We start from the raw sequence: 56,608 nt of genomic DNA on the forward strand, positions 1-56,608 counted from the left end.
AGAGCGGCGCAACGCGGCCTCCAAGGAAATCGGCCTCGCCATGCGCGAGAAGGACGCCGCCCGCGCCGAGGCGCTGAAGGCGGAAGTCGCGAAGCTGAAGGAGGATTTCCCGCAGCTGGAGCAGAAGGAGCGCGAAGCGAGCGCCGCGCTCGACAAGGCGCTGTCGGAGATTCCCAACACGCCGCTCGAGCAAGTGCCGGAAGGCAAGGACGAGCACGACAATGTCGAGGTTCTGCTCTGGGGCGAGCCGCGCAAATTCGACTTTACGCCGAAAGAGCATTTCGACATTGGCGAAGGCCTGAAGCTCATGGATTTCGAGAGCGCCGCCAAGCTATCGGGCGCGCGCTTCGTCGTGAACAAGGGTGGAATCGCACGGCTTGAGCGCGCGCTCGCGCAATTCATGCTCGATCTGCATACGGGCGCGCACGGCTATACGGAAGTGGCGCCGCCGCTGCTGGTGCGCGACGACGCAATGTTCGGCACGGCGCAACTGCCGAAGTTTCGCGACGATCAGTTTTCCGTGACGGCAGGTCGCGGCGATGGACAATCGGAGGAGCCGGCGAGCGAATATTGGCTCGTGCCGACGGCGGAAGTCCCGCTCACCAATCTCGTGCGCGAATCGATCCTCGACGAATCGCAGCTGCCTCTGCGCTTCACCGCCGGCACCTATTGCTTCCGCGCCGAGGCCGGCGCGGCGGGGCGCGACACGCGCGGCATGATCCGCCAGCATCAGTTCTATAAGGTCGAGCTCGTCTCCATCACGACGCCCGAGCAATCGCTCGAGGAGCATGAGCGCATGACCGGCTGCGCGGAGAAAGTGCTGCAATTGCTCGAGCTGCCCTATCGCAAGGTGACGCTCTGCACCGGCGACATGGGCTTCGCCTCGCAGAAGACCTATGACCTCGAGGTTTGGCTGCCGGGGCAGGGGAAATATCGCGAGATTTCCTCCTGCTCGGTCTGCGGCGATTTCCAGGCGCGGCGCATGAACGCCCGCTTCCGTCCCGCCGAGGGCAAGGCGACGCGCTTCGTGCATACGCTCAACGGCTCCGGCGTCGCCGTCGGCCGCGCTCTGGTTGCCGTGCTGGAGAATTATCAGGAGGCGGACGGCTCCGTCACAGTGCCGACGGTTCTGCGTCCCTATATGGGCGGGCTGGAGCGAATCGCCGCGGCGCGGTAGCTGGGGCGTGACCCTTCTCCCGCGCGCGGGAGAAGGTGGCCCTCGCGTCAGCGAGGGTCGGATGGAGGGTCCTTCTGCTTTGCGCATCGCTTCGTGTGCTTCGATTCTCTGAAGACACGACGGCCCTCATCCGACCCCGCTTCGCGGGGCCACCTTCTCCCACGAGTGGGAGAAGGAATCGCGCCTGACGATTGCTATAGTCCTTCGAGAACGAGTGACGATGCGCATCCTCATCACCAATGACGACGGAATCCATGGCGCCGGCCTCGCGCTGGCCGAGCGCGTCGCGCGCAGCCTCACCGACGATGTCTTCGTCGTCGCGCCGGAGAGCGAGCAATCGGGCGTCGCGCATTCGCTCTCCATCAATGATCCGCTGCGCCTGCGTGAAATCTCCTCGCGGCATTTCGCCGTCAAAGGCACGCCGACCGATTGCGTCATCATGGGCGTGCGCAAGCTGCTCGCCGACAGACCGCCGGATCTCATTCTCTCCGGCGTCAATTCGGGGCAGAATCTCGCCGAGGACGTCAGCTATTCCGGCACGATCGCCGGCGCCATAGAGGGCACGCTGCTCGGCATTCCCTCCATCGCGCTCTCGCAGGTCTATGATTTCTTCGCCGGACGCCGGCATATTCACTGGGCCTGCGCGGAGGCTCATGCGGCCGACGTCATCCGCAAGCTGGTCGCGGCCGGGATTCCGCGCGGCGTGCTGATGAATGTCAATTTTCCCAATTGCGCGCCGGAGGAGGTGAAGGGCGTCGCCGTCACCATGCAGGGCCAGCGCTCCAATGATCTGATGCATATAGAAGATCGCAAGGACGGTCGCGGCATTCCCTATTATTGGATATGCTTTCGGCGCGGCAATTTCACGCCGGGGCCGGGCACCGACCTCGAGGCGGTGGAGGCGAATAAGATTTCGGTGACGCCTCTGCGCCTCGACTTCACCGACCATCCGACCTTGACGCGGCTCTCCGCCGCTTTCGAATAGGGGAAAAATGGAGGAGAGCGCCGGCGAAGGACAGTCGATCGAGGCTCGCGCGGCGCTTCTCCTGCAATTGCGGCGCGCCGGCGTGCGCGACCTCGCCATCATGCGCGCCTTCGAGACCACTCCGCGCGCGCTCTTCGCCCCGTATCGCTTCCGCGATCTCTCCGCCCGCGACATGTCGCTGCCGATCGGCTGCGGACAGACCATGCCGGCCGCCGCCGAGCTCGCGCGCCGGCTCGAGGCGCTGCGCATAGAGCCGCTTCATCGCGTGCTGGAAGTGGGGACGGGCTCCGGCTTCGGCGCGGCGGTGCTGTCGCGGCTCGCGCGCGAGGTGGTGACGATCGAGCGTTACGAGACTTTGGCGATAGAGGCGCGTCAGCGTCTCGCCGAGGTCGGCCGCGCCAATGTCGAGGTTCTGTTCGGCGACGGTCTCGCGGCGAATGAGACGCGCGGATATTTCGATCGCATCATTCTGCACATGTCCTTTCACGAGCCGCCGCACTCTGTCCTGGCGGCGCTGACGCCGGGTGGAACGGCTTTGTTCGGCCGCATTCAGGCGCCGGCGGACGAGGGCGAGCGGCCATTGGCTCGGCTCTGTCTCTCGCATCGCGCCGGCGATGCGATCTGGACCGATAGCGATCTTGGTCCGAGCCGGCTCGGCGCTTCGCTCGCAGGACGCGCAAAGGCTCTGTGAGCGCGCGCATTTACCTAAAATCGGCGAGGCGCGGCTGAACCCGCATTCATCTTAAACGCTCCCTTAACCGGCCTGTGGCTAGATGAGCGCAGTGAGGTTCGCGTTCGAGTGTAGGTCGCGTCATGGCAATTGAGCGTCGTATTTTTCTGTCGCGAGTCGCAAAGCGGCTCATGTTCGCAGCCGGCGCCGCCGGCCTGCTCGCCGGTTGTTCGGACGCTTCCCGCTTCACCGATCCCTTCACCAATCCGTTCCAGGATTCCGCGCCCATGGGCCGCGTCGATCGCGTTCCGACGGGGACCAATCCCGTGCGCCGCAGCGTCGTGGAGCGGCAGCCGCTCGCCCCGCCGCCGGCGGCGATCCGCGCGCCGGCGCCCGTCGCCGCGGCTCCTGCGCCCGCTCCTGTCCAAGTCGCCGCTCCTGCTCCCGCCAGGGCGGCGGGCGCCTATAATCATTGGAGCGCCGAAGGCGGCACGCCCGTCGTCGTCGCCGAGGGCGAATCGGCCGGCGTCGTCGCGACGCGCTATGGCGTGCCTCTGGATGCGCTACTGCGCGTCAACGGCTATGGCAAGCCGGCCGAGGTGCATCCCGGCTCGCGGCTGGTGATCCCGATCTATCGCGCCTCCGCGGCTGCGGCGCCAGTCGCCGTTCCGGCGCCGGCGCGCGCCGCTCCCGTCTATGCCGCGCCCGCGCAGGTGGCGCAGCGGGCGGCGGATGTGCGCGACCGCAAGGCGGCCGCGCCGTCGAAGCCGGTCTCGACCGAGCGGCCGCGTCCGGCCCCCGTCAAGCAGGCGCAGATCGAGGCGAGGCCCGCGCCAGTCGAGCCCAAATCGGCCGTTCTCAAGCCGGCGGTCGTCAAGCAGGCCGTCGTCAAGCAGGCCGTCGTCGCCAAGCCGGTCGAGGCGAAGCCCGCGCCGCGGCAGATCGCCCAGGCGCCGGCGCAGCCCGCCAAAGCGGCGCAAAAGCCCGCGGAGACGCATCCTGCCCGTGCGCAGCTCGCGCAGCGGACGAAGGAGCAGGAGCCCGTCAAGGCGAAGCTCGCCCAGGCCGAGCCCGCAAAGCCGGAGGTCCGCGCCGAAAAGATCGCCAAGAAGAAGCCCGAGCCGGCGCCCGTCAAGGAGCGCGAGATCGCCCGCGCGCCGCAGGCGGAAAAGCCGCAGAGATACGCCGAAGCCGCGCCGGCCCCGCAGCCGCAGGCTCTGCGCAGCATCGACAAGACTCCGACCGCCTCGATCCCGTCGCCGGCCCAGCCGGCCGAAGAGAAATCGGCCGATGCGCGTCCCGAATTCCGCTGGCCGGCGCGCGGCCGCATCATCCAGGGCTTCGCCACGGGCGGCAATGACGGCATCAATATCGCCGTGCCCGAGGGCACGCAGGTGAAAGCGGCCGAGGGCGGCGTCGTCGCCTATGCCGGCAGCGAGCTGAAAGGCTATGGCAATCTGGTGCTGATCCGGCATCCCAATGGCTTCGTCTCCGCCTATGCCCATAATGGGGAGCTCGATGTGAAGCGCGGCGATCAGGTCAAGCGCGGCCAGACGATCGCCAAGTCCGGCCAGTCCGGCAATGTCGGCTCGCCGCAGCTGCATTTCGAGCTGCGCAAAGGGGCGACGCCGGTCGATCCGACCGGCTATCTCGCCGGACTGTGAGCGCAGGCTGTGAGCTGAGGAATCTCGGGCGTTCGCGAGACACTTGCGCCGGAGTGGGGCGACGGGCCGCGTAAGCGCCCGTCGCCCGTTTTCTTTTCGCGCCGGAGCCTCTATAGGGACGTCCGGGTCGGGCGATAAGGGAAAAATCGGCAGTGAAACGTCCTATGTCTCTCGCAGCGGCTCTCTTTTTCGCCACGCCGGCCTTCGCCGTCGATACGACGGGCATTCCGATCTGCGACACGCTGCTGAAGCGCTATGAGGAATGTTCCGTCGAGCTGCCGCGCGCCAATATTCACGCCGCGCAGAAAGAGCTGCTCGAAGGCGCGATGAGCCTGCGCGCCAACGCCTCCAATCCGCAGCTGCGCCCGAGCCTCGAGAAATTCTGCGCCGACACTTTCGAGGCGATGAAGACCTCGAGCGAGATCAAGGCCTGCATGTCGAAGTAGGTCTCGCGCGAGCCATTCCGCGTAGCATCACGTATAGCTGGCTCGGCGCCGCCGACTTATCATCGCCGCCGTTTCGGACGGGCCGGCGGTCTGCGTCGGACGGTTCGACATGTCTCGAGAAGCGAGCCGGAAGGCTCGCGCGCCGAGCTTGCGCCGGCAGAGCGCCGCTCGATCGGATCGGGGCGCTCTAGCGCCGAGCCCGTGGCGCGCCAAATATGATGCTCATGCGCTCCCTCTATCTGCAATGGCTGCCGAATTTCATCACCATTGGGCGGCTCGTGCTGACGCCGGCGGCGATCGACATGATCGTCGGCGAGCATTGGCGCGCCGCTTTCGCGATTTTCGTGCTCGCCGGAGCGTCGGACGCGCTCGACGGCTGGCTGGCCAAGACCTTCGATCTGCGCACGGACCTCGGCGCCGTGCTCGATCCCATCGCCGACAAGGCGCTCATCGTCTCCATTTATGCGACGCTGGCGATAAAAGGCGCGCTGCCGCCCTGGCTCGCGCTTCTGGTGATCTCGCGCGACGTTCTGATCGTCGGCGCCGTGTTCGTCGCCTGGCTGCTGGCCCGCCCGATGGACCTTCGTCCCTTGCCGGTCTCGAAAGCCACCACGGCGGCGCAGCTCTTGCTCGCCGCGATCGTGCTCGCCGGCGAGGCCTTCGCTTTTCCGCTCGGGGAGGCGACGAGCCTCGTCTTCGCCGTGGTGGCGGCATTGACCGTCGCTTCGGCCAGCGTCTATCTCTGGCGCTGGATCAAGCTCATGGGGCCGGACGATGTCGGAACGTGAGGTGGAGGCGACGCGTGTTCCCGTCGGGCTCGGGCTCGAACGGCCGCTGGCCTTGTGGGCGGCGGCGATTCTCCTCGTTTTCACGCTGTTTTATTTCCTGAGCTCGGTTCTCGCGCCTTTCCTGGCGGGGCTCGCGCTCGGCTATCTGCTCGATCCGGTCGCCGATCGGCTGCAAACGCTCGGCCTCTCGCGCCTCGGCGCCTCTTTCGCAATTTTGACGGTGTTCGTCGTGCTGACGGCGGCGATCGTGCTGCTGGTCGCGCCGGTGCTCACGCGGCAATTGACCGAATTCGTCGAGAGTCTGCCCGGCTATCTCACCACTCTGCAGGGGCTGCTCGCGCGCGTCAGCCGCGAGGCGACCGGCGACTTCATGCGCAGCGTCTATGAGAAGCTCGGCCTGCCGGTCTCCGACGCCTCGCTCGACACGCAGAAATATGTGAACGACATCGCCAGCGAGGCGGCGCGCATGGGCGCCGCCTTTTTGAAATCGCTGGTCTCCGGCGGGGCGGCGCTGGTCAATATGGCGTCGCTCGTGGTGATCACGCCGGTCGTCGCCTTCTACATTCTGCTCGACTGGGACGATATGGTCGCGACGCTCGATTCGCTGACGCCGCCGCGCTATCGCGAGGACGTGCGCGCCATCGCGCGCGACATCGACAAAGCGCTCGCCGGCTTTCTGCGCGGGCAGGCGCTGGTCTGCCTGTTCCTGGGCCTCTGGTACAGCATCGGCCTGTCGCTCATCGGCCTGAATTTCGGCTTTCTCATCGGCGTCGGCGCCGGCGTGCTCAGCTTCGTGCCCTATGTCGGCTCGATCACCGCCTTCGTCCTCTCCATCATCGTCGCCACGGTTCAGGGCTGGCCGGACTGGCGGCTGCCGGCCATGGCGGTGGCGGTCGTCTCCACCGGCCTTTTTCTCGACGGCAATGTTCTGTCGCCGCGGCTCGTCGGCGGCTCCATCGGCGTGCATCCGGTGTGGCTGATGTTCGCTCTGCTGGCGGCGGGATCGCTGTTCGGCTTCACCGGCCTGCTGCTCGCGGCGCCGGTGGCGGCGGCGCTCGGCGTCATCTTGCGTTTCGCGACGCGGCGCTATCGGCAGAGCGCGCTGTTTCTCGGCCCCGCCGCGCCGCCGCGGGAGAGCTGACCCCGATGCCCGGCGCAGGCGACGCTCGCCGCGGCCCCGCCCAGCTCTTTTTCGATCTGGCGGGCGCGCCGCGCCATGGCGACGCGGATTTTTTGATCTCGCCCGCCAATCGCGCGGCTCACGAGATGATCTCGCGCTGGCCGGACTGGCCGGACAGCGCGCTGCTGCTCGTCGGCCCGCCGGGTTCCGGCAAGACCCATCTCGGGGCGATCTTCGCGCGCCGACATGACGCTCTTCTCGTCTCCCCGACCGATATTCCCGAGCCCGGCGCGCTTTGCGGCGCCTGCGCGCTGCTCGACGGGCTGGAGGCGGTGACGGATGAGACAGCTATGTTTCATTTGATGAATTTCATTCGCGAAAGCGGCGGGTCGCTGCTGATCTCGTCGCGCCAGCCGCCGTCCGCGCTGAAAATCGCGCTTCCCGACCTATTGTCGCGTTTACGTCGTGCGCCGGTCGTAGAAATCGGCGCGCCGGACGATTCGCTGATTCGCGCCGTGCTGGAAAAGCTGTTTCGCGACCGCCAATTGGCGGTCGAGGCGACGCTGGTCGATTATGTCGCGCTTCGGCTCGAGCGTTCGCTGGATGCGGCGCGCGCCTTCGTGCGGATGCTCGACGAGGAAGCGCTCTCGCGCGGCCGTCCGGTCACGCGCGCGCTCGCGGGCGAGCTTCTCCAGTTCATCGACGCCTCGCGCGGCGCGTGAGGGCTTTCGTATGGCGGAAAATCTGTCAGAATCGCGCCGGCGGGCGAGAGGTGGGAAAAGCATGACGAAGCATATTCAGGACAATCTCGAGGCCGAGCGGACCGGAGCCGACATTCCCGTCATGGACCAGCCGGGCGAGCTTCTGGAGCATCCCGAAGAGCTCGCCGCTCTGCCGCAGCGCTTCATCAACCGCGAATTGTCCTGGCTCGAGTTCAACCGCCGCGTTCTCGAGGAGGCGTCCAACCGCAATCATCCGCTGCTGGAGCAGCTGCGCTTCCTCTCCATCTCCGCCAATAATCTCGACGAATTCTTCATGGTGCGCGTCGCCGGCCTGCGCGGTCAGGTGCGCACCGGCGTCGCCACTCTTTCGCAGGACGGGCTGACTCCGGCCGAGCAGCTGGTGAAGATCAACGAGCGCGTGGCGCTGCTCACCACGGCGCAGACGCGGCGCTGGCGCGAATTGCGCCGCGAGATCGAGGATGTCGGCATCGTCATCGTGGAGCCGGGGCATCTCTCCAAGGGCGACCGCGAATGGCTCGACGATCATTTCCTCTCGCGCGTCTTCCCGGTGCTGACGCCGCTCGCCATCGACCCGGCGCATCCTTTCCCCTTCATCCCCAATCTCGGCTTCACTCTGGCGCTGGAGCTGGTGCGTCCGGGCGACCGCAAGACGCTTCACGCTCTGGTGCGCCTGCCGCCCAAGATCGAGCGCTTCGTGCGCCTGCCGAGCGCGCAAGGAACGGGACCTGGGACGGGGCAGGGGCGTGAGCGCTTCATGCTGCTCGAGACCTTGATCGCCATCAATGCGCAGAAGCTCTTCCCCGGCTATCAGCTCAAGGGGCAGGGGATTTTCCGCCTCATTCGCGACAGCGACCTCGAGGTGGAGGAGGAGGCGGAGGATCTCGTGCGCCTGTTCGAGACGGCGCTCAAGCGTCGCCGCCGCGGCTCGGTCATTCGCCTCGAGGTCGCCTCGGACATGCCGGAGGCGCTGCGCGCGCTGGTCGCCGAGGAGCTCGACGTCGGCGAGGACGAGACTTTCGTGGTCGATGGGATGCTGGCGCTGAACGATCTTTCCGAAGTGGTCGGGCTCGATCGGCCCGATCTCAAGTTCAAGCCCTATACGCCGCGCTTCCCCGAGCGCGTGCGCGATAATGGCGGCGATTGTTTTCTCGCCATCAAGCAGAAGGACCTCGCGGTCCATCACCCGTACGAATCCTTCGATGTCGTCGTGCAATTCCTGCAGCAGGCGGCGCGCGATCCCAATGTGGTCGCGATCAAGCAGACGCTCTATCGCACCTCCTCCAACAGCCCCATCGTCCGCGCTCTGGTGGAGGCGGCGGAGGCCGGCAAATCGGTGACGGCGCTGGTCGAGCTGAAGGCGCGCTTCGACGAGGAGGCCAATATCCGCTGGGCGCGCGATCTCGAGCGCGCCGGCGCGCAGGTCGTGTTCGGCTTCATCGAGCTGAAGACGCATGGCAAGCTGTCGATGGTGGTGCGCCGCGAGGGCGGAAGCATCGTCACCTATTGCCATGTCGGCACCGGCAATTATCATCCGGTGACGGCGCGCATTTATACCGACATCTCGCTCTTCACCGCCGATCCGGCGATCGGCCGCGACGTCTCGCGCATCTTCAATTTCATCACCGGCTATGCGGAGCCCGCCGGGCTCGAGCGCATGGCGGTGTCGCCCATCTCGCTCAAGACCAGGCTGCTCGAGCATATCGAGCAGGAGATCGGCTTCGCCAAGGCCGGCAAGCCGGCGGCGATCTGGGGAAAATGCAACGCCCTCGTCGATCCCGAGATCATCGACGCGCTCTATCACGCCTCGCAGGCGGGCGTGTCGATCGAATTCGTCGTGCGCGGCATATGCTGCCTGCGGCCGGGAGTGCCGGGCCTTTCCGACAATATCCGCGTCAAATCGATCGTCGGGCGCTTCCTCGAGCACGCCCGCGTCTATTGCTTCGGCGGCGGCCACGCGCTGCCGCACGCCAAGGCCCATGTCTATATCTCGTCGGCCGATCTGATGCCGCGCAACCTCGACCGCCGCGTCGAGGTGCTGATGCCCATCACCAATCCGACCGTGCATCAGCAAATTCTCGATCAGATCATGCTGGCCAATCTCATCGACAATGAACAGAGCTATCGAGTCTTGCCGGACGGCTCGTCCTTACGCATAACTCCCCCGGAGGGCGAAGAGCGGTTCAACGCCCATAAATACTTCATGACCAACCCGAGTCTCTCTGGCCGTGGCAAGTCTCTCAAGGAATGGCGTCCGCGATCGCTCCTCAAGCCGCGCGAGGAGTGACGCGGTCGAGACCGAGGCCGGGGCGCTCTCGCGAGCGCCGCGGCCTGTCGCGATCGTCGACATCGGCTCCAATTCGGTGCGCCTCGTCGCCTATGTCGGGCTGCACCGGGCGCTGACGCCGATATTCAACGAAAAGGCCATGTGCGGTCTCGGACGCGGCGTCGTCACGACGGGCCGCCTGCCGGAGGACGCGATTCGCAAGGCGTTGCAGGCGCTGCGGCGTTTTCGCGCTCTCTGCGAGATCATGGAGATCGACGACATAGAGGTGATCGCGACCGCGGCGGCTCGCGACGCCGTCAATGGCGCCGCCTTTCTCACTGCGGCGAGCGAGGCGATCGGCCGCGAGATTTCGCTGCTGTCGGGCCGCCGCGAGGCCGAGCTTTCGGCGCTCGGCGTGATCTCCGCCATTCACGAGCCCGACGGCGTCGTCGGCGATCTCGGCGGCGGCTCGCTCGAGCTCATCGATCTGCATGGCGGCGAAATGGGCGAGGGGGTCACGCTGCCGCTCGGCGGCCTCGCGCTGATGGACGCCGCCAGCCGCTCCACCCGTCAGGCCGCGCGAATCGCCCGTAAGGCGATCGAGGACGCGCTGCCGTTGCAACGGCTCAAGGGCCGCGCCTTCTACGCCGTCGGCGGCACATGGCGCGCGCTGGCGCGCCTGCACATGCGCCAGCGCAATTATCCTCTCGATATGATGCATAACTACCGCATCCCGACCAGCGATGCGGCGGAATTCGCCAGCCTGCTCGAGCGCGTCGACAGCGAGGCGCTGGCCGATATCGCCGCGGTCTCGACGGCGCGCCGTCCGCTGCTGGCCTATGGCGCGATCGTGCTCGACGAGGTGATTCGCAAGGCGCGGCCCAAGGAGATCGTCATCTCCGCGGCCGGCGTGCGCGAGGGCCTGCTCTATGAGCGCCTCACGCCGGCCGAGCGCGCCGCCGATCCGTTGGTCGCCGCCGCGCGCGAGCTCGAGCGCGCCATGGCCCGCGCGCCCGGCTATGGAGATGATCTCATCGCCTGGACCGACGCGCTCTTTTCCTCTTCATGCCTACAGGAGACGGAGGAGGAGGCGCGGCTGCGCCACGCCGCCTGTTTTCTCTCGGATGTCAGCTGGCGCGCCCATCCGGACTATCGCGCCAATCAGGCGATGAATGTGATCGCCAATTCCGCCTTCGTGGCCGTCGATCATCCGGGCCGCGCCTTTCTGGCGCTGGTGGCGGTGCTGCGTCATGCAGGCCCCGACAGCGAGGGCGCTCTGCCGGTGCGCGGCCTGATGTCGCCGCGCCTGCTGGAGCGCGCCCGCGTGCTCTCGGCGGCGCTGCGCGTCGGCTATCTGCTGAGCGCTGCCATGCCCGGCGTCTTGCCGCTCACGCCGCTCGTCGCGAGCGACGGGAGGCTGGTTCTCTCTCTGCCGAGGGAATTCGCCGATCTCGCGAGCGAGCGGCTGGCCAGCCGTTCCAAGGCGCTCGGCCGTCTCATCGGAGCCGAGGCGGTGATAGAGGCGACCGCCTCCGTCGGCTGACGGAGGCGGCGCTCGTTTCAATAGGCGGCGCGCGGCGCGACACGCTCGCTCGACGTCACCGTCACGGCGCCGGCGTCGTCCGAGCAGGCGAAGCGCAGCGTCTTGGCGACGGCAGTGTCGAGATTGGCGGAGGAGCCGCTGGAGATCGGCACGATGAAGCGTGTCGTCGCGGTGGCCGGCGTCGCCTCCTCGAGCGTGGGCGCGTCGAAGACGATCACCGTCAGCCGGCAGGCGCCGCCGCCGCCGACGAAATAGCTCAACACATGCTTCCGACCCGCGTCGAAGCTGGCCGCAGCGAGCGGCTTCAGCGTCACCGGCGCAGCGACCGGCCCATAAGGCTCGGCGTGCAGGGCCACGCCCGCCGTGAGGCTCAGCACAGCGGCGAGGGCCAGAGCGAAGATGCGTTTGCCTGCAGTCATCATGGTCTTGTCCTTCCTCATACGGCGCTGGGGAGCGCCCCTCTGCGACCTGCGCGTCCTCGAGGCGCCGAAGCCGTCCCGAGTTCACGTTGCGTCGCAACATGAGCGTATGTTGCATCGCAATAGCAGAATTTCAAGGCGCGGTTTGTCGCAGGGGCGTCTCTATAGAACTATTCGATTCTGCAATGAATTCAGATCGAAAGGCGGGTTGTGCGTCGCAAAATAGAGCGGGGGAGCCTATGCCGATCAGGTGGTCATAGCGCTACCCATACCCATACTAGAGGATGGGTCATAGAATGGGTGAATGAGCGGGATTATATCCTACCCATACGTCAGTCGGATTGAAGGGAACGGAAAGAGCGAGCCTGAAGGCTCGCCTCGCAGATCTCGCGTGGAGGGGCTCAGCGTCCGGCGGACTCGTCCAGCTCTTGCCAGTCTAGCGTGACGACCTTGCCCTTTTCGACCGCCAGAGCCAGCCTTCCGGCTTTCAGCTGCAGCGCTTTCTCGCCGAAAATCGCCCGCCGCCAGCCGGAGAGGGCGGGCACATCCGCCCCATCGTCGGCGGCGATGGCCTCGAGGTCCTCTACGGTGGCGATCATTTTGGTGGCGACGCCCGTCTCTTCGGCGACCTGCCGCAGCAGAACCTTGAGCAGCTCGACCGTGGCTCCGCTGGAGCTGCCGCGCTTCTCCCGCTCTATGCGCGGCAATGTGGCGGGATCGCGCGCCAGCGCTCTCTCCACGGCGGCGACGATATCCGCGCCGGAGCGCGAGCGCTCGAGCCCGCGCGGGAAGGCGCGCAGATTGCCGAGCGCCTCCTGCGTGCGCGGGGCGGCGAGGGCGATCTCGATCAGCATATCGTCCTTGAGCACGCGCGAGCGCGGCACGTCACGGCCCTGCGCCTCGCTCTCGCGCCAAGCGGCGAGCTCCATCAGCACGGCGAGGTCGCGCGGCTTGCGCACGCGATGGCGCAGGCGCTCCCAAGCGTTCTCCGGGCTCTGCTCATAGGTCTCGGGCGTGGTCAAGGTGCGCATTTCGTCGGCGAGCCAGTCGAGCCGGTTGGACCGCTCCAGCCGCGCGCGCAAATGCGTGTAGATCTGCCGCAAATGGGTGACGTCGGCGATGGCGTAATCGATCTGCGCCGTCGACAAAGGCCGCTTCGACCAATCGGTGAAACGTGAGGATTTGTCGAGGCTCTCTTTGGAGATGGCCTTCACCAGCTCGACATAGGAGACCTGATCGCCGAAACCGCAGACCATCGCGGCGACCTGCGTGTCGAACAAGGGCGCGGGAATCAGCCGCGCGAGCCGCCAGACGATTTCGAGATCCTGGCGGGCCGCGTGGAACACCTTGACCACGCTCTCATTGGCCATCAGCTCGAAAAAGGGCGTGAGGTCCAGGCCCTCGGACAGAGTGTCGACGGCGAAGGCCTCCTCGGGCGAGGCCAGCTGAATGACGCAGACCTTGGGCCAGAAAGTCGTTTCCCTCAAAAACTCCGTATCGACGGTGACGAAGGGATGACGGGAGAGACGGGCGCAGGCGGCGGCGAGATCTTCGGTAGAGGTCAAGAGGCTCATCGACATCCAGTCTTAGAGTAATTTTTTGTGGTTCAGAAGTGTCTCAATGCATGTTTTCGACCGTTTTTCTGGCTCGGGGGGCGATCGGAGCTGCGCCTTAGCCGCACTGCAAGGCCAAAAATCGCGGCGGCCGCGCGTCTCGAAGTCGTCGGCGCCGCCGTTCGCGTCGCTGCGGTTCCGGCGCGGGCTCGGTTTTTTCCCATTGCCCTCGAAGCGTCGAAATGAAATCATAGCGGAATACTCGACAATAGGAGCCCCTGGCCACATGGCGCCTCTCGCTTTCGCCTCGACGCCGTTTCATCTTGCGGCCCGCTTCGCTCTCGCGGCGGCGCTGTTCGTCTTTTCCAACGCGGCATACGCCAAGGGCGACGCTTGGGCCGGCTGCCGCGCCGCCGATCCCGACAAGCGCATCGAGGGCTGTAGCGAGGTGATCGCCCGCGGCGACAAGGAGATAAAGCCGAACCGCGTGGCTGCTCACGTCAATCGCGGCGGCGCTTATCACGCCAAGGGCGATTATGAGCGCGCGCTCGCCGATTATGACAAGGCGCTGGAGATCGATCCCAATTCGGCGGCGGCTCTGGCCGATCGCGCCGCCGCCTATCGCGCCAAGGGCGATTTCGACCATGCTCTCGCCGATTACGACAATCTCGTCGCCTCACAGCCGAAATCTCCGGCCGCCTATCTCGGCCGTGGCGGCGCCTATCAGAGTAGAGGCGATCTCGACAAGGCCATCGTCGAATACGATAAGGCGCTGGAGCTGGACAAGAAATCCGCCGCCGCGCTGAGCAATCGCGGTCGCGCCTGGCGCGCCAAGGGCGATCTCGACCGCGCGCTCGCCGATTTCGACGCGGCTTTAAAGCTCGAGCCCAAATCCGCGCAGGCCTATCTCAATCGCGCCGCGCTCTATCAGGCGAAGGGCGATCTCGACCATGCGCTGGCCGATTACGACAGAGCGATCGAGCAGGACGGCAAGCTCGCCATCGCCTATAATAATCGCGGGCTGACTTTGCACGCCAAGGGCGATTTCGACCGCGCCGTCGCCGATTTCAGCAAGGCCGTCGGGCTCGACCCCAAATATGCGCGCGCCTATCTCAACCGCGCCAACGCCTATCGCGGCAAGCGCGATCCCGAACACGCCAAGCCAGATCTCGAGCAGGCGCTAGCGCTCGACCCCAATCTCGCCGCGGCGAAGAAAGGGCTCGACGAGGTGACGAAACAGCTCGCCGGCCGCGCCGCGGCTGCGCCGGCGCAATAGCGCGCGCCGTCAGGAGGACTTCGAGGGCGCCTCGTCTATGGCGAGAAAGAGCCGATCGACGCCGGTCCCGGCGATCGGCGGAGATCGATGCGGCAGAGCGGGGAGCTCGGCGCTCGCCGCCTTTTCGCCCCGCATCAGCGCGACCCAGCCGCGCTCGAGCCGGCGTATTGGCTCCTCCGCGAGCGGATCGGCCTGCGGGCTCCGCGCGATCCATTGCGTGCCCGGCCCGCGATAGGTGGTGACGAGGCGAAAGCGCACGAAATCGACGTGGAACAGCCGGCAGGCGTTGTCCTCGATCGTCTCCAGCCGGACCCGCAACTCGCCCGCCCGCGTCGCCTCGCGATAGAGGCGCGCGAGGCGCATCGCATCGTTCACCAGCCATTCGGCGAGCCAATCCGGCGCGACGCCAGCGTCGGCGAGAGCCTCGGCGATGGCGTGTGGCAGGGTCTCCTCGGCGCCGGCGACGCGCAATCGCACAGGCCGCGCGAGCGTCATCCTATCGAGCGCCTCGGCGATCCTCGGCTCCAGCTCGCGCGGCAATAGACAGATCGAGCGACGCTGCATCAGCTGGCGAAAGGAGCGCCGCGACGGCGGGGCGGCGGCTTCGTCACATAGCATCGGCGCTCTCCCAAGCGGGGAAGGGATCGACGAGCGAGCGATAGGCGGAGGCGTCGAAGCGCTTCGGCTTTTGCGGCCCGACGAGGCAGGCGTCGAGCGCAGCGCGAATCGCGGCCTCGTCCATGCCGATGCCGATGAAGACGAGCTCCTGCCGGCGATCGCCCCAGACCTCGTCCCAATTACGCTCGAAATGGCGCTTCCAATCGGGAAGGTCGGGCCAATGCTGCTTCGGCACGGCGATCCACCAATAGCCCATGGCGGTCACGCGGGCGATCGCGCCGGCGATCGAGAATTCGCCGACCCATTTCGGCCGGGTGGCGAGCCAGAAATGCCCCTTGGCGCGCACCAGTCCGGGCCAGGTCGCATTGATGAAAGCGTTGAATTTTTCCGGGTGGAAGGGACGCCGCGCCCGATAGACGAAGCTTTCTATTCCATATTGCTCCGACTCCGGCACATGCTCTTCCGGGCTGTAGAGCGCCTTGTGCCATAGCGGATGGCGCTGCGCCTTCTCTTCGTCGAAGAGGCCGGTGTCGAGAATGGCGTCCATCGGCGCCGCGCCGAAGTCGGTCTCGACGATGCGCGCGTCGGCGTTCAGCGACTTCACCACTTTGCGCACCAGCGCCAGCCGCTCCTCCGACACCGCCGAAGCCTTATTGAGGACGATGACGTCGGCGAATTCGATCTGCTCGACGAGGAGATCGACGAGGGTGCGGTCGTCGTCCTCGCCGGCGACTTCGCCGCGGTCGCGCAGAAAGTCGTTCGAGCCATAGTCCTGCAGCAGGCTGGCGGCGTCGACGACTGTGACCATGGTGTCGAGCCGCGCGAGATCCGAGAGGCTGTCGCCATTCTCATCGCGAAAGGAGAAGGTGCTGGCCACCGGCAGCGGCTCGGCGATGCCCGTGCTCTCGATCAGCAGATAATCGAAGCGGCCGTCCTCGCCGAGGCGCCGCACTTCCGCGAGCAGATCGTCGCGCAAGGTGCAGCAGATGCAGCCATTGGTCATTTCGACGAGCTTCTCGTCGGTGCGCGACAGCTCCGCGCCGCCGTCGCGGATGAGGTCGGCGTCGATATTCACCTCGCTCATATCATTCACGATGACGGCGACGCGCCGGCCCTCGCGATTATTGAGCACATGATTGAGCAGCGTCGTCTTTCCGGCGCCGAGAAAGCCGGAGAGGACGGTGACGGGGAGGCGAGGGTCGGGGGTCTGGGCCATGGCGCGCCATATGTTATGTTATAACGTATATCGGCGTAGCCGAGCGGGATGGCGGCGTCAAGCGGAGGCGAGGGTAGACGCGGCGGATCGAACTCCCGTGGACCGAGGAGGAGCCGTGATCGCTGTGGCCTTAAAAAGATGGCGGTTTACCTGCTCGACCGCAGGCCGATCATTCAAAATAGTCTTCGTCTACCTTCTTGATTTCGAGCGTCTCTTCTACTCGGCACCCGACATTGTATCGGATCATCAGCTTCGTGAGCTGGTCCCCGTCGATCAATACGATGCGCTTGCTGAGAAATTGGGCCGTTTCTATAGCCGAAGCCGAAAAACGCGAGGTCGTCACGAACAGGCCTTTGGTCGCCTTGTGCCGATCGAGGCTTCCGAAGAAATCTCGGATCGCTCCCGAGCCGACATTATTGCCCTCGGCATAGCGTTTGGCTTGTATGTAAACGCGATCCAGCCCGAGCGCGTCTTGATCGATCACGCCGTCTACGCCGTCATCGCCACTGCGACCAAGAGCGCGTCCAGCGTCGGCGACGGAGCCGCCGAAACCCATCCCGAGGAGCAGATTGACGAGCAGCCGCTCGAAAAACTCGGGTGACGCGCCGCGAACACGATCGAGCAGATCGCGTCTCAGGCTCGCATCGATTTCACGATGCGCCTCGCGCATGATCTCATCGGGCGTCTGCGATCGAAATTCGATCGGAGACAGAGCGACGGGAGCAGCCTCGGCGTCTTCTTGCTGTGAGCCTTTGACGAAATCCCGGAACTCCTCGAACCGGTTCAAAAACACGTTGTCGATACGTCCCGGGTTTGATTGCAGGGCTCTCTTTCCACGATCTGTGATTGTGAAATGCCCGCGCCGGGTGATCTCGACCAAGCCAGCTTTGTTCAGATAGGTTTTCGCCCAATGCACGCGATTGGCGAAAAGGGTCTGCCTGCCGGATGGCAGCAGTTGCGCCCGCTCCTCCGCCGTCAGGGCGAGGCTTTCCGCCACGCGCTCCACGACGTCGCCGATACGAGCTTCGCCCAGCGAAGCGGCTGAAAGGACCGGGAGCATCAATGATTGATAATCGGGAATAGCCATTTTCGAAGCGTAACAATGGGACGCGAGCCGCACAACGCCATTTGGCTGCGCTTGCGCAAATCGCCCATCGTCGATCGAGGATCGAGAAAACTGGTCAAAACCAGCTCCTCGCGCCGGCGACCCTTAAAAATGGGCGTCTCAGGAAGAGTGCAGGTTTAGACGAGCGCAGGTTCAATAGAGCCGCCTCGGGCGAGGGGCTCTACTTCCCCTTCGCCGCCGCCAGCACCTCGGCCGCATGGCCCGGCACTTTCACCTTGCGCCAGATTTTCTCGATCTTCCCGTCCGGGCCGATCAGAAAGGTCGAGCGCTCCACGCCCATATATTTGCGGCCGTACATGCTCTTCTCCACCCACACCCCATAGGCGGAGAGCATTTCCTTGCTCTCGTCGGAGGCGAGCGGGAATGTCAGCTCATATTTGGCGCGGAACTTGTCGTGCTTGGCCGGCGAATCCGGCGAGACGCCGACCAGCGCAGTCTTCACTTTGGCGAAATCCGCTTTCAAAGCGTTGAATTCGATCGCTTCCTTGGTGCAGCCGGAGGTGTCGTCCTTGGGGTAGAAATAGAGCGCCAGCTTCTTGCCGGAAAAGCCGGAAAGAGAGAGCGTCTCGCCGCCGGCGCCGGGCAGCTCGAAAGAGGGGGCGGCGTCGCCTTCGCGCAAGCCTGTGGATTTCTTCGCTTCGGTCACTGCGCCTTCCTTTCGTCTCATCCGCCGTTACAATCGGCAGGATGCAGAGGATGGCGCGCTCCGCAAGAGATTCTGGTAGAAATCCCCAGTTGCGCGCCATTCGAGTTGTGATCTTCTCGACGACGTGCAGATTCGGCGCCGGCGCGCGCGGACCCGCGCGGTGCAACCGAAGGGCTGGCGTTTGACGCAGAGGATAGACGAGAGCCCGGCGGTCGAAACGCGGGCCTCGCGCATTTTATTGGGGTTTTTCCCGCGCGGCTGCACCGCGATCCGGCTGCGCGGCTTTTGCGCGCTGCGTTGTCTTTCCGTCATGGCGGTGTCGACGCTGCTCGTCGTCGTGGTCGCCGTCGGCGCTTTTTTCGCCGCGCTCGCTCGCGGCCCCATCGCCTCCGACTGGCTCGCGCCCAAGATCGTCGAGGCGCTCGACGATCTCTATTCGCATCGCTATCAATTCGGGCTGAGCTCGGTGGCGATCGCCAGCACCGATCACGGCCTCACTTTCACGGTCAACGGCCTCGCCGTGAAGGACGGCGAACGCACGGTTCTCGCCGCGCCGCGCGCGCAATTGTCGGTCGACCCGCGATCGCTGCTCATCGGCCGCCTGACGCCGCGCCGGCTCGACGTGCTGGACCTCGAGCTGCGGCTGGAGGTGCTTCCCAACGGCGTGGTGGCGATCTCGGCGCCCGGCGCCGATCCCGTCGCCATTCCGCTGGACGCGCCGCCTCCGCAATCGGAGCCGACCGCCGAGCCGCAGGCGGCGTCCGCCGCGGCCGCGCCCGTCCCCTCGCTGCGGCAGGCCGCCGGCGCTCTGCGCGCGGTGATGAATTTCATCGTCGATCCAGAGAGCCCCGTCGCCGCCATTGACAAAATCGGCGTCTCCAACGCCCGTCTCGTCATCGACGATCGCACGCTGGACAAGACCATCGTCTATGACGATCTGGCGCTGAGCTTCGACAGGATCGTCGGCGCGCGGCGATTGCGTCTCGGCGCGACCGGCCCTTCCGGCCATGTCGGCGCCGAAGTGGAAGCCAAGGGCGCGATGGGCGAGCGGCGCTCGCTCGACGCGCGGCTGCGCGGCCTCTCCATGGAGGAGGTCGCGCTCGCCGCCGGCGCCCGCACGCTGCCCTTCGACACTGACGCGCCCTTGTCGCTCGATCTGCATTTCGCGCTCGCCGGCGACGGCCGCGTCGTCGAAGCGAGCGGGAAATTCTCCGTCGGCGAGGGCTTTTTCCGGCTCGAAGAGCCGGACGCCGAGCCTTTCATGCTCCAGGAACTGTCCATCTCCGGCCGCTGGGACATGGAGCGCCGGCTGCTCGCCATAGAGCCGGTCGAGATCCGCACCGGCGTCGCGCGGCTGACCTTCAAAGGCGCGCTGACGCCGCCGGCGGAAGGGGCGGGGATCGTCGCGCTTTCTTTCGATCTCGTGCGGCCGGGCGTCTTTCTGCCGGAGCGTCATGGCGAGGCGCCGCTGGCGATCGAGAGCGCCGGCCTCACCGCGACGCTCGATCTCGTCGCCAAGAAATACAAGGTCGAGCGCGTCTTCCTCGATGGCCCCGAAGTGCACGCCACGGCCTCTGCGGAGGTCGATGGCGCGCAGCCGGATGGAACGCATCTCAAATATGCGATCCGCGCGACGCAGACGCCGATCCGCTCGGTGCTGCGCATCTGGCCGACGCAGGTCGCCGCGCCGACGCGCATGTGGATGGACGAGCATATCGCGGCCGGCGTGATGCGCAGCGGAACGCTCACCGCCGATCTCGACCAGCAGGCGATGATCGCCGGGCGCTACGAACGGCCGCCGCCGGATGCGGCGCTGCGCGGCGATTTCGATCTCGACAATGCGACGCTCGTCGACGCCGTTCCGGGCCTGTGGCCGATCAACGGGATGAACGGCCATATCGCGCTCACCGGCCGCACAGTGTCTTTCGTCGCCTCCTCCGGCGTGATGGAGAGCGCGCCGGGCCGCAAGCTCGCCATCACGGAAGGCGTCTTCCGCGCTCCCTCGCTCGGCCCCGATCCTGCGCCCGCCTGGATCGAATTGAAGCTCGTCGGCGGCGTCGAAGCGGTCGCCGACATACTTTCCCTGAAGAGCGTCGCCCCGGCCGCCAGCCTGCCGATGGACGCCAATCAGCTCAAAGGCCAGATCGAAGGCAAATTGCGCATCGATTTCGAGCTCGGGCTGTCGGCGAAAGAAGAGCATACGCGCATCACGGTCGACGCGGAGACGACCAATCTCTCCATGGAGCGCTTCATCGGCAAGGAGCGGCTGGAGAACGCGGCTCTGCGGCTGATCTCGGATCGCGAGGGGCTGCGCGTCACCGGCGCGGGCCGCGTGTTCGGCGCGCCGGTGACGCTCGATCTGCGCCGCGCCGCCGGCGAAAAGGGACAGGCGCAGGCGCAATTGTCGCTGTCGCTCGACGACGCCGCGCGCCAACGCGCCGGCTATGGGTTCAACGGCGTTTCCGGCGTCGTCGGCGTGCAGGTGCAGACCAAGCTGCCGATCGAAGATTCCGAATCGCAATTCGAGATCGATTTCTCCAAAGCCGCGCTCGATCACCCTCTACCCGGTGTGACCAAAGCGACCGGCAAGCCCGGGCGCGCCAGCTTCACTCTGGTGAAGCGGCCGGACGGCTCGGCGCTCGAGCAATTGCAGGCGGAGGCGGGGCCGCAGCAATTTTCCGGCGTCGTCGAGCTCGCTCGCGACGGAGCGCTGCGCTCGGCCAAGCTCGCCCAGGCGAAGCTCTCGCCCGGCGACGATATGCGTCTCGAGGCGACGCGCAGCGGCGAGGGGCTGAAGCTCGTCGTGCGCGGCGCCAATATCGATGCGCGGCCGCTGCTGCGTTACCTCACCCAGCCTTCGACCGAGCCGGCCGCCGCCGCGGCCGCGGGCAAGCCGCCCACGAGCGACGACTTCGATCTCGATCTCAAATCGCCGATCGTCACCGGACACGGCAAGCAGATCCTCTCGAATGTCGATCTTCGCTTCGAGCGGCGCGGTGGCAAGCCGCGGCAATTGTCGCTGACCGGCAATTTCGGCCGCGAGCCTTTCGCCGCAATGCTGACGCGCCATCCGAGCGGCGCGCCGCAGATCGATCTCTCGACCAGCGACGGCGGCGCCTTTCTATCCTTCCTCGATCTCTATCATCGCATGGAGAGCGGCGCGCTGTCGGCGACCCTATTGCTCAATCCGGGCCGTTCCGACGGCACGATGCGCATTCAGGATTTCTATCTGCAGAACGAGCCGGCCATTCGCCAGCTCGTCATGCAGGGCGCAGCACGCGTCGACGATAAGGGCGCCGCGCATTTCGACCCGGATTCGGTGAAATTCGCGCGCGTGCAAGCGGCCTTTACCTGGGCGAACGGGCGGCTCAATCTGCGCGATGCGGTGATGTCGGGAACCGACATCGGCCTCACGGTGGACGGCTATATCGACATGGCGCGCGACCGCATCGACGTGTCGGGATCTTTCGTGCCGGCCTATGGGCTCAATAATCTCGTGTCGAATATTCCGGTCATCGGCCTGATGCTCGCCGGCGGCCAGCACGAGGGCGTCTTCGCGGTGAGCTTTCGCGTCAGCGGCGCTTTCAGCGCGCCGGTGCTGACCGTCAATCCGCTGTCGGTGATCGCGCCGGGCCTCTTGCGCAAGGTCTTCGGCGTCATCGACGGAACCGGCACGGGCCGGCTGCCCGAGAGCGCGCCGGCGCCGCGCTGAACGAGTCCTATTCCTCGCCGCGCTCCAGAAGCACATGCTTCTTCTTGCCGAGCGACAATTTGGCGACGCCCTCGGCGAAATCCTTCTCCGATAGCACGGCCTTCTCGTCCGTCACCGCAGCGTCATTGAGGCGCAGGCCGCCGGCCTTGATCTGCCGCCGCGCCTCGCCAGTGGAGGCGACGAGCCCGGCTTTCACAAAGGCGGTGAGCACGCCGATCCCCGCAGCCACCTCGCTCGCCGCCACTGCGACCTTGGGCAGAGAAAGCGCCAGCGCGCCTTCCTCGAACGTGCGGCGCGCCGTCTCGGCGGCGAGCTCGGCCGCCTCACGCCCATGCAGAAGCGCGGTCGCCTCGGTGGCGAGAATCTTCTTCGCCTCGTTGATCTCGGCTCCGCCGAGCGCGGCGAGCTTCTCGATCTCGTCCAGAGGCAGGAGGGTGAACAGCTTCAGGAAGCGGACGACGTCCGCATCCTCCGTATTGCGCCAATATTGCCAATAATCGTAGGGCGCGAGCATGGCGGCGTCGAGCCAGACGGCGCCCGCCGCCGTCTTGCCCATTTTGGCGCCGGAGGAGGTGGTGAGCAGCGGCGCGGTCAGCGCATAGAGCTGATGCGTCCCGAGCCGGCGGCCGAGATCGACGCCCATGACGATGTTGCCCCATTGATCGGAGCCGCCCATTTGCAGGCTCGCGCCATAGCGCTTGGCGATCTCGACGAAATCATAGGACTGCAGGCACATATAGTTGAATTCGATGAAGGACAGCTCCTGCTCGCGCTCGAGCCGCAGCTTCACCGAATCCATCGACAACATGCGATTGACCGAGAAATGCCGGCCGACGTCGCGCAGAAAATCGATGTAATTGAGCTTGGTCAGCCATTCGGCATTGTCGAGCAGGATCGCATCCGTCTTGCCCGCGCCGAAGGTGAGGAATTTCGCGAAGGTCTTCTGGATCGCCGCTTTATTGGAGTCGATCGTCTCGACAGAGAGCAGCTTGCGGCTCTCGTCCTTGCCGGAAGGGTCGCCGACCCGCGTGGTGCCGCCGCCGACCAGCGGCAGCGGCTTGCCGCCCGTGCGCTGGAGCCAGGAGAGCAGCATGATCGACAAAAGATTGCCGATATGCAGCGAGGCCGCGGTGCAGTCGAAGCCGACATAGGAAACCAACTCGCCGGAGCGGGCTTTTTCGTCCAGCCCCTCGAAATCGGAGCATTGATGGACGAAGCCGCGCGCGATGAGCGTCGCAAGGAAGTCGGATCTGGGGCGGAATGCGTCGGACATGGGTGCAGGGTGTTACGGGGAATGCGGGCGGTGCGCAAGGTGGGGGCGCTGTCGGGCGGGGGCGATTTTGCAGTATCGGGCTCCGCCCAGCCCGGAGCATTTCGGGCTCCCGCACACGAAAAAAGGCCCTCTGAAGACAATCTCCAGAGGGCGAGTCTGTGAGGTAGAGGGTAGCGTTCGGCGGGGTCGAGAAGCGGCGCGCGGGACGCGCAACCTGCTCGGCCAGCCGAAAAAAGCAGCATCGATCAGTTCCGAAATTCCGGCTCTGAAAGTCTCGGGAGTCCTCCTCGAGGGGGGGCTCGCTTCGCCGGGCGCGAGCGTCCGGCGAAGTCAGGGTTGCGACGGGCGAGGATCAGTCGAACTTCGCCAGCGGATCGTGGAAGACGCAGCCGGCGCGCTTGATATCCTCGAGCGTCCACAAATTGTCGCCACGCACATGCGGCTGCGCGATCAGCGTGACGCCGTCGGAGCGCACGCCATGGCCTTCGGCGATGACGTCCGAAAGCTCGCGATCGAGATATTGCTCGAACAGATTCTGGGCCTCGTAGCGCTCGGGCTCCGACAGCCACTGGCGCTCGCCCCAATCATCCGTCAGCGAATGCTTGTGGCCGTTGTATTCGTGAACGCGCAGAGAGCCCGTGCCCTTGGCGAGCGTCGGAATGAACGGCACCTGCGACACGCGGTCGACATAGACCTCGTGGCCGTTCTGGAGCAGCCAAGCGTAGGGGATGAACCCGCTCTTGGGATCCTCGTAGCCGAGCCGCTTCCACTCATTGTAGATCTTGCCGTAGTGATCGGCCCAGCCGGGATAATTCGCCTCGAACCATTCCTGGTCCTGCTCGTCCGGCAGCGACACGCGCGAGAAGCCGAGCGGCCACAGCGCGAAAGCGGCGAGCGCCAGATCGTGATGGGCCCAATAGGCGTCGCGCTTGGCGTCGCGCAGCGAAGCCGGGCTCTCGACGCCATATTTGCCGAGACGTCCGATCCAGATTCCACCCCAATCCTCATAGACCCAGCGGTTCCAGGTCTTCACCCAGGGCTCGACCTTGAACTTGGAGCCATATTCGAACAGATAGCCGAGCGCCGGCGTGAAATATTTCTGCTGCGTCCAGAAGGCGTTGTTGAGATCGGTGTTGAGATATTTGGCCGCCGCCGGATCATTGGCGATCGAGACGATCGTCTGATAGCCGTTCGCCATATGGCGCAGTTCGTCCGTCTCGATCGAGAGGAAAACCGTCGGCGTGATCTCGTCGCCATTGGCGGCAGCCCATTCCGTCACCGCGACAATCAGCGGATTGGTGAAGCAGGCTTCGCCGACGAGCTGCAGATTGATCGAGCATTCCACGGCGTCGCCGGAGATGAATCCGTCGGAGAAGACGCGCTTCATGCCCTTCCACAGCGGGCCGATGGCGCGCGTGCGGCGCGCGTCATTATGGCCGGCCGGGTCGTGATAATGCTTGGAATAATAGTGGTTGATGAAAGCGCATTGATGCGTGTGACGAATCTCGTCGAGCACCTGCGCGAGATAACCGTTCTTCTGCTCGGCGGCGGTGGCCGAATCCCACAGCATCGCCGAACCGGAGATCGCATTATATTCGCCGACCTCGAGGAAGTTCGAGATCACCTTCATCGTCTCGCCCCAGCGAGGATGAATCTTATTGCCGGCGCCGAGGCGCGTGAGGCCGTCGAGCAGCGTGCCGAACTGGCGCTCGTCCTTGGCCGCCTCCATGCGGGCGTATTCCTTGGCGATGACCTTGAACTGCTCCTTGGTCTGGTTCGCCATACGGTATTTGGTCGCGTATTTCGTGCGATTTTGCTTGAAGTCCCAATTGAAGCTCTGCAGCCATTTATGGACTTCCTGCGGCTCGATTCCGACCGGCGCGCGATTGACCTTCAATGCGTCGGTCGACGCATTGGTTGCGAGACTGATAGGCATGTTTCCTCCGCTGGATTTTATCTTGTGACGTCGCTTCGTTCGCGGCTGCCGCACGCGTGGCGTGTCGCGCTTCGCAAAGCAAAGCGCGACACGCCGACGCTCTTGCGGTCCAAAGACCAAAAACAGTTTCGACGTCGGTTCTTTCACAGCAAGGCGTGTGCCGTAATTTCATGGTGACAGAAAAATGAAGCTATCATGCGGTATCAGCAGAATATTTGTGCTTAAATAAAAGACATTTTCGGAAACATATAATACGATAGCATAGATACAGAACGTAAAAATTCATGCATACATGAAACTATGCGATAGTTGATATTATAATCAGAGATTTAAATCAAGTCTCATATTAGAATATTCAATATCATATTTATGCGGTTCGGCGCGCCGCCACGCGACATGTGACGAATTGCTGAATTGACGCCGAATTGGCGATTCGTGGCTCGCTCGCGATCAGAGTCTCGTCGTCGCCATGACGCGTGACGCTCTTCCTGCTAGCTTGCGGGTCACCGCGATCGACGAGGCGGGTGTCGATGAAGTCGAGCAATGTCGTTTTCGTCCATGGCCTGATGGGTTGGGGGCCGAATGATCTCGGCGGGCTTCCCTATTGGGGCGACGCTCCGGCGCAATTTGCGCCGCGCTTTCGCACCCATCTCGCCAAATGCGGGCCGCTCAATTCGGTCCATGATTGCGCCTGCGAGCTATTCGCGCAGATCGTCGGCGCGCGCATCGATTATGGCGAGAGCCATAGCGCCGGCGCCGGCCATGCGCGTTTCTCGCGCGATTACGCCGGCCGCGGCTTCGTCGATGGCTGGTCGGCCGACAATCCGGTGATACTGATCGGCCACAGCGCCGGCGCTCAGACCTGCCGGATGCTGCAAAATCTTCTGGCTCGGGATTTCTGGGGCGTCGGGTCGAGCGCCGATTGGGTGGAGGCGATCGTCGCCATCTCCGGCCCGCTCAATGGCTCGACGCTCGCCTATCGTTATTGCGACGAAGAGCAGGGCAAGCCGAAACTGCTGCCGAGCGCGCTGGTTGCCGGCGCGCTCGCCGTCGTTTCCGCTTTGTCCAGCGTCGGGGCATCGCGCCTCTATGATCTGCATCTCGATCATTGGGCGCATGAGGACGACAGCGGCGCGGCGTTCTTGAGGCGGCTGGATGCGACCCGCTTCGTCGAGAGCGGCGACAATCTGGGCTTCGACGTCACCTTGCACGGCGCCGCGCGCCTCAATCAGACGATGGAGACATTCGAGAATTGTCTCTATCTCGCATTGGTTTCCTCCGCGACGCGCGAGGAACGGTTTTTTAATTTGCAGTTTCTGAGCGCGCGGCATCGCCCCGATCGCACCATGGATCTGACGATGCGGGACTCGGCCGCCTATATCGCGACACGGCCGGAGTTTTCGGCGCCTCCGACGCCGGATTGGGGAAGCGGCGATTTGACGATGGCGCTCTGGCGAGAGAACGACGGCGTGGTCAATACGATTTCGCAGCTCTATCCGTTCATCGGCCGCGCGCATCCGGTCGGCGGTGAAGGGATATTCGGTTTCGAGGATCGCATCGAGCCCGGCAAATGGCGCTGGCATCGGCTCGACGAAATTTTCGGGCGGTCTTTCGACCACAATGACGCGACGCATGGCGCGCGCATGAAGCCTTGCGAGAAGGACCGGAGGGAGGCTCAACGGGAGCTTTATCGCAAGATCGCCGATTTTCTTGCGGCGTTCGATGCGGCGCGCGACGAAACGATCATTCGAAGGCAAATTGCATAAAGATGAGGATTGCCGTGAGGCGACGGCAATCCTCGGGCGCGTCAAAGCGGATTTGACGCTCTTAAGGAAGAGCCGCGCGTCGAGGCGCGGCGGGTTTCGATGATGGCGAGACGCCTTTCCAGACCTTGGATCGCTTTGACGACGCCGCCGAGCGTCGGCGCAGCCGCGGGAAGAGAAGCGACGGCGCGGCGAAGGGCCGACACCTCCGCCCGCAGTTCCTCGAACGCCGCCGCGTCGATCGGCGTGGGGCGGCGCTCCTTGTCGATCGATGCGGTCACATCCTTCGGCGCGGAAACTCTGGCGGCGATCTCCGCCGGCGGCAGCCAAACGAGAGGATCGGAGGCCGAAGCCGACGTGGATTTCGGAGATTGTGGCGCGCCGAGCGCTTCTCTTTGCCCGACGAAGGCGAAACCGACCAAAAAAACAAGCGTGGTGAAGAATAGCGACATAGCTCTCTCCTCGAGAATCGATAATTCGACGAACCGGGAGACGCTGACGATTTCAACTGGGGAAGGCTGGCTCAGCTTGGTTAACAGAGGCTCAACGATGCGCCAAAAAAATCGCGGCGCGCTCGGGAGCGCGCCGCTCGAGAATTCTCGCCTCGGAGAAGGCGGCTCACACGTCGAAGCCGCCGTCCCCGCCGCCGTCGTCATAGCCGCCGACATCGGTGTCGTAATCGGCGCTCTGCACATCGGGGGCGCTGGGCTCCGGGCCGCCATAGCCGGCGTCGGGATAGCCGCCCTGGTCGCCGTAGTAATTGTTGATGATCGTGTCGCCGCCGCTGCTCGCGTGCTCGAAGCCCGAGCCGATGCCGAGATTGCTCCCCGCGCCGCCCATGCCGCCGCCGTGGAACAGGCCGCGGATCGAGTCGGCGAGCAGCACGCCGCCGGCGACGCCGGCCGCCGTGCCCAGCGCGCCCTTCAAGAAGCCGCCGCCGCCGGGGGCCGCCGCCGCCTGCTGAGGCGGATAGGCCTGCGGGGCGTAGCCGGGAGGCGGGGCCGCATAGCCCGGCGCCCCGGCCGGAGCCGCGCCCCAGGGGCCGCCCTGCTGCTGCGGGTAGCCGGGCTGCTGGCCGTAGCCCGGAGGCGGGGCGGGACGCGGCGGGGGCGGGGCCTGGCGCTGAGCGCCGCCGAACAAGCCGCCCAAAAATCCGCCGGACTGCTGCGGACGGCTCTCGAGCTCCTTCACGCGGCTGTCCAGCTCCTGCAGACGTTGATTGGCCGCCTGCAGCGCCTGATCCTGCACCAGCACCGTCTGCGCCAGCAGATAGGGCGCGCCGGGCTGCGACTTCAGCTGCTCGGCGATGAAACTCTCCGCCTCCTGATCGCGCTGAGCGCCGGAGGCGCTGCGCGTACGCTCGAACAAACCGGCGAGCAGTTGGCGTTCTTCGGGTGACATGTGTCTCTCCCAGTTGGAACCAGCCCTCTTCGCGGGCGTGGCGCCAGAAATATGGGAGCGCTTTTTCGCTCTCACAAGGGCTGCGGCTGCGGTCGAGCCCGAGATTTTGCCGGCTCAGTCGCCGGCGAGCGCCATGTCGTCGCGGTGGATGATCTCGTCCGGGCCCTTGAAGCCGAGCAGCCCTTCTATGTCGCGGGACGAGCGGCCGATGATGCGGGCCGCATCGAGCGCGTCGTAAGTGACGAGACCGCGGCCGATTTCGCCGCCCGAAGGATTGCGGATCACGACGCAATCGCCACGCGCGAAGCCGCCTTCCAGAGCGGTGACGCCGGCCGGCAGCAGGCTCTTGCCGGAGAAGAGCGCGCGTTCCGCGCCTTCGTCCACATGCACGACGCCCTTGGGCTCGAGCGAGCCGGCGATCCATTTTTTTCGCGCCGTCACCGGCGTGGAGGGGGTCAAGAACCAGCTGCAAGGCCCGCCCGCGGCGATTCGCGAGAGCGGCGCCTCGACCCGGCCGTCGGCGATGACCATATGCGCGCCGCCCGTGGTCGCGATCTTGGCCGCCTCGATCTTGGTGCGCATTCCGCCCCGCGAAAATTGCGAGGCGGCGCCGCCGGCCATCGCCTCCACCTCCGCCGTGACGCGCGGCACGATCTCGAGCAGTTTCGCATCGGGATTGCTCGCCGGCGGGGCCGTGTAGAGCCCGTCCACATCCGAGAGCAGCACCAAGAGATCGGCGCTCGCCATCGTCGCGACGCGAGCAGCGAGGCGGTCATTGTCGCCATAACGAATTTCGGAAGTGGCGACGGTGTCGTTCTCGTTGATGACCGGCACGGCGCGCAACGCCAGCAGACGGGTCAGACATTCGCGCGCGTAGAGATAGCGGCGGCGCTCCTCCGTATCGCCGAATGTCACGAGAATCTGCCCCGCAGTGACGCCGATCTCGCCCAAAGTCTCCGCCCATATGCGGGCGAGGGCGATCTGCCCGACGGCGGCGGCGGCCTGGCTGTCTTCCAGCGGCAGCGGGCCGGAGGGCAGGCCGAGCACGCTGCGTCCCAGCGCCACCGCGCCCGAGGACACGACGAGAACATCGGCGCCGCGACGATGCAGGGAGGCGAGATCGCCGGCGAGCCGCGCCAGCCACTCGCGCTTCACCTTCGCCTCGCGCGGATCGACGAGCAGAGAGGAGCCGACCTTGACGACGATGCGGCGGAAGGAATCGAGCTTGGGGCGTTGCACGGAAGACCAGTCGGTTGGCGGAGGAGGAATGCGGCGACTTATAGCCCTTCCGCGCAGAAAGCCTACCCCATGGCCGCCGGCGAATGGAAACCCGCGTGAAACGAAGGAGATATTTTCAGCCGCGCATTCGACGCCGGGCGCCGTCATGCTTTCGGCCCGGCTTCACCGTGCGATCGACGCGCCGCGATTGCGCAGGAAGACGACATAGCCGAGAAAATTCGGGCGTTGCGCCAGAGCGCGCGGCGGCGACCATTCCGCCCCTTCGGCGAGGCCGAGGCGATAGGGAATGCGGAGCCGACCGAGCCGCGCGAGATAGGCGTCGATATTCTCGACCGTCTGCGCGCCGCGATAGGTCTGAAAGACGAGTTCGTCGACGCTTCCGGCCAGCGCGTTCAAATCCTCGGGCGAGGCCTGCGACGCCCAATCCATGAGGCCGGTAACGCCGAGCGCGCAACTCTCCGGCAGTTCCCGGCGCAAGGCCCGCAAAAAGGCGGCATAATTCTGCAAGCCGCGCGTCGCCGCGTCGAAATCGATCTGCACGCCGGCGACAGGGCCCGGCTGCGCACGCCAGGCCTCGAGCCGACGGCGAATCTGGGCGACGATCTGCGGCGGCCAATCGAGGCTGCGCACGCGATAGACGAGCCAGAGAGTCGCTTTGTGCGGGCCGGGCTCGGTGACGCCTTGCGCCTTCATGCGGACAAAGCCGTTGCGATCTGGCCCGATCTCGCCCGAATGCAGATAGATGGTCTTCGCCGCAGCGAGTTCGGCGCGCCCTCTGACGCCGGCCCAGAGCCAGAAGGCGTCGTAATCCGCCGCCTGCACGCGAGGGCCGGCCGCGGCGGCGGAGGCCGCGAGCAGGGCGCCGAGCGCGAGGAGAAAGACCGCTTTCGTCACCAGTAATATTGCAGGCCGCGCGCCCATTGCGTCGCGCCATAACGTGATTTCAGCGTCTGGAACCACGCCTTTCGCTGCGCCTTGTCGACGTCCTTGCCGCCGCAGTCGTTGCTGCCCGCCGGCGCATAGCAATTGATGGCGCGATAGAGCGCATAGGCTCTGTCGGCGTCTTTCGTCGCCGGATCGGCGATCAGCCGCTGATAGACGTCGCCGCGCGAAAAGGGCTCGCCGGGGAAGATGGCTTTGGCGCCGCCCAATTCATCCGCGGCGGGACGCCAGGCGTCGAAGCGGGCGAAGCCGGAACGGCGGACGAAATCGCCGAGGCAGAGCAGCCCATGCGACGAGCGCGGATCGGCGGCGAGTTCGGCGACCACCGCTTTGGGCGCCGGGCATTTGTACGACTCGTTCGCGGGCGACGAGAGGAAGATCGCCGATTTGGGAAGATCGGAGACGTCCGGCGCCGCGGCGTCGTCCTCGGCGAGGCCCTCGGGCGAGAAGTCGCGCAGGAAATTCGCATACTGGCCGCGCGTCGCCTCCTTGTAGAGGAGCAGGAATCGGGCGAGCTTTCTCTCTTCCGCGCTCGCCTGCGGATCGGCGACGGCCATGCGCAGCAGAATCGGCCCCGCCGTATGGCGCAGCAGGATCGCGCGAATGCGCGGCGAGGCGAGCCGCGTCTCCGGCAAAAAGACCTTGTTGGCCATGCCGGCGCGCTCATAGCTCATGGCGAGGCCGAGCTCGACCGCTTCTCTCCACAAGGGATTGGCGAGGGTCCCGCGCAATTTCGTCCAATGCTCGATCGCCGCCGGAAATTGCCCGGAGGCCATCAGCGCCTGACCGCGCAAAACCTCGCGGCTGAAGGCGACATAGGAGCGCGGCGTCGCATTGGGCGCTCCGAGCGCCTGCAGCGTCGCCGAGAAATCGCGATCGGCGTAATAGGCGCGCGCGGCTTTCAGAAAGCCGAACAATTCCTCGCGGCCGGCGAAGACGGACGCCTCGGCGTCGAGCGCAGCGGCGGAGAGACTCTTTTCGGCGCCGTCGGCGCGCAGCTTCATCAGATCTTGCGTCGCCAGCAGGATCGGATCGCGGCTCTCATGATCTTTGGCGGCGGTCAAATATTTGGCGTCGATCTCCTGCACCAGATCGACGCCGTCGAGACCGGTCCTCGCGCCGCTCTCTTGCGCGATCTGTCGGCCGTATTCGGCCGCAAGACGCTCCTCGTCCGCCGCCAGCCAATAGACGCGCCGCAACAGGCCCTGCGCCGAAGCGGCGTAGCGCCCCGCCGGATAGGATTTGAGATAGGTCTGAAACGCCGTCTGCGCCGCCGTCAGCGTGGCGCGATCGGTCACATTGGGCGCGGCGGTCCCGTCGAAATCGGCGAAGGCGCCGATCTGCGCCTTGTTGAGCAAGGCGCGGGCGGTCATGTAACGCGCCGCTTCGCGCAGCCAGGCGTTGCGCGCCGAATCGAGCTTGCCGAAACGCGCCAGCGCAGAATCGAAATCGCCCTCGTAGAAAGCGTCGGCGCCGGCGAGATAGGAGGCGAATTCTTGCGCCGTCGCGGCGGAGGGCGCGATTTGCGCGAGCGCGGCCGGAAGAGCGGCGGAGTCGGGCTTTTTGCCGCGGCAGGAGGGGGCGATCTCGGCGCGCGCCGCGGTCAGCGCCCGGCGCTCCTCGGGGGAAAGCGCAGGCTCGGCCTCGACCGCGGCCGCAAAAGCGATACGCCCGGACTCCATCGAGACGCAGCGCGTTCCCTCGCCGTCGGCGAAGGCGCTCTGCGCCCCGTCTTTCCCGCGTCGCGCGGCGGCGGCGGTTCGGCAGGCGTCGGTAAAATCGGGCCGCGGAAACAGCACGGAGGAATAGAAGTCGATCTTTTCGACGCCTTTCGAGACGGCCTCGTCCTCGGGCCGCAGCTTCGGATCGCCGTCGATCATCAAAAAGAGAAGATTGAGCCTACTGTCATTGGCGGGATTGAGAAAGGGCATGGCGCCTAGACCGGCGTAGCCCTTTTGATCGAGCGCCCAGCGCTCGGGAGAGGGGTCGCCTCCGCCACATGCGCGAGCCGCGCCGGCGACGATCAGAAAGACGAGGCAGAAGGCCGCCGAGAGGAGAGGGCGCATCGAAACGATCCCGATTACGAAACGCGCGCGGAACTCGGCCGAAGGCTCGCGATTCTCACCTGCGTCGAGAGGCGCCGCCCGTCGCCGTCTCGGAGTTCGGCTGGAGTGGAAGCCCGCAAGACTGGCAGGAGTGGAGGGACTCGAACCCCCAACCCCCGGTTTTGGAGACCGGTGCTCTAGCCGATTGAGCTACACTCCTGCGGTGACGGCGCGCCGTCGGGGCTCTCAATGCCGCATCACGGCCGCTGATGCAAGCGCCGGGGAGGGGCCTCGGCGCATTTTGCGGGTCAAGAATTGCCGCCCGACAGCACGGTGACGGCGCGGCGGTTCTGCGACCAGCAGGAAATGTCGTCGCAGACCGCGACCGGCCGCTCCTTGCCGAAGCTGGTCGTGCGGATGCGCGCCGCGGCGAGCCCGCGCGAGGCGAGATAGCTCTTCACCACCTCGGCGCGGCGAGCGCCGAGCGCGAAATTATATTCGCGCGTGCCACGCTCGTCGGCATGGCCTTCCACGGTGAAGGAATAGCGGCCATAGCGTTGCAGCCAGTCGGCCTGCTTGTCGAGCGTCGCCTGCGCCGTCGGCGTCAGTTCGCTCGAATCGGTCTCGAAATAGACTCGGTCGCCGACATTGACGACGAAATCCTGCGGGCTTCCGGGCGCCGCATAGCCGCCGCGGCCATTGGCGCCGGCGAGCGCGGCGTTCTCATCCTCGGCGTTCTTGGCGCAGGCGGAGAGCGAGACAGCCGCCAGAACGGCGACGGCGAAGCGCAGGGCGCGCGCGGCGGAAAGCAATGCCAAGTCCTCGGCCATGACCTCGAATCTCCTCTGACGACGGCTGTCGTCGCCAGTCCTATCCGCGCAGGGGTTAAGCGAAGGTTCCGTCAACCTTGACGAAAGCTTGTCGCGTCCCGATGCGGCGCGCGAAATGTCGGCAAGGTTAACGTGAGCTCGATCGTCGATGCGATCCGTGGCGCGAGTGAGGCGAAAACGCGGCGCGAAAGAAGTCGCGCGCACGAAATCCCGCGCACAGGGAATTGCTTATGGGGAATGCGGGGGCTGGACCGCATCGCGGATCATTGTTAGCAGTTCGTTCATCATGTGGCGGGGGAAATTGAAGACGATGCGCGATTCGAAACGCTCCGCCTTCGGCGTTTGCGCGGCGCTCGGCGCCCTGGCGCTCGCCGGCTGCGTCGATACGGCGGTCGAGATCGGCCAGCCGCGCCCGGAGCAGCTCGCTCAGCGGCGGCGCGCGACGCCGCGTCCCGGCGTCAGCCCGCGCGGCGCGCCGATCACGCTCGCCAGTCTCGAAGGCGCGCCGGAGGATGCGCTCGCGCGTTTCCGTCCGGCTTTCGCCCGCGCCGCCGAGAGTCGCGACATCGCCTCCGCCGTCGAGCCGGACGCCGCCTATCGTCTGCGCGGCTATCTCACCGCCTATGCCGGCGCCGAAGGGGCGACGCGCTTCGCTTATGTGTTCGACGTCTTCGACCGCAACGGACGGCGCGCGCATCGTCTCACCGACGAGGTCGCCGTGAAGGGCGTGGGCGATCCCTGGACGCTGCTCGACGAAAAGGCGCTCGCCGAGGTCGCGGCGCGCGGCGCCGACGAGCTCGCCGCTTTTCTCAGCGACACGCCCGAGGCGATCGCCGCCGCCGCCGGCAATGACGCCGGAGTGACCATCGCCGCCGCGACGCGCTCGGAGCCGGCGCCGGCGCGAACCGCCGAAAAGCCATTGGGCTTCGCCGACGCGAAGTGAGCGCCTCGGCCGGCGTTGACGACCTCGCCGGCTTTAGGTATCGAATTATGACATAAGGGCGCGCGGGCGATAGCCGGCGCGCCAGGGGATGGGGTGCCCCCTATAACCGCCGAAAAGGCTGATGACTCCTGCTCTATGTCCGACGATCGGCGAGATCGGCGAACCCGGGCGCTCGCGCGCCTATATGCAGGAGGAAACAGATGAATCAGGATCTCTCGGTTTTCGTCACCCCTTTCGCCCTCGTCATCGGATGCGCGCTGATCGCCGCCGGCGGCCTCTATTTCATCGACATCCAATTTCTGAAGTCGCGCCTTCAGGCGGTCGCGGCGCTCGTCGCAGGCGCGATTATTCTCGCGGCGCTCGAGGTCGTGCTCGCCGGCAGCAGCGTGTCCTTTTTCAAGGCGCAGCAGGTGCAGACTTCCGCCTGCGAGCTCGAGGGCGAATCGGCGCATCCGGAGGCGCGCCTCGGCGTCGACGTCCAGATCATCCACAAGCACATTCTCGCCTGTATGCAGGAGGCCGGCTATGAATGGTCGCCGACGCATCGCAACTGCAAGGATGCGCCGGTCGCCACCAATCCCTATTGCTATCTGCCGGTCGCCGGCTTCGACCGCACGATCACGGCGTTCCAGCTGAGATTCGAATAGAAGCGACGCGGGGGCGAGGCTAAGCTCGCCGTTCGCCTTTGCGGGGCGCTTGCCGGTCGGAGGATATGCTCCATTTGACCTCGAGACAGAGGGGAAGGCGGCGCCCCGTCGGGAAAAGACGGGAGACTTGCCGATGAATGAGGACATTTCCGCCTTCGTTGCGCCGCTGACGCTCATTCTGGGCGGGGGGCTGCTCGCAATCGGCGGCCTCTCCTTCATCGGGATCGATTATTTCGACAGCAAGTTCAAGGCGCGCGTCGCCTTCGCCATCGGCCTCGCCTTCATTGTCGCGACCGAGCTCGTCTTCGTCACCAGCAGCAGCAGCGGGCGCTATTTCGCCGGGCTCAAGATCGACGTCACCGATTGCGAGCTCGACGGCGAGAGCAAGCTGCCCCAGGAGCGGCACAAGAACAGCCGCGTGCTGCATGATCACATCGTCGGCTGCATGGAGCGGCTCGGCTATGAATGGAACGCCGACCACGCGCATTGCAAGGAGGCGAAGATCGCCACCAATTCCTTCTGCTATCTGCCGACTCGGCCGGTGGCGCGAGCGATCGTGCGCTTTCAGACCGCCTTCGAGTGACGAATCCCGCTCTCGCTCGATCGAACGAAACCGCGCTCAGACGCGATCCACCGCCTCACCGGGGACGAAAGCGTCGAAAGCCGCCCAGAACTGCTCGCGCAATTCGTCGCGCTCCATCAGCAATTCGTGACGCGCGCCGGGGAGCTCGATGAGGCTCGCGACCGGAAGCCGCTGAACGAAGCGCTCGATCGCGCGCGAGGACACGATTCGATCGCGTCCGCAGAGAAACGCCATGACCGGCGTGCGCACGGCGCGGGCGTATTGCGGCGCGGCGAACTGCTTCATCAGCCGGAAGGCGGCGTTGATCCAGCCGACCGTCGGATCGCCGATGGCGAGATGCGGCGCGGCGCGCACCACATCGGCGTTGCGGGAAAAGCGCGCAGGATCGGATGTCAGCCGATTGCCCTCGAAGGGCAATTCCTCGAGCGATTTCGGGCCGCCGCCGGGCACATAGACCGCGCCGAGCCCGAACATGTCGAGCGTATCCGCCACGGCGCGCGCGCCGATAGGAAAGCGCAGTCCCTCGAGATCGATCATCGGCGCCGAGACGATGAGGCGATCGAAGGGCGAGCGCGCCGAATGGACGCGATCGAGCAATATGGAGCCGCCCATGGAATGCGCCAGCGCGTGCCAGGGAGACGGGCAGTTCAAGGCCAGAACATCGGTGATGAAGGCGTCGAGATCGCGCTGATAGAGCGCGAAATCGTCGACATGGCCCTTGCGCGGATCGGAAAGATCGCGTTCCGAGCCGCCCTGTCCGCGCCAGTCCAGCGTCACCACATGAAAATCGCGCGCGAGCAGGTCGTTGATCGTCTCGAAATATTTTTCGATGAATTCCGCGCGGCCCTGGAACAGCGCCACTGTGCCGATCGCCCCGCGCGGCGGCGCGAAGCTCGCCGCCCGCAAGCTGCGTCCGTCCGCGGTGCGAATGGCGAAGACCGAGGCGTTGGGCGGTGCGGGATTGTCGGGCGTTCCGATGAGCTGCGTTTCGGTGAGCGGCATGTCGGGCGATCCTGCTGCGGCCGGAAAAGTCGCGGCGAATTTCCGTCTATCGCATGGCTCGCCCGGACGCAAAAGGGCGAAGCTCGGGACGTTGCAGTCGATGGGCGGAGCCTCGGCCGCGGCGTCGACGCCATCGAGCGGACGCGCTCGACAAAATCGCGGCTCCCGTCCCGGCGCCTCTTGCGGGTCGCAAAAGCCGCTCCCACATGGAATTCAGCGCGGGCCGTAGCGGACGCGCTTCATCCCCGGCGCGAGCGGGGACGGGCTCCCCATCGCGCTTCCACTGTCGCTTCTAGGAGGACAATGACATGCGTCACTTCGATCTTTCGCCGCTCTATCGCTCGACCGTCGGCTTCGACCGGCTGTTTTCCCTGCTCGATCAGGGACCGGGCGCGGAGGCTGCTCCGACCTATCCTCCCTACAACATCGAGCGCACGGGCGAGAACGACTATCGCGTGACCCTGGCGGTGGCCGGCTTCGCGCGAGAGGACATCTCCATCGAGACTCGCGAGAACACGCTGACCATCAAGGGCGCGAAAGAGCCGCAGCCCGAGACCGGCGTCAAGCGCGAAATCCTGCATCAAGGCATTGCGGCCCGCGCCTTCGAGCGCCGCTTCCAGCTCGCCGATCATGTCGTCGTGACCGGGGCGACCCTCGTCAACGGCCTGCTGCATGTCGATCTGGTCCGCCAGATTCCCGAGGCGCAAAAGCCGCGCCGCATCGAGATCGGCGCCGGCGCCCCGGCGCAGACGATCGACGCCAAAGCCGCCTGATCGGCTTTCGGAAGCGTCAAAAAAAATCGAGGCGTCCCGCGAGGGACGCCTCTTTTTTCGTTCAGCCGCCGGGCGTCGGCTTGGCCGGCTCGCCCACGGACGGCTCCTTGGATTGCTCCGCCGAGACCGGATTGGCGGGAGCCGCGGCAGTGGGCGGCGGCGTGGCGGGCGTCGCTGGAACGATGGTCTGTTGCGCCGGCGCCGCCTGCTGATGGCCGACGGCGGCCGGTTCCGGAGCCGCCGCGCGCGGCGGCTCGGGAGCAGCTTGGATCGGCTGGGCAGGGGCGGCGACGGGAGAAGGAGAAGGCGCAGGAGATAAAGAAGAAGGAGCGGACGCGGGCGCCGGGGCCGCGCCTTGCGGCTGGGTCGGACCGGAGTGCTGTTGCGCCGGCGCCTTGCGCTCGGCCGGCTTCGCGACGGCGGGCTTGGCAGTCGTCGGTCTATCCTGCGGAGCTGCGGCGCGCGCCGGCGGTTTGGTCGCCTCGGACGGTGGCGAATGGGGCGGGCGCCGTGTCTCGGCGTTGTCCTGCCTGACGGCGGCATGGGCGCGCGCCGGCGTCTCCGCGCGCCGAGCGGGCGCGGCCGATTGCGGCGCGGGGCGACGCGGCTCGCCGCCGAGGCCGGGCACGACCAGAGGATCTTCCGCGGCGGCGCGCGGCCCGTCATAGGGCTCCGGCCCAGGCCCGCCACGATAGGCGGCGGGCGGCGCTTCGACGAAGCCCGGTCCGACCTCGTCCGGCCCAATGCGCCAGGAGCGCAAAATCTCGCCCTCATAGGGGTCGATCAGAAAGCGCCGATAATGGCCGCGGCGATCGACGCCGGTCGCCACCACCTGATCGCCGCGCCGGCCGAGCCCGCCGACCAGACGAAATCCCTCCTCGCCCAAAATGCCGGCGATCGCGCGAGGCGTGGCGTTGGGCGCGGGCTCCGGGATCGGCTGGTGAAAGGCGTAGCCGAACGGACGAAAGAAGAAATCCGCCGCGGCCGGCGTCGGCGCCGCCATCGGCGCGAGGCTCGCCATCGCGAGCAAGAGCTTCGGCCGCAGTCTCGATAGCGTCATGAACCGCTCCACATCCATCTCATCGTCTGGCCCCGTCTCGATTGCCGAGCTTGGGCGACCATTGCGGCGAGCTTTGGACGCAAGCGGCGCGCGCCGACGGCGGAATGCGCCGGGAATTCGGTTTTGTAGCGGCAGATTGCTTGTGCGAGGGGCGCAAATCTGGCAACAATATTTCCCGCCGATATGTCAGCCATGCTGACCATTCTGCGCCAATGTCGCTCGCGCCACCCTGCGAGCGACGCTATGATTTCGACGACCAAGGACGGGGGAGCGGGCGCGGCGATCGGGCCGGGCGGCCCCCGGACTCGCCCGGGAGACGCCGCCATGACCGCGATCGACGCCAGAGACCCCCTCCTGCCGCAGGCTCAGGGCCTCTACGATCCGTCCAAGGAGCACGACTCCTGCGGCGTCGGCTTCGTCGCCAATCTGCACAACGCCAAGAGTCACGAGATCGTCGAGATGGGTCTGCAGATCCTGCTCAATCTCGATCATCGCGGCGCCGTCGGCGCGGACCCCAAGCTCGGCGACGGCTGCGGCATTCTCGTGCAGATTCCGCATCAGTTCTTCAAGGAGGAATGCGCCAAGCTCGGCTTCGCCCTGCCGGATCCCGGTCATTACGCCATCGGCCAATTCTTCCTCTCGCGCGACGACGCCGAGCGCGCCAAGGCGAAGGAATTCATCGAGGCCGCCGCCGCGAGCCAGGACCTCGTCGTGCTCGGCTGGCGCGACACGCCGGTCGATTCGAGCGATCTCGGCGAGGCGGTGAAGGCGGTCGAGCCGGTTCACGGGCAGGTCTTTATCGGCCGCGGCCGCTCTGTGACCGACGATATCGATTTCGACCGCCGCCTCTATCTCGCGCGCAAGACCGCCTCCAATGAAATCTATGCGCGGGGGCCGGCGGCGCGCGAGCATTATTCGGTTTCGGTCTCCTCGCAGACGATCGTCTACAAGGGCATGGTGCTGGTCTCGCAGCTCGGCGAATATTTCCTCGATCTGAAAGACCCGCGCTTCGTCAGCGCCATCGCGCTCGTGCATCAGCGCTTCGCGACGAACACTTTCCCGTCCTGGCGCCTCGCGCATCCTTATCGCTTCGTCGCGCATAATGGCGAGATCAACACGCTGCGCGGCAATCTCAACTGGATGGCCGCGCGTCAGGCCTCGGTCGCCTCGCCGCTGTTCGGCAACGACATAGAGAAGCTGTGGCCGATCTCCTATGAGGGGCAGTCGGACACCGCCTGCTTCGACAATGCGCTCGAGTTTCTCGTGCAGGGCGGCTATTCGCTCGCTCATGCGGTGATGATGCTGATCCCGGAGGCCTGGTCCGGCAATCCGCTGATGGACAGCGACCGCAAGGCTTTCTACGAATATCACGCCGCGCTGATGGAGCCCTGGGACGGTCCCGCCGCCATGGCCTTCACCGACGGCCGCCAGATCGGCGCGACGCTGGACCGCAACGGCCTGCGTCCGGCGCGCTATCTCGTGACCGAGGACGGGCTCGTCGTCATGGCCTCCGAGATGGGCGTGCTGCCGATTCCGCAAGACAAGATCGTGCAGAAGTGGCGCTTGCAGCCGGGCAAGATGCTGCTCGTCGATCTCCAGCAGGGACGCATCGTCTCCGACGACGAGATCAAGAAGGAGCTCGCCTCCTCGCATCCCTATAAGCAATGGCTCGAGCGCACGCAGATCGTGCTCGAGGATCTGAAGCCCGTCGAGCCGCGCGCCTCGCGCGCCGATGTGTCATTGCTCAATCGTCAGCAGGCCTTCGGCTATTCGCAAGAGGAGCTCGATCTCCTGCTCTTCCCCATGGCCGTCACCGGCCAGGAGGCGGTCGGCTCCATGGGCACGGATACGCCGATCTCGGCGCTTTCCGACAAGCCGAAGCTGATCTACACCTATTTCAAGCAGAACTTCGCGCAAGTCACCAATCCGCCGATCGATCCGATCCGCGAGGAATTGGTGATGAGCCTCGTCTCCTTCATCGGCCCGCGCCCGAATATCCTCGATCACGAGGGCTCGGCGAAGCGCAAGCGGCTCGAGGTGCGCCAGCCGATTCTCACCAATGAGGATCTCGAGAAGATCCGCTGCATTGGCCATATCGAGGACAGCTTCGACACCAAGACGCTGGACATCACCTATGACGCCGCGACCGGCGCCGCCGGCCTGCGCGAGGCGCTGAACCGGCTCGGCGAGCGCGCCGAGAAGGCGGTGAACGGCGGCTATAACATCATCATCCTCTCCGACCGCATGGTGGGGCCGGATCGCATTCCGATTCCGGCGCTGCTCGCCACGGCGGCCGTGCATCATCACCTCATTCGCCGCGGATTGCGCACCTCGGTCGGTCTCGTGCTCGAGACGGGCGAGGCGCGCGAGGTGCATCATTTCGCGCTGCTCGCCGGCTATGGCGCGGAGGCGATCAACCCCTATCTCGCCTTCGAGACGCTGGAGGCTTCGACCGACGAGTTTCCTGCCGACGTCGATGGCCCTACGGCGATCAAGCGCTTCATCAAGGCGGTCGACAAGGGCCTGCTGAAGGTCATGTCCAAGATGGGCATCTCGACCTATCAGTCCTATTGCGGCGGGCAGATATTCGACGCCGTTGGCCTCGCGCAGAGCTTCATCGACGAGTTCTTCCGTGGCACCACGACGCGCGTCGAGGGCGTCGGCCTCGACGAGATCGCGGCCGAGACTGTGCGCCGTCACAAGGACGCTTTCGGCGACGTCGCCATCTATCGCGATGCGCTGGACGTCGGCGGCGATTACGCCTTCCGCATTCGCGGCGAGGCGCATAGCTGGACGCCGCATACGGTGTCGCTGCTGCAGCATGCCGTGCGCGCCAATGCGCAGGACAAATATCGCGCCTTCGCGCAGCATTTGAACGCGCAGGACGAGAAGCTGCTCAATCTGCGCGGCCTGTTCCGCATCAAGACGGCGGAGGAGGATGGTCGCGCGCCCGTGCCGCTCGACGAGGTCGAGCCGGCGAGCGAGATCGTCAAGCGCTTCTCGACCGGCGCCATGTCCTTCGGCTCCATCTCGCGCGAGGCGCACACCACTCTCGCCATTGCGATGAACCGCATCGGCGGCAAATCCAACACGGGCGAGGGCGGCGAGGAGCCGGAGCGCTTCAAGCCGCTGCCCAATGGCGACAGCGCGCGCTCGGCGATCAAGCAGGTGGCCTCTGGACGTTTCGGCGTGACGGCGGAATATCTCGTCAACTCCGACATGATCCAAATCAAGATGGCGCAGGGCGCTAAGCCCGGCGAAGGCGGACAATTGCCCGGCGACAAGGTCGATGCGGTGATCGCCAAGGTGCGCCATTCGACGCCGGGCGTCGGCCTCATCTCGCCGCCGCCGCATCACGACATTTATTCGATCGAGGATTTGGCGCAGCTGATCTTCGATTTGAAGAATGTGAATCCCCGCGCCGACGTCTCGGTGAAGCTCGTCTCGGAAGTGGGCGTCGGCACGGTCGCCGCCGGCGTCTCCAAGGGCCGCGCCGATCATGTGACGATCTCCGGCTACGACGGCGGCACGGGCGCCTCGCCGCTCACCTCCATCAAGCACGCGGGCAGCCCGTGGGAGATCGGCCTCGCCGAGACGCATCAGACTCTGGTGCTGAACAATCTGCGCGCGCGCATCGCTGTGCAGGTCGACGGCGGCCTGCGCACGGGCCGCGACGTCATCGTGGGCGCGCTGCTCGGCGCCGACGAGTTCGGCTTCGCGACCGCGCCGCTGATCGCGGCCGGCTGCGTGATGATGCGCAAATGCCATCTCAACACTTGCCCCGTGGGCGTCGCGACGCAGGACCCTGTGCTGCGCAAGCGCTTCGTCGGCCAGCCCGAGCATGTCATCAATTTCTTCTTCTTCGTCGCCGAAGAGGTTCGCGAGCTGATGGCGCAAATGGGTTATCGCCGCTTCGACGAGCTGATCGGCCAGATGCAGATGCTCGACAAGGAGAAGGCGCTCGCCCATTGGAAGGCGAAGGGACTCGACTTCTCCAAGCTGTTCCATAAGCCGGCGGGCGAGGGCGCCGCGATCCGTCACAGCCTCACGCAGGATCACGGCCTCGACAAGGTTCTCGACAACAAGCTCATCGAGGCGGCGCGCGCCTCGATCGACCGCGGCGCGAAGACGTCCATCGAGACGGCGATCCGCAATGTCGATCGCTCGACCGGCGCCATGCTGTCGGGCGAGGTCGCGCGCGTCTATGGTCTCGCCGGCCTGCCGGAGGACACGATCGACATTCGCGCTTCCGGCACCGCGGGGCAGAGCTTCGGCGCCTTTCTCGCGCGCGGCGTGACGCTGCGTCTCGAGGGCGAGGCGAACGATTATGTCGGCAAGGGGCTCTCTGGCGGCAAGGTCATCGTCTATCCCTCGCGCGAGGCCAAGCAGATCGTGCCGGAGAAGTCGATCATCGTCGGCAACACCGTGCTCTATGGCGCCGTGGGGGGCGAGGCCTATCTGCGCGGCGTCGCCGGCGAGCGTTTCGCCGTGCGCAACTCCGGCGCCTATGCGGTCGTCGAGGGCGTCGGCGACCATGGCTGCGAATATATGACCGGCGGCGTCGTCGTCGTGCTGGGGCCGACAGGGCGCAATTTCGCGGCCGGCATGTCGGGCGGCGTGGCTTATGTGCTGGATGAGGACGGCGGCTTCGCCGAGCGCTGCAATCTGGCCATGGTCGATCTCGAGCCGGTGCGCGACGAGGAGACCGCGATGACGCAGGCCTATCATCAGAGCGGCGACCTCGAGCAGCATGGCCGCGTCGATGTGATGAGCGATATGACGCGCTTCGACGCCGAGCGTCTGAAGCATCTCATCTCCAATCATCTGCGCCACACGGGCTCGGCGCGCGCGCGCGCGATCCTCGACGATTGGGAGAGCTACAAGCCGAAGTTCCGCAAGGTGATGCCGGTCGAATATCGCCGCGCGCTCACCGAGCTTCTGGCGCGCAGCCAGAGCGGCGAGAAGCTGAAGGCGGCCGGCGAGTGAGGCGGACGCCGGCGCGTCACGCCGCCGGCGCTTCCACCCGAATATGAAGGACTTCCGGCGGCGCGCCGAAGCGCACCGGCAGTCCCGTGCATCCCAATCCGCCGGAGACGATGAGGTGCCTCTCGTCTTCGACTATATGGCCGTGGACATAGCGACTGCCGTAGATCGACGGCACGATCGGCGCCCAGCCGAAGATCCGTACCTGTCCGCCATGGGTGTGGCCGCAGAGCGTCAGGGCGACGCGTTCCGGCACGCGCGGAAAGACGTCCGGCTCATGCGCCAATAAAATCACCGGATCGTCGGTGGCGACGGCGGCGAGCGTCGCGGAAAGATCGTCGAGCCCGCGCCATTTGCGCCGGCCGACGGTGATCGCATATTGGTCGGCGAGGCCGGCGAGCCATAGCGAGCGGCCCTTATGCGCCAAACGCACGGCCGCATTCTCATAGACCGGAATCCCATTGTCCTCGAGCGCGGCGCGGGCGATCGTCTCGCCGCCGCCGCGACGTTGCGCCGTGCGATCGTCCCACATGTCGTGATTGCCGAGGATCGCATGGACGCCGAGCGGCGCTCTGAGCCGAGACAGCGCCCGCGCCCATTGCGCCGACGGAATCGGCGTCGCGAAATGATGCAGTCCGGCGACATAATCGCCGAGCAGAACGACGACGTCGGGCTCGAGCGCGTTCATGTGATCGACGATCGCGTCGATGCGCTCGAGCGACATCCATGGGTCGCAAGCGTGGAGGTCGGAGAGCGCGGCGATCTCGAGCGGAAAACCCTTCGGCCACATGCGCGGCGCGACGCGATAGCGGGCGACCCGCGGCGCCTGCAGCGGCCCATAACCGAAGGCGTAGGCCGCTCCCGCGAAGGCGGAAGCCGCGCTGGCGACCGCGCCCCTCAAAAAGGCGCGGCGGGTCAACAGCGGCATGGTCTTCTCCCGAATGGACGCATGACGTCTAAGCCGATCAATGCGTCCGTTTCGAGTCGCGGCGACGCGGATCACCTCGAAGGGAAGGGGCCTTCATCGAGGAAATAGCCATAGGCCTGCGCCGGCCGCTGCGGAATCGGGTCGATCGCCGTATAGGCTCCCGGCCGATAGGAGCGGTCATAGGGATTGCGCTCCTGCGCATAATACACGGGCGCGACATAGGGGACGGGCGCGGGCTCCAACGCGCGATAGCGCATCAGGTTCCGCTGCGGCCGCGGCCACGGCGCCATCTCCTCCGACGCCACATCGATGCGCCGCGGCGCGAACGTGGCGCGACCATAGCTCGGCTCCTCGTCGCGCCAGTGGCGCGGCGGACGGGAAGCGTGAGGCGGCCGGAAATTCATGGTCGCGCGCGGCGCGAAATCATCGGGCCCGAGCCCGCGAATGACGACCGGTCCGCGCGCGCCGGCGTAGGCCGGCGCAGAGAAGCCGGCGAATGCGGCCAGCAAGGCCACAGGCAGAATCGTCGCACTGATACGCATAATCGACGCCTTTCGTCTCGAAGCGGAGCGCGGCAAGGCGGAAATTTGCGCCGACGGTTCAAATCGGCGCGGCTCCCCTGTCGCGCGCCTCTTCGGAGCAAGGCGCGTTCCCAATTCGTTAACCTTGGATGCGCGTCGGCCGAAGCTTTCGTCAGCCGAGCTTCGCCTTCAACGCATGGCCGGCGAGCGTCTTGCCGAGCGACCACACCGCCCCCGGCGCGTGATGCGCCTCGGCGATGACCTTGTCGAAGGACCGCTCGATCCAATCGCAATCGAAATCGTCTATGGTGAGCGGCGGCAGCAGCTTGATCGTGTGATTGCCATGGCCGGCGACTTGCGTCAGCACCTTGTGCTGCTCGAACAGCGGTATGCTGATGAGCTGGCAGAACAGTCCTGAATTCACCGTCTCCAAAAGATTCCACGCCGCTTTCAGCTTCAGCGAGCGCGGCTCGCCGAATTCGATTCCGATCATCAGGCCCTTGCCGCGCACATCGGCGACGAGTTCGTAACGCTCGGCCATGGCGCGGAAGCAAGCGAGGAGGCGTTCCCCTCTGGCGGCGGAATTCTCGACGAGCTTCTCGCTCGCCATCACCTCGAGAGTGGCGAGGCCGGCGGCCATTGCGAGATCGTTCTTGCCGAAGGTGGAGCCGTGCACGACCGCGCGATCCATGCGGTCGAACATTTTATCGAAGATCCATTTGCGCGTCAGCACCGCGCCGACCGGCACATGGCCGCCCGAGAGCGCTTTGGCGACGAGCAGGAGATCGGGCTCGACGCCATAATGCTCGACGGCGAAGAATTTGCCGGTGCGGCCGAGGCCGGTCTGAATCTCGTCGGCGACGAACAAGGTTCCGTATTTTCGGCAGAGCGCCGCCGCCTGCGCGAGATAATCCTGCGCCGGCATGTTCACGCCCTTGCCTTGAATCGGCTCGACGAAGAAGGCCGCGACGTCGCGATGGCGCAGCGCCTCCTCGAGCGCGGCGAGATCGTCGAAGGGAATCTCGCGCGTATCGGGGAGCAACGAGCCGAAGCCCTTCTTGAAAATCTCGTCGCCATTGAGCGACAGCGCGCCATAGGTGAGGCCGTGGAAGGAATGCGCGCAATGCAGAATTCCCGCGCGTCCCGTCGCCGCGCGCGCGAATTTGATCGCCGCCTCGACCGCCTCCGCGCCGGAATTGGCGAAGAAGACTTTCTCCATATAGGGCGCGAAGGAGAGCAGCCGCTCGGCGAGCAGCGCGGCGGGCACGGACACGTCGAGCTGCACGAGATTGGGCAGCTCGGCGCCGAGCACGCTCATCAAAGCCTCGCGCAGCGCCGGATGATTGCGGCCGATCGCGAACACGCCCCAGCCGCTCAACAGATCGAGATAGCGCGCGCCTTTGCGATCATAGAGATATTGGCCGGCGCCGCGCACGAATCCGACATCGTAGCCGATCGTCTTCAGCACGCGCACCCACATCTCGTTGAGATGCTGCGCGTGCAGCGCGAAACGCTCGCTCTCGCGTTCCGCATAGAGCGAGGCGAGATCGAAATTCGGGGCGCCGCCAGCCTGCGTCTGCTCACGATCGTCTCGTGGTGTCATGAAGGTCATGCGTTCATTGTCCGTGTTTTTGCGGTGGCGCGCGGTCTTCTCGTGGGAATTGCGGCTCATCGGCCGCGCCACCAGCGGCGGCGAGGGCACTATGTCGCGGCTTCGCGCCGACCGCAACATATGGAGGCGCAAATTGTTTCTCGCCCCTACGTCCGGCGCCCGGCGGGCCGGATGGATCCGCGAGAGCCGAAAGCGATTTGGGCGAAAGGCGACAGCGCTCGCGCGCCGAATGTCGCTCTGGCGCCGAATGACGCCGCTTTGATGGCGAAGATTCGGCGTCGCGGAGCGCGCATGTCGCGTCGCTTTCCTACTCTCGAAGCCGTTATCGCAGCTTGGATGCGCTCGTACGGTATTTCGCGTAACCCGCGCCGAGGTCGCGGAACGCCAAGCATTTTCGGGCTTTGTATCCACAGCGAAGGCGCGCGAGACAAAAAAGTCGGTTGGAGGAAAGCGTGGCGATGATATCTTAACCACAGTGATTCACGGGCGAGCGTCGCGATTCGAGTCTTCGAAGGCGAGCGGAGCGCATTCGTTCCGAATCGGCAGGGGGAGTTGGTCTGTTGGGCGCAAAAATTTCATTCCAGAATGAGTTGAGCGCGTCGACGATAAATATCGAAAACGGCGAAGCCGGGCTCGATCTCGTCGAAGTGTCGGGAACCATCAAATGGTTCGACGTTTCGAAGGGATATGGATTTGTCGTTCCCGATGATGGCGGCGCGGATATTCTCTTGCATGTGACGATCCTGCGTCGGTCCGGCTTCCAGTCCGCCTATGAAGGCGCGCGCGTCGTTTGCGAGGCGCAAAAGCGCGTCAAGGGAATGCAGGTGTTCCGCGTCGTCGCGATGGACGAGTCGACAGCTGTTCATCCCTCGCAGAACGGAGCCGCGCGCACCCATGTCCAGGTGACGCCGTCGAGCGGCTATGAGATCGCCATCGTCAAATGGTTCAACCGGGTAAAAGGCTTCGGCTTCCTGACCCGCGGCGAAGGCACGGACGATATTTTCCTGCATATGGAGACCGTCCGACGCTTCGGACTGGCCGAGCTGAAGCCCGGCGATAGTGTGCTGGTGCGCTACGGCGACGGCCCCAAGGGCCTGATGGCGACCGAAGTGCGGCCGCTCGAATCGGCGCTGCCGGCCTCCCATTAGAGCCGCGCGAGACGCGAGTCGTCCGGGCTTGTTTTGTATTTCCCGATCGCATTTGGCAGAATGGCCGTCGAGCGCCAGCTCTCGACAGTGTCGTGATATGCGCGGCGGCCAGGATGCGGCGAGGATGAACATGTCGGGTGCGTTGTCGCGGAGCGTGTCGAAGCTCGTCGTCGCTCTTCTTTTCCTTTTCGTCGGCGCCGTTGTCGCGAGTCGCGCGAAGGATGCGGGACCGCCGCCGCCCGCGGTCAAAATGGCCGTCGAACCGCTCGAGATCGTCACCGCCACCGGCGCGCATCGGCTGCGCGTCGAAGTGGCGCGCACGCCCGACCAGCGCGAGAGGGGCCTGATGTTCCGCACATCGCTCCCCTCCGACGGCGGCATGTTGTTCGATTTCCGCGAAGAGCGGCCGGTCGCCATGTGGATGAAGAACACGCCGCTGTCGCTCGATATGATCTTCGTCTCGCGTTCCGGCCGCGTCGTCTCCGTGGCGCTCGGAGCGGAGCCCTATTCGGAGCGCGTCATTTCCTCGGGCGGGCCGGCGCTCGCCGTCATAGAGCTGGCCGCCGGCGCGGCGCAACGCCTCTCCATCGCCGTCGGCGACACGGTCAAACATCCGATTTTCGAGCGATAGAGCGGCCCGTCCGCGCGCTCGCGCTTGTGAGCGGCGCGCCCGCGTGCTAGCGAGGCGTTCGGCGGAAATGGGCTCCGCGGCCTATTCGCGAGACGGGGTATGGCGCAGCCTGGTAGCGCGGAAGTTTTGGGTACTTCAGGTCGCAGGTTCGAATCCTGCTGCCCCGACCATTGGCGCGGAGTCCCCGCCACAGCGCCGATTTTTCGTTCCGGCCGGCTCGCGAGCCGGCTCTTGCCGAGGCCGATATGACCGCACGCATTCACCGCCCGTCCCCCAGCGCGACGCAATCTGGTCCCGGACCGGCCAAGCCCTGGGTGCTCGAATATGAGAACGAGACGCCCCGCGAGCTCGATCCGCTGATGGGATGGACCGGCACCTCGGACGCCAAGGCGCAGATCAGGCTACGTTTCGCCACCAAGGAAGAGGCGATCGCCTATGCCGAGCGCAAAGCGCTCGTCTATCGCGTCGAGGAGCCCAAGCCCGGCTCGCCGTCGCGCCGGATCATCTCCTACGCGGATAATTTCAAGACGCAGCGCGTCGGCCAGTGGACGCACTGACGGCCGTCACGACCCCGTAGCTCAGCTGGATAGAGCAACCGCCTTCTAAGCGGTAGGTCGCAGGTTCGAATCCTGCCGGGGTCGCCAGCGGTCGACGACCGGCGACTGCGGGTTCTCCCCAATCGAGGCCGTATCGACGAGAAAGCGCCCGAGACGACGCCGGCCGAATATGCTAGAGAATAGGCGTCGACTCCGTAGCTCAGCTGGATAGAGCAACTGCCTTCGAAGCAGTAGGTCGTAGGTTCGAATCCTACCGGGGTCGCCAGCGAACACCCGAGAATCTCCGCCGTATTCGACCTTCACTTCAACGCGAACGGCACGATCGCATCGATGGCGAACATGCCGGTCGAGCGCCTGTAGCCGCTCGCGCCGAAGAATGGCGCCGCGCCGGTCAGGGATGCGTCATAGCGCAGTTCCGGCCGCAGGGTCAGGCCGGCGATCGGCAGGCCTTTGGGAATTTCCGGCGTGATCGTCAGCCCGGCGATGATCGCGAAATAGCTCGTTCCGCGTCCCTCTGGCTGGAAGATCGCCGAGGGCGCGTAGAAGCCATGGTCGATGTTCATATAATCGAAATAGCCCGGATAGGCGCCGACGAAATAATTATTGTGGTCGCGCAGAATTCGACGCGGCCATTGAGCTGGAACACGTCGTCGATCTTGTAGGACGCGTATTGCGCTACGCCATAGCCGTTGACGCCGCGCGGGCGACGCGGAATGAGCGCGGCGTTGAAACCATAAATGTCGGCGAGCCTGCTCAGAACGCCTTCGGATAGTCCGGTCGCCGAGAGCGCGTTCCATCCATCGTCGTGGACGTAATTGATATCCGTGCTCAGTGTGAGCCGATCCGTCGCCTTCCAGGTCAGCGTTACGTCATTGCTGTAGGACAGCGCCCGATTGGGATCGCAGGCGCATTCGTAAGGGATGTTCGGCCAGCCGACGCCGAGCGGATCGAGCTGCTTCGGATCTTCCGGCCCGATATGAGTCGTCCCCAATATGGTCAGTCTGTCGTCGAAAGCCTTTATGCGCAGGCCGGCTTGGAAAGAGGCGGCGCTGTTGTTGTCGCCGGGCCAGCCGAGGCTGGCGCTGTCGCCCGACATGACGCTCGCATGGACGAAGAGCCAGGAGGAGAGATCGGACGAGATCATCACGCCGGTCTGCTTGAGCGGAATGCCGAAATTGAAAATATAGGAATGCGTGTAGAAAATGCTGTCGACGAGTTCCGCGCCCTCGAGCGTGACGAATTGGCCGATCTTCACATCGAAGCCTCTGTCGGTGATCCAAGGCAGATGCAGCGTTGCGAAGGCCTGGAGAATGTCGAGCTGCGTGCGGTCGCGCATCGCATAATCGAGCTCGCCGAGAAAATGCGTGTAGCGCGCATCGGAGCCGACCATCGCCTGAATCTTGAAGCCGAAGTCGAAGTCCTTGGTCGCCTTCGGATCGGGCAGGCGCTGCATGGCGATCACGCCGGCGTTGAATTGCGGCTGATCGGCGCGATCGGTGAACAGATGGCCCCAATTGAGCTTGTTGAAGGGATTGTCGAAATTGAAAGTGGAGCCGGCCTCGGCGAATCCCGTCACGGTCAGAGCGTCGAGCCAGGACGGCGGCGGCCTTTTTTTCTTCGCCGCGCTCTCGCTCGAAGTTGCGCTCGAGGCCGTCGCCGCATTCGAAGCGGCGGGCGATGTCGGCCACCCGAGAAGCGCGCGGGAATCGTCGTCCTCCGCCGATGCGGGGGCGATCGCGAGCGCCATCGTCACGACGGCGGCCGCGAGCAACGACCGCCATGTCTCGACCGCCATGTCTCGACCTCGAACAGGTCAGCCTCTTTTAAAAATTCGAATGAAACGGAATGATCGAAAACGTCGTCGAACCGACGATGATCCCGGCGACGAATGCGAGAGCTATCCGATTCCTCCGCGGCGAGCCAGTCGGCTATTCCACGCGCCCGGCTCGCGGCTCGCAGAGATAATCTCGCGAGCGCATTTCGATCAGCCGCGAGATGGCGCGGGCGAATTCCTGAGCCTCATGTCCCATCGGCGCATGATAGAGGTCTTGCGCCTCGGTCTCTGCAGAGAGAATGAGCCGCGTCTTCTTCTCGTAGAGAATATCGACGAGCGTGATGAAACGCTTGGCCTCGTTGCGCCGCTCGAAATTCATGGCCGGGACGTCGTCGACGAAAATCGTGTCGAAGGCCTCGGCGAGAGCCATATAGTCGGAGGCGCCGATCGGGCGCGCGCACAGATCCTCGAATGAAAATCGCGCGATGCGGCCGGCCGCTTGCGGGACGATCACATTGTGGCAAGCGACGCGCAGCTTCGTCGGCGCGCCTGTGGCGACGCCCGTGAGCCGAAGAAACAGATCGTCCAGCGCCGAGCGGGCGCCGGCGTCGGCGGGGGTGAAATAGGTCTCGCCGAGCGCGATCTTCTCGAGGCGGAAATCGGCGCGCGCGTCGAGGCGCATTATGTCGAGCCGCTCCTCGAGCAGCGCGATGAAGGGCAAAAAGAGATCGCGATTGCGGCCCCCCTCGTAGAGCCGGCGCGGCTCGACATTGGAGGTCGCCACCACGACGACGCCTTCCGCCAGCAATCTGGTGAAGAGACGCGCGAGAATTGTCGCGTCGGCGATATCGGTCACGGCGAATTCGTCGAAGCAGAGGACGCGCGTCTCGCGCGCGATCTCCTGCGCTATATGCGCCAGCGGATCCGGCGCGGCGCTGCGGCGGGCGGCGGCGAGGCGTTCGTGAACCTCCGCCATGAAGGCGTGAAAATGCGCGCGGCGCTTTTCCGCGAGCGGCAGCTCGGCGAAAAAAAGGTCCATCAGCGTCGTCTTGCCGCGCCCGACGAGGCCATGAATATAGACGCCGCGCGGGCCCGCGCAGGACGCGCGGCGTCCGAGCCATCCGCGCAGCCGCGCGGCGAGACCGCCCGCCGCCGCCGGCGGCGATGGCTTGCGCGCCAGCGCGCGCGCCAGCGCCTCCAGCCGCTCGAGCCCGGCGAGCTGCGCCGGGTCGCGCTCGAGCGCGCCGCTCGCGACGAGCTCCTCATAGCGGGCGAGGAGGGGGCGCGGCGCCGTCATGAAAGGCGCCGCCGAGTCGAAGCGATCACAGCCGGCGCATCCTGCCACTGGCGGCCGCGAAGGCGCCTTCGCGCAGCTCGCAATAGAGCAGGCGCTGCGGATCGACCGGGCCGGGCATGACGATCTTGCCGCGCGGCGTGCGGGCGAAGCCGAGGCGGGCGTAATAATCGAGATCGCCGACCAACAACACGAGGCCGTGGCCCGCGTCGCGTGCGGCGTCCAGCGATTTCTTGACCAGCGCCTCGCCGAGCCCCTGCGAGCGAAAGGCCGGCTCGACCGTCAGCGGGCCGAGCAGCAGGGCAGGGGCCTCGTCGATGAGGATGGAGGTCATGCGATTGGCGCCGACCAGCAGCGTGCCGACATGGGCGACGAAGGAGAGCGACAAATCCGCCTCGACGCCCTCGCGCAGCCGATAGGCCGTGCGCGCATAGCGGCCCGGACCGAAAGCCCGCTCCTCGAGCTTTTCGATTTGGGGCGCGTCGGCCGGGGTCTGCGGCGAGAAGCGGATGACGAGATCGATCATCGCTCGCGCATAACATGCGCGGCCCGGCCGGCAAAGACCGCGACCGGCCCGAGTCTTGCTCGAAAATCGCGCATGACAGCGATCGAGATCAGACCGGCGACGCTGGCGGATGCGCAGACGATCGCCGCCCTCCATGTCGCCTGCTGGGGCGAGACCTATACGCCTCTGGCGCCGGCGGAAATTCTCGCCGAATACACGCTGGAGACCCGCCTCGCGCAATGGCGTGAGACCTTGGACGGAGCGGGGCCGCAACGGCCGCCGCCGAATGTGTTTCTGGCGCTGCGGGAGGGGAGCGCAATAGGCTTTTCCGCCTGCGGCGCGCAGCAGAGCGCCATTCTCGGCGAGCGAGGCTATGCCGGCGAGTTCCAGGCGATCTATCTTTTGAAGGAAGCGCAGAGGCTCGGCGCCGGGCGCGGCCTCATGCGCGTGATGGCGCAGGCGCTGCGCGAGCGCGGGGTCGAATGGGGGAGCCTCTGGGTGCTGCGGCATAATTTCACGGCGCGGAAATTCTACGAGAAGCTCGGTGGCCGCAAGATCGGCGTCGAAGGCGATTGGCGCGGCGTGCCGGAGGTCGCCTATGGCTGGCGCGATCTTCGGCTGCTGATCGATTCGCCGCCAGCGAAGCCCTGGTGAATGCCGCGCGAATTTTCCATTCGCGCCGCGACGGCCGAGGATGCGCCGACGCTCGCGGCGCTCAATCTCGCCTGCTGGCGCGAGAGCTATGAAGGGCTGCTGCCGGCCGAGACCTTCGCCGCCCTCACGTTCGAGGAGCGGCTCGACTATTGGCGTGGGGCTTTTCAGTCGAGCGGATCGCGCGCCGCTCTGGCTTTCGATGTGGATGGAGCGGCTGTCGGCTTCACGCATTGGCGCGCACATGAGCTCGTTCTCGGCGGCCGGCTCGGCCGCGGCGGCGAGATTTGCGCCGTCTATCTACGCCGCGCCGTGCAACGGCGCGGCCTCGGCCGCCGGATGATGCGGATGATGGCGCGGGAGATGCGTGCGAGCGGCTGCAAATGGGCGAGTCTCGTCGTGCTGCGCGACAATCTTCCCGCCCGACGCTTCTATGAGGCGCTGGGCGGGCGCCGCTTCGGCCGCGAGCTCTTCTGGCGCGGCGTTCCGCAGATTGCCTATGGCTGGCGGGATGTGGCGGGTCTGGCCGCTCACCAATAGGGAGAGACCGGCGCGCCGCCGAATACCTCCGCTATGCGGGCGCGCGTGGCCGGCGTCGCGCTCTCGGGAAGCGCGTCCAGGGGAAAGAACCCCGCTTCGGCGATCTCATGGTCGGGGCCGCGCGGCGCGCTCTGCCGAAAGGCCCGCGCGACGAAAAAGGCCACATGGTCGCGCTTGGAGATGCGGCGGTTGAGATAGACGCCGCGCAGCTCGGCCGGCGCCTCCAGCTCTATATTGCCTTCCTCGACCAATTCCCGGGCCAGCGCCTGCTCGAGCGTCTCGCCCGGCTCGACGCCGCCGCCCGGCAGATAATAGCCCGAGATATAGGTGTGCCGCACCAGCAGCACGCGCCGCTCGGCGTCCACGACGAGACCGCGCACGCCGAGCGTCATCGGTCGGATCACCGTGGCGGCGAGCACCACGAGGCGCGTCGTCAGCAAGGTCCGCCAGCCGGGCTCGCTCATCGGCGCCGCGCCCGCGAGGGAGACCCCGCCGATTCAAATGTCTGGCGTTCCATGGTTCGACACTCTAGAACCGCTCTAATTCGTCGCCGGCGCGACCGAGCACGCCGAGAGCTAACTAGCGCCGTCGCTCCGCCATGCGCAAGGAGCGCAAGATTGAAATCCTTCTGTGATCTCACGGAACGCGAGATACTCGCCGTCGCCATCGCCTCGGAAGAGGAAGACGGCCGCATTTATCAGAGCTTTGCGGAAGACCTCTCCGAGCGCTATCCCTCATCCGCCAAGGTCTTCGAGGAGATGGCCGAGCAGGAGGGCGCCCATCGCCATGCGCTGCTCAGCCTCTATCAGAAGCGTTTCGGCCCCAATCTGCCGCCCATACGCCGCGAGGATGTGAAGGGCTTTCTGCGCCGCCGGCCGATCTGGCTGACGCGCAATCTCTCGCTGGAGACGATCCGCAAGGAAGCGGAAGTCATGGAATATGAGAGCGCGCTCTTCTATCAGCGGGCTGCGGCGCGGGCGACCGACGTCGGCGTGCGCAAGCTGCTCGGCGATCTCGCCGCCGCGGAGCAGGGGCACGAGACTCTCGCCATGCGTCTCGGCGCGCAGATCCTCACGCCCGGCGCGAAAAAGGAGGAGGATCTCGCCTATAGGCGCTTCTTCATCCTGCAATATGTGCAGCCCGGCCTCGCCGGGCTCATGGACGGCTCGGTCTCGACTCTGGCGCCGCTCTTCGCGGCCGCCTTCGCCACGCACAATAACTGGGAGACCTTCCTCGTCGGCCTCGCCGCCTCCATCGGCGCCGGCATCAGCATGGGCTTCGCCGAGGCGCTCTCGGACGACGGCTCGCTGACCGGCCGCGGCTCGCCGCTGCTGCGCGGCGGCGTCTGCGGACTGATGACGACGCTCGGCGGCCTCGGCCATACGCTTCCCTATCTCGTGCCGGATGCGATCCCCGACAGTTTCGCCATAGCGACGACGATCGCCGGCGCGGTCGTCTTCGTCGAGCTATGGGCGATCGCCTTCATTCGCGCGCGTTACATGGATACGCCTTTCCTGCAGGCGGTGTTTCAGATCGTGCTCGGCGGCGCCATCGTGCTCGCCGCCGGCATATTGATCGGCGGCGCGTGAGGACTGTCCATGGGATTTCTGCTCGCTCATCTCTCTGACGCCCATATCGGCCCGATCCCGCGGCCGAGCCTGCGCGAGCTCGCGGGCAAGAGGCTCACCGGCTACGCCAATTGGATCAATAAGCGGGCGCAGGCGCATGATATGGGTCTGCTCGGCCGGCTCGTCGAAGACATGGCGGCGCAAAACCCCGATCATGTCGTGATGACCGGCGATATCGTCAATATCGGCCTCGACGCCGAGATCGCGGCGGCGCGGCTCTGGCTCTCCAGCCTCGGCAGTCCCGAGACTGTGAGCTTCACCCCCGGCAATCACGACGCCTATGTGCCCTCTGCGGTCCCGCGCGTCGCCGAGACTTTCGCGCCCTGGACCACTTCGGAGGAAGGCGCGGGCTTCCCCTATCTGCGGCGGCGCGACGGAGTGGCGATCATCGGGCTCGATTCCGCGATTCCGACGGCGCCTTTCGTCGCCTCGGGCCGGCTCGGCGCGGAGCAGCGCGAGAAATTGGCGGCTCTGCTCGACAAGACCAAGGCCGAAGGACTCGTTCGGGTCGTGCTGCTGCATCATCCGCCGCATCGTGGCGGCGCCAAGGCGTTGCGCGGCCTCGACGACGCCGCCGAGCTGGAGGCGATTATCGCGCGCCATGGCGCCGAGCTGGTGCTGCACGGACATAATCACAAGATCAGCCTGCATCGCCTGCCGGGCGCGCATGGCGAGACGCCGGTCATCGGCGCGGCCTCCGCCTCGGCCAAGGCCGGCGGGCATAGTCACCGCGCGGCCTATAATCTCTATTCGATCGAGCGTGAGGGCGACAAAATCGTCATCTCCGCCCGCTCGCGCGGGATGCTGGAAAACGGCGAGACGATCGGGGATTTGACCGCGCTCGCGCTTTGAAGAGCGTCAGCGCGTCAGATGCGGACCGATCGCATAGACGCCGAGCTGCCAAAGCAGAAAGAAGAACGCCGCCGCGCCCGCTCCCTGCGCGAGAAACAAAATCGCCCGATAGATTTTCTCGCCGACTCCGCCGAGGCGTGGCAGGGCGGGCAAGCTCGCTGATCTCGGGGCGATCTGATTCTTTTTCTTCGCCGCCTCCTCGGTGAAGGCGCGGGCGCCGCCTTGTCCGGCGAAATCGAACCCCAGCGCCTTTTCACGCTCGATCAGCCGATGAGCGATATATTCGGTGATCGCCTCCACCACTGTCGCGACATTGTCGGTCTCGCCGATCGTGATGCGGCCGTGGCGCGTGTCCTGCAAGAATCGATAGGTGCGGCGGTCGCGCCCCATTTCGACGAAGCCGACATGATCGATGAACAGTCGCGGCCGATCGCCATGCGAGACGCCGATGTCGAAGAGATCGCAATCCTTCGGCGCCTGGGCGAGGACAGGCTCCAAATGATCCCGCAAAATCTCCAGCCGCGCGATCTCGGCGTCGCGCAGATCCGCGAGAACGCCGGAGCGCTCGGCATTGGCGAGCCG

General features: G+C 65.7%; 50 protein-coding genes, 4 tRNA genes and 1 riboswitch (2 of these 55 only partly in view). Of the genes, 28 read left to right on the plus strand and 26 right to left on the minus strand.

The annotated features are described in order from the left end of the window. The 10 genes from serS to FMZ75_RS05705 all read left to right on the plus strand — a co-directional run. Positions 1–1,177, plus strand: partial view of a serine--tRNA ligase gene (serS, locus tag FMZ75_RS05660; protein WP_108918144.1) — the 3' portion only. Its footprint begins 143 nt before the window's first position; 1,177 of the gene's 1,320 nt are visible here — the last part of the coding sequence; its start codon lies beyond the left edge, outside the window; it ends in the stop codon at positions 1,175–1,177. Positions 1,178–1,397: 220 nt separating this feature from the next. Next, on the plus strand, positions 1,398–2,162 hold the full coding sequence (gene surE, locus FMZ75_RS05665; protein ID WP_108918145.1) for a 5'/3'-nucleotidase SurE: 765 nt from the start codon (positions 1,398–1,400) through the stop codon (positions 2,160–2,162). Between the two features lie 7 nt (positions 2,163–2,169). Beyond that, positions 2,170–2,853 (plus strand): protein-L-isoaspartate O-methyltransferase, encoded by a 684-nt coding sequence (locus FMZ75_RS05670; RefSeq protein WP_166141647.1) that lies wholly within the window; start codon positions 2,170–2,172, stop codon positions 2,851–2,853. Between the two features lie 170 nt (positions 2,854–3,023). Continuing rightward, on the plus strand, positions 3,024–4,496 hold the full coding sequence (locus tag FMZ75_RS05675; RefSeq protein WP_166141648.1) for a peptidoglycan DD-metalloendopeptidase family protein: 1,473 nt from the start codon (positions 3,024–3,026) through the stop codon (positions 4,494–4,496). A gap of 152 nt (positions 4,497–4,648) precedes the next feature. Next, entirely contained in the window at positions 4,649–4,942 is a 294-nt protein-coding gene (locus FMZ75_RS05680; RefSeq protein ID WP_370464674.1) for a hypothetical protein, read from the plus strand. Positions 4,943–5,160: 218 nt separating this feature from the next. Next, positions 5,161–5,730: a CDP-alcohol phosphatidyltransferase family protein gene (locus FMZ75_RS05685; protein WP_142863805.1), complete on the plus strand. Its 570-nt coding sequence runs from the start codon at positions 5,161–5,163 to the stop codon at positions 5,728–5,730. Further along, on the plus strand, positions 5,717–6,871 hold the full coding sequence (locus FMZ75_RS05690) for an AI-2E family transporter (RefSeq protein WP_142863798.1): 1,155 nt from the start codon (positions 5,717–5,719) through the stop codon (positions 6,869–6,871). The genes FMZ75_RS05685 and FMZ75_RS05690 overlap by 14 nt, the downstream gene beginning before the upstream one ends. Before the next feature lie 5 nt (positions 6,872–6,876). After that, positions 6,877–7,572, plus strand: a complete 696-nt coding sequence (locus FMZ75_RS05695; protein WP_166141649.1) for a DnaA ATPase domain-containing protein — start codon at positions 6,877–6,879, stop codon at positions 7,570–7,572. A 61-nt stretch (positions 7,573–7,633) separates the two neighbouring features. Further along, positions 7,634–9,877: an RNA degradosome polyphosphate kinase gene (locus FMZ75_RS05700; protein WP_166141650.1), complete on the plus strand. Its 2,244-nt coding sequence runs from the start codon at positions 7,634–7,636 to the stop codon at positions 9,875–9,877. Between the two features lie 76 nt (positions 9,878–9,953). Continuing rightward, positions 9,954–11,399: a Ppx/GppA family phosphatase gene (locus tag FMZ75_RS05705; protein ID WP_370464675.1), complete on the plus strand. Its 1,446-nt coding sequence runs from the start codon at positions 9,954–9,956 to the stop codon at positions 11,397–11,399. Positions 11,400–11,416: 17 nt separating this feature from the next. Here the strand turns inward: FMZ75_RS05705 and FMZ75_RS05710 are convergent, their stop codons facing one another. Both FMZ75_RS05710 and rnd read right to left on the minus strand, forming a co-directional pair. Then, a complete protein-coding gene (locus tag FMZ75_RS05710) occupies positions 11,417–11,821 on the minus strand; it encodes a hypothetical protein (RefSeq protein ID WP_166141652.1) in 405 nt (134 codons plus the stop codon). Positions 11,822–12,219: 398 nt separating this feature from the next. Further along, on the minus strand, positions 12,220–13,392 hold the full coding sequence (gene rnd / locus FMZ75_RS05715; RefSeq protein WP_166141653.1) for a ribonuclease D: 1,173 nt from the start codon (positions 13,390–13,392) through the stop codon (positions 12,220–12,222). A 265-nt stretch (positions 13,393–13,657) separates the two neighbouring features. Here rnd and FMZ75_RS05720 point away from each other — a divergent pair, with 265 nt between their 5' ends. Next, positions 13,658–14,647 (plus strand): lipopolysaccharide assembly protein LapB, encoded by a 990-nt coding sequence (locus FMZ75_RS05720; RefSeq protein ID WP_166141654.1) that lies wholly within the window; start codon positions 13,658–13,660, stop codon positions 14,645–14,647. A gap of 9 nt (positions 14,648–14,656) precedes the next feature. Here FMZ75_RS05720 and FMZ75_RS05725 read toward each other — a convergent pair whose 3' ends face one another. From FMZ75_RS05725 to FMZ75_RS05740, 4 genes are all read right to left on the minus strand, one after another. After that, a complete protein-coding gene (locus FMZ75_RS05725; protein ID WP_166141655.1) occupies positions 14,657–15,265 on the minus strand; it encodes a DUF1826 domain-containing protein in 609 nt (202 codons plus the stop codon). Continuing rightward, on the minus strand, positions 15,255–16,481 hold the full coding sequence (gene zigA / locus FMZ75_RS05730) for a zinc metallochaperone GTPase ZigA (RefSeq protein ID WP_166141656.1): 1,227 nt from the start codon (positions 16,479–16,481) through the stop codon (positions 15,255–15,257). The genes FMZ75_RS05725 and zigA overlap by 11 nt, the downstream gene beginning before the upstream one ends. Before the next feature lie 169 nt (positions 16,482–16,650). Further along, on the minus strand, positions 16,651–17,568 hold the full coding sequence (locus tag FMZ75_RS05735) for a restriction endonuclease (RefSeq protein ID WP_166141657.1): 918 nt from the start codon (positions 17,566–17,568) through the stop codon (positions 16,651–16,653). A gap of 199 nt (positions 17,569–17,767) precedes the next feature. Beyond that, positions 17,768–18,274 (minus strand): peroxiredoxin, encoded by a 507-nt coding sequence (locus tag FMZ75_RS05740; protein ID WP_166141658.1) that lies wholly within the window; start codon positions 18,272–18,274, stop codon positions 17,768–17,770. Between the two features lie 139 nt (positions 18,275–18,413). Between FMZ75_RS05740 and FMZ75_RS05745 the strand changes: the two genes are divergently transcribed. After that, entirely contained in the window at positions 18,414–21,965 is a 3,552-nt protein-coding gene (locus FMZ75_RS05745; protein ID WP_370464676.1) for an AsmA-like C-terminal region-containing protein, read from the plus strand. 7 nt (positions 21,966–21,972) lie between these two features. Here FMZ75_RS05745 and tyrS read toward each other — a convergent pair whose 3' ends face one another. Together tyrS and mmoX are read right to left on the minus strand one after the other, a co-directional pair. Then, positions 21,973–23,238: a tyrosine--tRNA ligase gene (gene tyrS, locus FMZ75_RS05750; protein WP_166141660.1), complete on the minus strand. Its 1,266-nt coding sequence runs from the start codon at positions 23,236–23,238 to the stop codon at positions 21,973–21,975. Between the two features lie 352 nt (positions 23,239–23,590). Next, positions 23,591–25,174 carry an aromatic/alkene monooxygenase hydroxylase subunit alpha gene (gene mmoX / locus FMZ75_RS05755; RefSeq protein ID WP_166141661.1) on the minus strand — a complete coding sequence of 528 codons (1,584 nt, stop codon included), beginning with the start codon at positions 25,172–25,174 and terminating at the stop codon, positions 23,591–23,593. A 530-nt stretch (positions 25,175–25,704) separates the two neighbouring features. On the opposite strand from mmoX, the gene FMZ75_RS05760 reads away from it, so the two are divergent. Next, positions 25,705–26,940 (plus strand): hypothetical protein, encoded by a 1,236-nt coding sequence (locus FMZ75_RS05760; protein ID WP_166141662.1) that lies wholly within the window; start codon positions 25,705–25,707, stop codon positions 26,938–26,940. 41 nt (positions 26,941–26,981) lie between these two features. Here the strand turns inward: FMZ75_RS05760 and FMZ75_RS05765 are convergent, their stop codons facing one another. The 7 genes from FMZ75_RS05765 to pal form a co-directional block, all read right to left on the minus strand. Continuing rightward, positions 26,982–27,389, minus strand: coding sequence for a hypothetical protein (locus tag FMZ75_RS05765; RefSeq protein WP_166141663.1), 408 nt, complete (start codon positions 27,387–27,389; stop codon positions 26,982–26,984). 166 nt (positions 27,390–27,555) lie between these two features. Next, positions 27,556–28,338, minus strand: coding sequence for a DUF2076 domain-containing protein (locus tag FMZ75_RS05770; RefSeq protein WP_166141664.1), 783 nt, complete (start codon positions 28,336–28,338; stop codon positions 27,556–27,558). A 114-nt stretch (positions 28,339–28,452) separates the two neighbouring features. Further along, entirely contained in the window at positions 28,453–29,577 is a 1,125-nt protein-coding gene (gene proB / locus FMZ75_RS05775) for a glutamate 5-kinase (protein ID WP_166141665.1), read from the minus strand. A 162-nt stretch (positions 29,578–29,739) separates the two neighbouring features. Continuing rightward, on the minus strand, positions 29,740–30,498 hold the full coding sequence (locus tag FMZ75_RS05780) for a DUF3142 domain-containing protein (protein WP_166141666.1): 759 nt from the start codon (positions 30,496–30,498) through the stop codon (positions 29,740–29,742). Next, complete coding sequence (locus FMZ75_RS05785) at positions 30,468–32,585, minus strand: hypothetical protein (protein ID WP_166141667.1); 2,118 nt, start codon at positions 32,583–32,585, stop codon at positions 30,468–30,470. Before FMZ75_RS05785 ends, FMZ75_RS05780 begins: the two co-directional genes overlap by 31 nt. 122 nt (positions 32,586–32,707) lie before the next feature. Then, a tRNA-Trp gene (locus tag FMZ75_RS05790) sits at positions 32,708–32,784 on the minus strand. Between the two features lie 88 nt (positions 32,785–32,872). Further along, positions 32,873–33,394, minus strand: a complete 522-nt coding sequence (gene pal, locus FMZ75_RS05795; RefSeq protein ID WP_142863779.1) for a peptidoglycan-associated lipoprotein Pal — start codon at positions 33,392–33,394, stop codon at positions 32,873–32,875. 310 nt (positions 33,395–33,704) lie between these two features. Between pal and FMZ75_RS05800 the strand changes: the two genes are divergently transcribed. The 3 genes from FMZ75_RS05800 to FMZ75_RS05810 all read left to right on the plus strand — a co-directional run bounded on the left by FMZ75_RS05800 (position 33,705) and on the right by FMZ75_RS05810 (position 35,567). Beyond that, positions 33,705–34,337: a hypothetical protein gene (locus FMZ75_RS05800; RefSeq protein ID WP_246728791.1), complete on the plus strand. Its 633-nt coding sequence runs from the start codon at positions 33,705–33,707 to the stop codon at positions 34,335–34,337. A gap of 75 nt (positions 34,338–34,412) precedes the next feature. Then, a riboswitch (Fluoride riboswitch) is annotated at positions 34,413–34,475 on the plus strand. Positions 34,476–34,537: 62 nt separating this feature from the next. Continuing rightward, on the plus strand, positions 34,538–34,984 hold the full coding sequence (locus FMZ75_RS05805; RefSeq protein ID WP_142863777.1) for a hypothetical protein: 447 nt from the start codon (positions 34,538–34,540) through the stop codon (positions 34,982–34,984). A gap of 133 nt (positions 34,985–35,117) precedes the next feature. Further along, entirely contained in the window at positions 35,118–35,567 is a 450-nt protein-coding gene (locus tag FMZ75_RS05810; RefSeq protein ID WP_166141669.1) for a hypothetical protein, read from the plus strand. Between the two features lie 36 nt (positions 35,568–35,603). On the opposite strand, the gene FMZ75_RS05815 is transcribed toward FMZ75_RS05810, so the two are convergent. Beyond that, positions 35,604–36,569 (minus strand): alpha/beta fold hydrolase, encoded by a 966-nt coding sequence (locus FMZ75_RS05815; RefSeq protein WP_166141670.1) that lies wholly within the window; start codon positions 36,567–36,569, stop codon positions 35,604–35,606. A 308-nt stretch (positions 36,570–36,877) separates the two neighbouring features. On the opposite strand from FMZ75_RS05815, the gene FMZ75_RS05820 reads away from it, so the two are divergent. Further along, positions 36,878–37,342, plus strand: a complete 465-nt coding sequence (locus tag FMZ75_RS05820) for an Hsp20 family protein (RefSeq protein ID WP_142863775.1) — start codon at positions 36,878–36,880, stop codon at positions 37,340–37,342. Positions 37,343–37,403: 61 nt separating this feature from the next. Here FMZ75_RS05820 and FMZ75_RS05825 read toward each other — a convergent pair whose 3' ends face one another. Beyond that, entirely contained in the window at positions 37,404–38,402 is a 999-nt protein-coding gene (locus FMZ75_RS05825; RefSeq protein WP_166141671.1) for a hypothetical protein, read from the minus strand. Between the two features lie 324 nt (positions 38,403–38,726). Between FMZ75_RS05825 and gltB the strand changes: the two genes are divergently transcribed. Further along, positions 38,727–43,388 (plus strand): glutamate synthase large subunit, encoded by a 4,662-nt coding sequence (gltB, locus tag FMZ75_RS05830; RefSeq protein WP_166141672.1) that lies wholly within the window; start codon positions 38,727–38,729, stop codon positions 43,386–43,388. 16 nt (positions 43,389–43,404) lie between these two features. Here the strand turns inward: gltB and FMZ75_RS05835 are convergent, their stop codons facing one another. From FMZ75_RS05835 to FMZ75_RS05845, 3 genes are all read right to left on the minus strand, one after another. Continuing rightward, positions 43,405–44,307, minus strand: coding sequence for a metallophosphoesterase (locus tag FMZ75_RS05835; protein ID WP_246728809.1), 903 nt, complete (start codon positions 44,305–44,307; stop codon positions 43,405–43,407). Positions 44,308–44,384: 77 nt separating this feature from the next. Then, positions 44,385–44,855 (minus strand): hypothetical protein, encoded by a 471-nt coding sequence (locus tag FMZ75_RS05840; RefSeq protein ID WP_166141674.1) that lies wholly within the window; start codon positions 44,853–44,855, stop codon positions 44,385–44,387. A gap of 151 nt (positions 44,856–45,006) precedes the next feature. Next, the gene (locus tag FMZ75_RS05845; RefSeq protein ID WP_166141732.1) at positions 45,007–46,446 is read right to left on the minus strand and encodes an aspartate aminotransferase family protein; all 1,440 of its coding nucleotides are present in this window, start codon (positions 46,444–46,446) and stop codon (positions 45,007–45,009) included. A gap of 560 nt (positions 46,447–47,006) precedes the next feature. Here FMZ75_RS05845 and FMZ75_RS05850 point away from each other — a divergent pair. From FMZ75_RS05850 to FMZ75_RS05875, 6 genes are all read left to right on the plus strand, one after another. Further along, complete coding sequence (locus tag FMZ75_RS05850; protein ID WP_108917809.1) at positions 47,007–47,594, plus strand: cold-shock protein; 588 nt, start codon at positions 47,007–47,009, stop codon at positions 47,592–47,594. 250 nt (positions 47,595–47,844) lie between these two features. Next, positions 47,845–48,225 (plus strand): DUF192 domain-containing protein, encoded by a 381-nt coding sequence (locus FMZ75_RS05855; protein ID WP_244594699.1) that lies wholly within the window; start codon positions 47,845–47,847, stop codon positions 48,223–48,225. 93 nt (positions 48,226–48,318) lie between these two features. Further along, positions 48,319–48,395, plus strand: a tRNA-Pro gene (locus tag FMZ75_RS05860). Positions 48,396–48,470: 75 nt separating this feature from the next. Further along, entirely contained in the window at positions 48,471–48,782 is a 312-nt protein-coding gene (locus FMZ75_RS05865) for an ETC complex I subunit (RefSeq protein WP_108917825.1), read from the plus strand. 10 nt (positions 48,783–48,792) lie between these two features. Further along, positions 48,793–48,869 (plus strand) — tRNA-Arg (locus tag FMZ75_RS05870). A gap of 101 nt (positions 48,870–48,970) precedes the next feature. Further along, positions 48,971–49,047, plus strand: a tRNA-Arg gene (locus FMZ75_RS05875). Positions 49,048–49,081: 34 nt separating this feature from the next. Here FMZ75_RS05875 and FMZ75_RS21515 read toward each other — a convergent pair. The 4 genes from FMZ75_RS21515 to FMZ75_RS05890 all read right to left on the minus strand — a co-directional run bounded on the left by FMZ75_RS21515 (position 49,082) and on the right by FMZ75_RS05890 (position 52,376). Continuing rightward, positions 49,082–49,345: a porin gene (locus FMZ75_RS21515; RefSeq protein WP_246728792.1), complete on the minus strand. Its 264-nt coding sequence runs from the start codon at positions 49,343–49,345 to the stop codon at positions 49,082–49,084. Further along, the gene (locus FMZ75_RS05880; protein WP_246728793.1) at positions 49,342–50,577 is read right to left on the minus strand and encodes an outer membrane beta-barrel protein; all 1,236 of its coding nucleotides are present in this window, start codon (positions 50,575–50,577) and stop codon (positions 49,342–49,344) included. The genes FMZ75_RS21515 and FMZ75_RS05880 overlap by 4 nt, the downstream gene beginning before the upstream one ends. A gap of 133 nt (positions 50,578–50,710) precedes the next feature. After that, a complete protein-coding gene (zapE, locus tag FMZ75_RS05885) occupies positions 50,711–51,853 on the minus strand; it encodes a cell division protein ZapE (RefSeq protein WP_166141675.1) in 1,143 nt (380 codons plus the stop codon). A gap of 25 nt (positions 51,854–51,878) precedes the next feature. After that, the gene (locus tag FMZ75_RS05890) at positions 51,879–52,376 is read right to left on the minus strand and encodes a GNAT family N-acetyltransferase (RefSeq protein WP_108917806.1); all 498 of its coding nucleotides are present in this window, start codon (positions 52,374–52,376) and stop codon (positions 51,879–51,881) included. Positions 52,377–52,448: 72 nt separating this feature from the next. On the opposite strand from FMZ75_RS05890, the gene FMZ75_RS05895 reads away from it, so the two are divergent. Together FMZ75_RS05895 and FMZ75_RS05900 are read left to right on the plus strand one after the other, a co-directional pair. Then, positions 52,449–53,009 carry a GNAT family N-acetyltransferase gene (locus FMZ75_RS05895; protein WP_166141676.1) on the plus strand — a complete coding sequence of 187 codons (561 nt, stop codon included), beginning with the start codon at positions 52,449–52,451 and terminating at the stop codon, positions 53,007–53,009. Beyond that, positions 53,010–53,546, plus strand: coding sequence for a GNAT family N-acetyltransferase (locus FMZ75_RS05900; protein WP_166141677.1), 537 nt, complete (start codon positions 53,010–53,012; stop codon positions 53,544–53,546). Here FMZ75_RS05900 and FMZ75_RS05905 read toward each other — a convergent pair. After that, on the minus strand, positions 53,537–54,010 hold the full coding sequence (locus FMZ75_RS05905) for an NUDIX domain-containing protein (RefSeq protein ID WP_166141678.1): 474 nt from the start codon (positions 54,008–54,010) through the stop codon (positions 53,537–53,539). The two genes, FMZ75_RS05900 and FMZ75_RS05905, sit on opposite strands and share 10 nt — an antisense overlap. Positions 54,011–54,163: 153 nt before the next feature. On the opposite strand from FMZ75_RS05905, the gene mbfA reads away from it, so the two are divergent. Beyond that, positions 54,164–55,135: an iron exporter MbfA gene (mbfA, locus tag FMZ75_RS05910; RefSeq protein WP_166141679.1), complete on the plus strand. Its 972-nt coding sequence runs from the start codon at positions 54,164–54,166 to the stop codon at positions 55,133–55,135. A gap of 9 nt (positions 55,136–55,144) precedes the next feature. Further along, positions 55,145–56,026, plus strand: a complete 882-nt coding sequence (locus FMZ75_RS05915) for a metallophosphoesterase (protein WP_166141680.1) — start codon at positions 55,145–55,147, stop codon at positions 56,024–56,026. A gap of 6 nt (positions 56,027–56,032) precedes the next feature. On the opposite strand, the gene FMZ75_RS05920 is transcribed toward FMZ75_RS05915, so the two are convergent. Then, positions 56,033–56,608, minus strand: the 3' portion of a protein-coding gene (locus tag FMZ75_RS05920; RefSeq protein ID WP_246728795.1) for a hypothetical protein. 207 nt of this gene lie beyond the right edge of the window; the window shows 576 of its 783 coding nt (coding positions 208–783); the start codon falls outside the window, past its right edge — the gene reads right to left on this strand; it ends in the stop codon at positions 56,033–56,035.

The organism is Methylosinus sp. RM1, from assembly GCF_011378635.1.
GTDB lineage: Bacteria > Pseudomonadota > Alphaproteobacteria > Rhizobiales > Beijerinckiaceae > Methylosinus > Methylosinus sporium.

Excerpts from the sequence above, each read along its gene's own strand:
- FMZ75_RS05805 (WP_142863777.1), top strand. The coding sequence starts at position 34,538 with ATGAATCAGGATCTCTCGGTTTTCGTCACCCCTTTCGCCCTCGTCATC.
- surE (WP_108918145.1), top strand. The coding sequence starts at position 1,398 with ATGCGCATCCTCATCACCAATGACGACGGAATCCATGGCGCCGGCCTC.
- FMZ75_RS05685 (WP_142863805.1), top strand. The coding sequence starts at position 5,161 with ATGCTCATGCGCTCCCTCTATCTGCAATGGCTGCCGAATTTCATCACC.
- FMZ75_RS05770 (WP_166141664.1), bottom strand. The coding sequence starts at position 28,338 with ATGTCACCCGAAGAACGCCAACTGCTCGCCGGTTTGTTCGAGCGTACG.
- FMZ75_RS05815 (WP_166141670.1), bottom strand. The coding sequence starts at position 36,569 with ATGCCGCTCACCGAAACGCAGCTCATCGGAACGCCCGACAATCCCGCA.
- zigA (WP_166141656.1), bottom strand. The coding sequence starts at position 16,481 with ATGGCCCAGACCCCCGACCCTCGCCTCCCCGTCACCGTCCTCTCCGGC.
- FMZ75_RS05855 (WP_244594699.1), top strand. The coding sequence starts at position 47,845 with ATGGCCGTCGAACCGCTCGAGATCGTCACCGCCACCGGCGCGCATCGG.
- FMZ75_RS05880 (WP_246728793.1), bottom strand. The coding sequence starts at position 50,577 with ATGGCGGTCGAGACATGGCGGTCGTTGCTCGCGGCCGCCGTCGTGACG.
- FMZ75_RS05785 (WP_166141667.1), bottom strand. The coding sequence starts at position 32,585 with ATGCGCCCTCTCCTCTCGGCGGCCTTCTGCCTCGTCTTTCTGATCGTC.
- FMZ75_RS05895 (WP_166141676.1), top strand. The coding sequence starts at position 52,449 with ATGACAGCGATCGAGATCAGACCGGCGACGCTGGCGGATGCGCAGACG.
- FMZ75_RS05670 (WP_166141647.1), top strand. The coding sequence starts at position 2,170 with ATGGAGGAGAGCGCCGGCGAAGGACAGTCGATCGAGGCTCGCGCGGCG.
- zapE (WP_166141675.1), bottom strand. The coding sequence starts at position 51,853 with ATGACGGCGCCGCGCCCCCTCCTCGCCCGCTATGAGGAGCTCGTCGCG.
- FMZ75_RS05820 (WP_142863775.1), top strand. The coding sequence starts at position 36,878 with ATGCGTCACTTCGATCTTTCGCCGCTCTATCGCTCGACCGTCGGCTTC.
- FMZ75_RS05840 (WP_166141674.1), bottom strand. The coding sequence starts at position 44,855 with ATGCGTATCAGTGCGACGATTCTGCCTGTGGCCTTGCTGGCCGCATTC.
- pal (WP_142863779.1), bottom strand. The coding sequence starts at position 33,394 with ATGGCCGAGGACTTGGCATTGCTTTCCGCCGCGCGCGCCCTGCGCTTC.
- FMZ75_RS05915 (WP_166141680.1), top strand. The coding sequence starts at position 55,145 with ATGGGATTTCTGCTCGCTCATCTCTCTGACGCCCATATCGGCCCGATC.
- FMZ75_RS05905 (WP_166141678.1), bottom strand. The coding sequence starts at position 54,010 with ATGAGCGAGCCCGGCTGGCGGACCTTGCTGACGACGCGCCTCGTGGTG.
- FMZ75_RS05760 (WP_166141662.1), top strand. The coding sequence starts at position 25,705 with ATGAAGTCGAGCAATGTCGTTTTCGTCCATGGCCTGATGGGTTGGGGG.
- FMZ75_RS05695 (WP_166141649.1), top strand. The coding sequence starts at position 6,877 with ATGCCCGGCGCAGGCGACGCTCGCCGCGGCCCCGCCCAGCTCTTTTTC.
- FMZ75_RS05700 (WP_166141650.1), top strand. The coding sequence starts at position 7,634 with ATGACGAAGCATATTCAGGACAATCTCGAGGCCGAGCGGACCGGAGCC.
- mmoX (WP_166141661.1), bottom strand. The coding sequence starts at position 25,174 with ATGCCTATCAGTCTCGCAACCAATGCGTCGACCGACGCATTGAAGGTC.
- FMZ75_RS05765 (WP_166141663.1), bottom strand. The coding sequence starts at position 27,389 with ATGTCGCTATTCTTCACCACGCTTGTTTTTTTGGTCGGTTTCGCCTTC.
- FMZ75_RS05690 (WP_142863798.1), top strand. The coding sequence starts at position 5,717 with ATGTCGGAACGTGAGGTGGAGGCGACGCGTGTTCCCGTCGGGCTCGGG.
- FMZ75_RS05800 (WP_246728791.1), top strand. The coding sequence starts at position 33,705 with ATGCGCGATTCGAAACGCTCCGCCTTCGGCGTTTGCGCGGCGCTCGGC.
- FMZ75_RS05675 (WP_166141648.1), top strand. The coding sequence starts at position 3,024 with ATGTTCGCAGCCGGCGCCGCCGGCCTGCTCGCCGGTTGTTCGGACGCT.
- FMZ75_RS05900 (WP_166141677.1), top strand. The coding sequence starts at position 53,010 with ATGCCGCGCGAATTTTCCATTCGCGCCGCGACGGCCGAGGATGCGCCG.
- FMZ75_RS05890 (WP_108917806.1), bottom strand. The coding sequence starts at position 52,376 with ATGATCGATCTCGTCATCCGCTTCTCGCCGCAGACCCCGGCCGACGCG.
- FMZ75_RS21515 (WP_246728792.1), bottom strand. The coding sequence starts at position 49,345 with ATGAACATCGACCATGGCTTCTACGCGCCCTCGGCGATCTTCCAGCCA.
- FMZ75_RS05780 (WP_166141666.1), bottom strand. The coding sequence starts at position 30,498 with ATGGGCGCGCGGCCTGCAATATTACTGGTGACGAAAGCGGTCTTTCTC.
- gltB (WP_166141672.1), top strand. The coding sequence starts at position 38,727 with ATGACCGCGATCGACGCCAGAGACCCCCTCCTGCCGCAGGCTCAGGGC.
- FMZ75_RS05735 (WP_166141657.1), bottom strand. The coding sequence starts at position 17,568 with ATGGCTATTCCCGATTATCAATCATTGATGCTCCCGGTCCTTTCAGCC.
- tyrS (WP_166141660.1), bottom strand. The coding sequence starts at position 23,238 with ATGTCCGACGCATTCCGCCCCAGATCCGACTTCCTTGCGACGCTCATC.
- FMZ75_RS05845 (WP_166141732.1), bottom strand. The coding sequence starts at position 46,446 with ATGACCTTCATGACACCACGAGACGATCGTGAGCAGACGCAGGCTGGC.
- FMZ75_RS05725 (WP_166141655.1), bottom strand. The coding sequence starts at position 15,265 with ATGCTATGTGACGAAGCCGCCGCCCCGCCGTCGCGGCGCTCCTTTCGC.
- FMZ75_RS05710 (WP_166141652.1), bottom strand. The coding sequence starts at position 11,821 with ATGATGACTGCAGGCAAACGCATCTTCGCTCTGGCCCTCGCCGCTGTG.
- rnd (WP_166141653.1), bottom strand. The coding sequence starts at position 13,392 with ATGAGCCTCTTGACCTCTACCGAAGATCTCGCCGCCGCCTGCGCCCGT.
- FMZ75_RS05865 (WP_108917825.1), top strand. The coding sequence starts at position 48,471 with ATGACCGCACGCATTCACCGCCCGTCCCCCAGCGCGACGCAATCTGGT.
- FMZ75_RS05825 (WP_166141671.1), bottom strand. The coding sequence starts at position 38,402 with ATGACGCTATCGAGACTGCGGCCGAAGCTCTTGCTCGCGATGGCGAGC.
- FMZ75_RS05810 (WP_166141669.1), top strand. The coding sequence starts at position 35,118 with ATGAATGAGGACATTTCCGCCTTCGTTGCGCCGCTGACGCTCATTCTG.
- FMZ75_RS05740 (WP_166141658.1), bottom strand. The coding sequence starts at position 18,274 with ATGAGACGAAAGGAAGGCGCAGTGACCGAAGCGAAGAAATCCACAGGC.
- FMZ75_RS05720 (WP_166141654.1), top strand. The coding sequence starts at position 13,658 with ATGGCGCCTCTCGCTTTCGCCTCGACGCCGTTTCATCTTGCGGCCCGC.